Genomic DNA, 57,671 nt, shown 5'->3' with positions numbered 1-57,671 from the left:
TTCACTAACTTTGGTGTATTCGTAGAGTTAGAAGAAGGTATCGACGGTTTAATCTACATTTCTGATCTTTCTTGGACTAAGAAAATCAAGCACCCATCTGAATTCTGTGCAGTTGGTGATAAATTAGATGTTGTAGTTCTTGAACTAGACATTCAGGCTAGAAGATTATCTCTAGGTCACAAACAATTAACAGAAAACCCTTGGGATGCATTCGAAACTAAATATGCTGAAGGAACAATTCACGCTGGTAAAGCGGTAGAAGTACACGATAAAGGTGCTTCTGTACAGTTCGAAGATGCTGAAGTTGAAGCATTCTGCCCATCAAGATTATTAGAGAAGGAAGACGGATCTAAAATCAAGAAAGGTGAAGAGGCTGATTTCAAAGTAATTGAATTCAACAAAGAATTCAAGAGAGTAGTAGTTTCTCATACAGGGATCTTCAGAGACGAAGAGAAGAAAAACGTAAGAGAGAACTCTAACAACAGATCTAATAATGTTTCATCATCTTCAAACGAAGAGAGATCTACTCTTGGAGATATCGATGCATTAGCAGAATTAAAAAGAAAAATGGAAGAAGGTAAATAATACCTGATTCATTTTAAATATTAAGCCACTCATTTGAGTGGCTTTTTTGCTTTTGAATAATAGACGATAATACCTCTAATAATGCGAAAATTTAAATTTGATTTATTCACAAAATAATGAGAATTTATTTAATGTTATCAAACTACATATCTATTTAAATAATTTTAAATATAATATTGTTTTATTGTTAATTATATGTAAATTAGCGGCTTTATTAGTGTATATGAAAAAAGTAGCTTTACCCCTTTTATTTGTAGTTTCTGCAATGTTTCCTTCTGTTCTTTTCGGACAAGATAATGAGAAGTTAATTAAGGATTATATTTCTCAAAATAAGATCAGAGAATATAAAAAATCAGATCTTGCGAATTTTAAGATTGATAATGTAGATGAGTCAAAGTCATTGAATGGAAATGTAATTAAATTCCAACAGACTTATAACGGACTTCCTGTTTACAATGCGGAAGGTACTGTTTTGGTAAGAGATAGTAAGGTAATTTATTATACAGATACATTTCTAAAAGATTATACATCATCTGTATCAAATACTGCGTCCATCTCAAAAACAACCGCGCTTCAAAAAATATCTGAAAATTTACAGAAAGAAAAAATTCAGAATTATCCTATTTTAGGGTATAATGATGCAGATTTAAATAATACACCGGCTGCAAAACAGAGATTGGTATATACACAAGATAATGGAGCTTTAAAATTAGCATACCAGTTTTCTTTTCCGGAACCGAATTCTCCAAGCTATTGGGATATTTTAGTGGATGCAAACACAGGAAACATTATCAGCAAACTAGATTTAAATCTATCTTGTAATTTCCATAATGATGCCTATTCTCATGATTATAGTCATGTTCATAATGAAACTATTGCAGCAGAACCGATAAAGCAAGAAGAAAGTAAAAATAGTTTTTCACTTTTAGCACCTGATAACGCTTCTTATAATGTTTTTGCATTACCTATAGAGGCTCCTACATTTGGTTCAAGATCAATTGTAAGTAATCCATGGATCTTAACTGCTTCTCCGGAAGGATGGCATTATGATGGTACTACTCGTTATACAATTACCAGAGGTAACAATGTGCTTGCTTATGAGGATACAGCAGGAACTAATGCAGTCGGATATTCACCTGATGGAGGTACTTTAAGAAATTTCAATTATGCTTTTAATATTAATGATGATCCGTCTAACAATCAAAATGCAGCGATAACGAATTTATTTTATATTAATAATAAGATTCACGATATTTTCTATATGTTCGGTTTTACTCCTGCAGCAAGAAACTTTCAGAATACTAATTTTGGCTTAGGAGGTTCTGGTAACGATTATGTACTGGCCGAAGCACAAGATGGTGGGGGGATAAATAATGCCAACTTTGCAAGTCCTAGTGATGGAAATAAGCCAAGAATGCAAATGTATCTTTGGTCAACTGTGAACAGAATATTTTATTACAACGCTCCAACTTCAGCAGTACCTCGTCAACCAATTGCAGGCACAGCTTTATTTGGAAATGCTTTAGATGCTACCGGAGTTACAGGAAATGTTCAGTTATCCTCTGTTTTAGATGGCTGTACAGCAATTCCTGCAGGATCTTTAACAGGTAAGATTGGTTTAGTAGAAAGAGGAACTTGTAGTTTTACTGTTAAGGTTAAAAATGCGCAAGATGCAGGTGCGACAGCTGTGATTCTTTATAATAGCGTAGTAAATGGTGACACTGTTGGTAATATGTCTGGAACTGATGCAACGATTACTATCCCATCCGTTTTAATTTCAAACACAGAAGGTGAATATATTAAAAGCCAGCTTTCAGCTAATACAACTGTAAATGTAACTCTAAAAAATGATCCAGCCAGCAGTATTACGCCAGATGGAAGTTTTGATAATGGAATAGTTGTTCATGAATATGGTCACGGAATTTCTAATAGACTTACCGGAACTGGATCTGGATGTTTGAATTCTTCTTTAGATAAAGAACAGATGGGTGAAGGGTGGTCAGACTTCTTTGCTTTGATGTTAACAAATAAAGCTGGAGATAACGCTTCGGTACCGAGAGGTATCGGAACATATGCTGTAGGACAAGGAATTTCAGGAGGAGGTATTAGACCGGCAAGATATTCTCCAGACTTTACTATAAATGATTATACTTATGGTGATACGAATGGAATGGAGTATACCAATACAAGTGGACAAATAGTTCCTGATGTTCATTCCATCGGATTTGTTTGGGCTTCAATGCTTTGGGATCTTCATTGGCAGTATGTTGCTAAATATGGCTACGCTTCTGATGTAATGGCAAATACCACTAATGGTAGCTCAAGAGTTTTACAGTTAGTTACAGATGCTTTAAAACTCCAAATTTGTAATCCAACATTTATTGATGGAAGAAATGCTATAATAGCGGCAGATCAGGCTAAAGGAGGAGCAGACAGATGTATGATCTGGAGAACTTTTGCGAAAAGAGGCCTTGGAGTAAATGCTGCTGCTGGTTCGAAAACCAATATCAACGATCAGGTAGAAGATTTCACTGTCCCTGCAGACTGTGTGTTAGCTACAGACGAAGTAAAAGTTGTTAAAAATAACATTTCAATTTATCCGAATCCTGCGAAGAATGAGTTCTTCATTAATTTCCCAAGCAATACGTTAGGAAAAGTAAGTGTTGAAATCTATGATATGTCTGGAAAATTAGTTTCTTCAGAAGACAAAATTTCTCCGAATGCTAAGAAATCAATTTCGACAGACAAATTGATTAATGGAACGTATATGGTGAAAGTAAAAGGCATCGGTATTGATGCGGCATCAAAAGTTATTGTTAAAAAATAATCTGAACATTTATAAATTTTAGTTACGGCGCGAGCGAAGCTCGCGCCGTAACTTTTTTACATTAATCCCATCTCATTAATTTAATAATATATCCATATCTTTGCAGGCTGTAAAAAATGAATTATGCAGAAGAGAAATATATTAAAGGGAGTTTTATTTGTAGGGATTGGAGCCAGTATATACGGAATGTTGGCAACGTTTGTTAAACTCGCTTATCAGGATGGGTACACCACTTCAGAAGTTACAACATCACAGTTTTTATTGGGAATTGTTGGTCTTTTAGTCTTAAATTTTATTCAGACAATCACCTCTAAAAAAGCATTACCGTCGCCAACATCAAAAGAAGTAATAAACTTAATGTTGGCTGGAACTTCATTAGGTTGCACCAGTTTGTTTTATTACATTGCCGTACAATATATTAATGTTTCGATTGCGATTGTTTTGCTGATGCAGTCGGTCTGGTTCAGTGTAGTGGTGGAAAGTTTTCTGACAAAAAAAATACCCAATGCAAGAAAAATTGTTTCTGTAATTATTGTTTTGGCGGGAACTATTTTAGCAACCAATTTAATCAACGAAAGCTTGGATTTGGATTGGAAAGGCATTTTCTGGGGATTATTGGCAGCAGCTTCCTATACGCTTACTATGTTTACTTCCAATACATTAGCGACACATTTGCCTGTTTTCAGAAAAAGTATTATTATGCTTTTGGGTGGATCAGTTGTTGTTTTTGCATTCTTGTTTTTTGCACAGATCGGGCCGTTGCACTTCGAAGGATTAAAATCTTTTTACCTTACTTTTACAGACAATACAGAGCATATTCATTCCTTTAATTATTCAATTTTATGGAAATATGGTTTAATTTTATCACTTTTCGGAACCATAATTCCACCGATTTTATTTAATGTTGGATTTCCGAATGCTGGACTCGGATTGGGAAGTATCGTTTCCTCTTTAGAATTGCCGGTTTCCGTAACAATGGCATTTGTTTTATTGGGAGAAAAAGTTATTTTTATTCAGTGGGTGGGAATTATATTGATTCTTTTTGCAATTGTTTTAATGAATCTTCCCAAAAAAGACAAACAACTAGCCGAAATATCTTAAATAAATCATCATAAATACTTGAAAACCGTTTCTTTTGGAACGGTTTTTTAATTTCAGTAGATAAAATGGTTTATGAAATATTACAGAAATATATTTACCGCATTAATTTTTATTACAAGTACGAATCTTTTATTGTCACAGGTGAAACCACTGGATGCGGAATTAACGAACTATCAATATCCTTTTGAAGTTCAGTTTTTAAATTTCAAATCTCAGAAAAACGATTTGAGAATGGCCTATATGGATGTACAACCAACAAAGCCAAACGGTAAAACCATAATGCTTCTTCATGGTAAAAATTTTAACGGAGCTTATTGGGAAAAAACCGCCAAAGACCTTTCAGATAATGGTTTCAGAGTGATTATTCCGGATCAGATAGGATTTGGAAAATCTTCGAAGCCTCAAAGTTACCAGTTTTCATTTTCGCAGTTGGCAGAAAATACAAAAGCCATTTTGGATAAATTACAAATCGATAAAATTATTGTTTTAGGACATTCGATGGGAGGGATGGTTGCAACAAGGTTTACTTTACAATACCCCGAAAAAGTCGAAAAATTGATCTTGGAAAATCCAATCGGATTGGAAGATTATAAAACGTTTGCCACTTATCAAACCATTGATCAGGCATATCAGTCAGAATTAAAAAATACCGCAGAAACTTACAAAAATTATCAGCTTAAATTTTATTATGATAATAAATGGAAAGCAGAATATCAACCCTGGTTAGACTTAATTGCAGGATGGACGTTGCATCCTGATTACCCGAAAGTTGCATGGGATGCAGCCTTAACTTCAGATATGATTTACAATCAGCCGGTTTGCTATGAATTTAAAAACATAAAAGTTCCCACTTTGCTCATTATCGGAACAAGAGACAGAACAGCAATCGGGAAAGACCGCGCTCCAAAAGAACTGCAGCCCAAAATGGGGCAATATCAGGAATTAGGAAAGAAAACACAACAACAGATTGTTGGTTCCAAGCTAGTCGAAATTGAAAACGTAGGTCACCTTCCGCATATTGAGGTCTATGATAAATTCTGGAATGCGCTGTATGAATTTATTAAGTAAAGAAGCTTAAAGTTACATGATAGACGTTTATATAAAGGAATGGAAAATTATAAATGCGTTTTTTGTGCAAAATTCTCCTCTTCTGGAGGGGTGGCGAAAATTTCCTGAAATTTTTGAGGGGGTGGTTTTAAAATGCATCCTTTTTAGCCCCGATTGAAGTAAAAATCCCTTTTTTGAAAAAAAAAGATTGCAGCGGAAAGCGGGAAAAAGCTCCAAATAATAGTAATTCAAATAAAAAGAGACCGCTAAAAATTAGCAGTCTCTTTTCGTATGTATTGTTGTCTGAATTATTTCTTCTTGTAAGCAGCGTCTTTAATTCTCGCTTTTTTACCTCTAAGGTCTCTGAAGTAGTAGATTCTAGATCTTCTAACTCTACCTCTTCTGTCAACTTCGATTTTTTGAAGAGCCGGCATGTTGATTGGGAATACTCTTTCTACACCTACATCACCAGACATTTTTCTAATCGTGAAAGTTTTTGTAGAACCAGTACCTCTCAATTGGATAACTGTTCCTTTGAAGAACTGAGTTCTTGTTTTTTGTCCTTCTTTAATTTCGTAGTAAACAGTGATCGTATCACCCGCTTTGAATTCAGGAAATTCTTTTTTTGTAATGTACTTGTCTTGTACGTACTTTAATAAATCCATTATTAATAAATAAAATGTTAAAGCTAAGCAACTTACACGGACTTCGTCAGAGGTTGAATAACAGGTTGCAAATGTACAAAACATTTTTGAAATTTTCCAAACAATTTTATATTAAATATGATGAAATTTTCAATCCGTTTTTCGGTTCAGATTTAATATTTCCTTCAACTTCCCATCAGATACAGTTTACATGTGAATTCTACTTTTGCACGAATATAAAATCAGACAATAAAAATTTCGATAATTCATTGATATACAATTTTTAATCTCAATAAATCTAATAAAAAGTAAACTAAAAATGAAACATTATTTTTTCTTTTTCCTTTTCGTCGTCCAGATGGCTTTTGGGCAGGCTTTGTATCCTTACTTACAAAATCCTACACCAACTTCCATGATCATCAACTGGAAAACCTCTTCTAATAATGAAACCACCGTTTTTTACGGAACCAGCCCAACCAATCTGAATGTCACTTTTACAGGAACAACGAATATTTTTTCAGATACAGGGTATAACAACAATTATTTTTATCACACAGCAAAAATTGCCAATCTTCAGCCCAATACAAAATATTATTATAAAATTAAAACAGGAACCAGCGAATCTGCGGTGTATAATTTCCGAACACTTCCTTTACCGGGACAGGCGGCAACAGCCAACGGAAAAATTCGTTTTCTCATCATGGGAGACAACCAGATTAAAGCAGAACCGAGATACGATACCTTAACTTTAAATGCGTATAAAAAATTAAAGGAAAAATTCGGCGCAGCTTCTGATCCTTCAGATAATATTGCTTTGACCTTTATGGTTGGAGATCAGGTAGATGTGGGAACTTTGGATCATTACGAAAATGTTCATTTCAAAAAAAATATTAATTTATCGCCTTATCTTCCGATTCAGACTACAGTGGGAAATCACGAAACATACGGAAGTCTGGGAATGAATTCCTATTATGCACATTTTTACATCGATGAAATTCAGTATAAAAACATTAGCTCAGGAAACGAAAATTACTATGCGCAACAGGCTGGAAATGTTTTGTTTATAAGTTTAAGTTCCGAACATACCGGTTCTGCGCAAATGACTTGGCTGCAACAGGTATTAAATGCCGCAAACGGCGATTCTACGGTCGACTGGATCATTTCTCTTAGCCACAAACCGTATCAGGCGGAACAATATGTAGGAGACATTTCTACGTGGGTAAGAAACAGTGCCGTTCCGCTTTTAACCTCTTCTTCAAAGTATTTAATGCACGTCGGAGCGCATCACCATTTATACCACAGAGGTCAGTTGAAAAATACGCCCAATTACCAGATTATTTCCGGAGGAGTTGCATGGGATCAGTACTGGGGAATGTCGACGGAACAGGATTTTGATGATGTTCAGAAAACATTAACAGACTGGACGTACCAAATCGTGGAAGTAGATGTAAACACAGGAAAAGTAGATGTGGAATCTTATTCCATCGGAGGGGTTTATCATAAAAAATATAATGAGCTGATTGATACATTCCACCGCTATAAAAACCAGCCAAAACCTGCAAAACCTTCTATTTCCAATACATTTACGGCGCCGGTTACATTGCCGTTAACTTTAAACGGAAGTGCATTTTCAAGCTCAAACGGAGAATTGCTGAATACCACTCAGTTTTTAATTAGTAAAGCTGCCGATTTTTCTATTATTGAAAAAGAATTTTACAGAGATTACGAAAACTGGTTCGGAAAAGACGGAAATGGAACTCCCGATATCACGAAAAACCTGAATGCAGGAGTAGACATTACCAAAGCGACCATTGCCGCCAACTCAATAACCAACGGAAACTATTATGTAAAAGTGCGTTACAGAGACCGAAATATGGAATGGAGCGAATGGAGCGATGTAAAACAGTTTACAGTAACCGGAAGTGTGGTTTCCAACCCTACATTTACTTTGAACAAAACAGAATATCTTCAAAACGAGCCCATTATTGCCAATTTTACAGACGGTCCCGGAAATAATCAGGACTGGGTAGGAATTTATAAAAAAGGACAGAATCCTTCTGCCGTAACTTCTCAGGCTTTCATGTACACTAACGGACAAACCGCAGGAACAGCCACTTTCCCGAACGGAATTGCTGCCAAAGGTCAGTATTTTGCAGGTTTTTTTGCCAATAACGGATATACAGAAATTACACCGAGAAAAAATTTTTACGTAGGTCCGAAAGTTAATTTAAGCACAACTTCAGATGTTTATCCTGTAGGTGGAACTGTAACCGTAAATTTCTCCAACGGACCGAATTTAAACAAAGACTGGATCGGAATTTATAAAATGGGACACACGCCCGGAACCATAAATTCTACTCAGTGGAGTTACGTTACAACGGCTTCGGGAACGCTTAATTTTACAGGTCTTGCCAAAGGATATTATTATGCACAGTACTTCTTAGAAGACGGTTATACAACAGTTGGTGAGAAAGTTTTCTTTAAAGTAGGGGATGTGGTAACCGAACTTTGGATCAACAAGCCGGTTTACAGTTTAGGAGAAAATATCACCGCTTCATGGACGGATTCTCCGGGAATCATCAAAGACTGGCTCGGAATTTATCCTCAGAATATTTCGGTTCCGGATGATCAGTTTGTTTCGTATACTTATTTTAACGGAATTACACAGGGAACCAAAACAATCACCGGAACAGCAGTTCCTGCAACGCCGGGAAATTATTATATGGTGATGTTTACCAACGATTCTTACACGGAAGTTTCAAACAGAGTTCAGTTTCAGGTAACCGGAACATCTTTAGGAACAGAAGAAACAAAAAGTACAGAAAAAAATGTGGTGCTTTATCCGAATCCTACAAAACCGGGTGAACCAACTTTCATAAAAAGTGATTATCCGATCGAAAAAATAGAACTTCTTTCTGCCAACGGAGACCTTTTATATCAGTCGAAAAATGTTAATAACCAGCGTTTTTCTCTGGTCAACGAAAATCTTCCGAAAGGAGTATATTTTGTAAAAGTATACACAAGAAAATTATTTACCTTAAAATTAGTCATTCAGTAAGACACTTCATTTTTCATATAAAACAACAAAACGGGCTTAGAAAAGTCCGTTTTTGTTATTTTGGTAATATTCAGATCAATTATATATTCACCCATCGCTCATCAATCATCAATTATCGCTCATTCAAATTGGAGCTGTTTCCAGCTTTCGCTACTCGCTTTTTTTGTTTTCGGCGGCTGCGGAGCAGCCGCCGAAAACAAAAAAAGAGCTCAGACATGCCGCTCAATCTGGGCTAAAACATTCTCCGTAGCTAAATATTTGACGTTAAAATCAATCATCAGTAGATTTCAGTGCCCATGCAATCAGCGGAGCCTGCATAAAAAGTCTTCCCAATCTTTGATTGTCCGTGTTCAGTCCAAAAGAATCCCTTCTGTTTTTATACTGAGCAATATTTCCTGGGAAAACAGCTGCAAAAAATCCGGCTACAATTCTTCCCATATTTTTCCTGTATTTTTTAGGAGTCGCAATCATGGCTGTTCCTAAAGCGATTTCAGCAACTCCCGAATAAACAACAGTATCATCTTTATCCAGAGGAACCCATTCCGGAACCTGCGCCTGAAACTCTTTCCTTGCGAAAGTAAGATGTCCTATTCCTGCGGTAATTAAAAATGCGCCGAGTGCAATTCTTGAAATATTTTTTGCTTCCATAATATAAATATTTGTGGGGTGATGATGTAGACTATCCAAATTTCAGACCACGAAAAAAATCAAAAAATCCTGAACACCGGATATATGAGAAAAATTATTAAATTTAGCCAACAGAAAAATCTAATATTTCATGATAGATAAAAGAGTAAAAAATGCAAAGGAAGCCATCGAAGGCATTAAAGACGGAATGACATTAATGTTAGGCGGATTCGGACTTTGCGGAATTCCTGAAAACTCAATTAATGCTTTGGTAGAGAGTGATGTAAAAGACTTAACCTGTATTTCAAACAACGCCGGAGTAGACGATTTCGGTTTGGGATTACTGCTTCACAAAAGACAGATCAAAAAAATGATTTCGTCTTATGTGGGAGAAAATGCAGAATTCGAAAGACAGATGCTTTCAGGAGAACTGGAAGTGGAACTTACTCCACAGGGAACTTTGGCAGAAAAATGCAGAGCGGCACAGGCAGGAATTCCCGCTTTTTACACACCGGCAGGTTTCGGGACGGAAGTAGCGGAAGGAAAAGAAGTAAAAGATTTCAAAGGAAAACCCCACATTCTGGAATATGCTTATGAAGCGGACTTCTCAATTGTAAAAGCATGGAAAGGAGATCACGCCGGAAACCTTATCTTCAAAGGATCGGCAAGAAACTTCAATCATCCGATGGCGGGAGCAGGAAAAATTACTATTGCAGAAGTAGAGGAATTGGTAGAGCCGGGAGAATTGGATCCCAACCAGATTCATATTCCGGGAATCATGATTCAGAGAATTTTTCAGGGTGAGAAATTCGAAAAAAGAATCGAGCAGAGAACCGTTAGAAAAAGAGATTAATTTTAAATTTCTTCATAAAAATAATACCCCGAAATCAACATTCGGGGTAATTTATTTTAGTTATAAAGCCTAATTGTCATTTAGGAAATAATAATGAAAAGAGAGTAAAGAATAAGGTTATCAATTGTCATTAGCCATTATGAACAAAAGTGAAGAATCTCACAATCATATCAACATCCATCATCCCGCTTCCAACTTCCATCTCATCTACACCAAAGTTTTTCTCTCCCCAATTTGCTGTCTCCACATGGCATAATACAAACCTTTTTCTTCAATAAGATTAAGATGGGAGCCGGTTTCTACAATTTGTCCGCGTTCTAAAACGTAAATTCTGTCGGCGTGCATAATCGTGCTTAAACGGTGTGCAATAAGAACCGTAATCTGCTCTTTTTCCTTTGAAATTTCTTTAATGGTTGTGGTAATTTCCTCTTCGGTAATACTGTCCAGTGCAGAAGTAGCTTCATCAAAGATCAGTAAATGAGGTTTTCTCAGTAATGCTCTTGCAATCGCAATTCTCTGCTTTTCACCGCCGCTTAGTTTTAGTCCGCCTTCACCAATCACGGTATTAATTCCGTTTTCAGCACGTTCCAAAAGCGCGGTACAGCTTGACTTTTTTAAAGCCAATTGCAGATCTTCTTCCGTTGCAGAAGGGTTTACAAACAAAAGATTTTCTTTAATAGTTCCTGCAAAAAGCTGAGTGTCCTGCGTTACAAATCCGATCTGGTTTCTCAGCTCATCAAAATCAAATTCTTTTCCGTTGATATTGTTGTATAAAATAGAGCCTTCCTGCGGCCTGTATAATCCCACCAACAGTTTTACCAAAGTACTTTTTCCCGAACCGCTTGGTCCTACAAAAGCAATGGTTTCTCCGTTTTTTACATTAAAGGAAATAGAACTTAAAGCCTTATAATGCGCAGTCTGATGCTGAAAAGAAACTTTTTCAAACTCAAGCTCCTCAATAGCTCCGATTTTCTTTGGCGTTAAAGGTTTCGGTTCCACTTCTTTTTTCATCACCCGGTCGAAATTATTCAGCGAAGCCTGAGCTTCACGGTAAGAAATGATGATATTTCCAATTTCCTGCATCGGTCCGAAAATAAAGAATCCGTAAAACATTAACGATAAATACTGTCCCGGAGTTACAATATTTTTAAAAATCAATAATAATAAAGTGAAAGTAATGGTCTGCTGTAAAAAATTAACCAGAGTTCCCTGTACAAAACTCAGGGAACGGATACTTTTTACCTTTCTCAGTTCCAGATTCAGAATTTTATAGGTATTGTTGTTCAGACGTTCAACTTCCTGATTGGTCAGTCCTAAACTTTTTACGATCTCAATATTTCTGAGACTTTCCGTGGTACTTCCCGCAAGATTGGTTGTTTCGGTAACAATATTTTTCTGAATGGTTTTTATTCTTTTACTTAATAAATTCGTTACCACTGCAATAAAAATAATTCCCACTACATAAACCGGCATAATCGACCAGTGCAGACGAATTGCATACACAGAAACGAAAATGATACTCACTAAAATTCCAAAGAAGACATTAATGAAATTATTGATAAACTTTACAGAATCTTCACGTACTTTCGTTAAAATAGAAAGCGTTTCACCACTTCTCTGGTCTTCAAATTCCTGAAAAGGAAGCCTCATCGAATGCTTCAGACCGTCCGTAAAAATTTTAGCCCCGAATTTCTGAATAATCACATTCACCACATAATCCTGAAACGCTTTGGCGATACGGCTGATCATCGCAGTACCGATTAAAAGCCCTAAAAAGTAGAATACACCATGGTAAATATCTGTTCCGTAGAGATATTCTTCCATATTTCTCGGAAGGGTTTTCTCTTTATCGAAAAAATTGGGATGGGTAACAAGTTTGTCTAATATATTCCCTGTAATGGCAGGTGCAAATAAAGAAAATACCTGATTTACAGCAGCTAAAAACAGCGAAATAATAATCAGCCATTTGTAAGGCTTGAGGTAATGTAATAAAATTTTCATCGGTTAAATTAAGGCATACAAATTTACAACAATTTAAGAAGTAACATTTATCATAGGATAAGAAAGAAAATTATTTCGTAATTCTGAAAAAATGGCTAATTTGGCGGGATAAGATTAAGCTATGCTGACTAAAGAACAAATTGCACAAAGAATTTCAAGAGAAGTAAAAGACGGATATTATGTAAATTTAGGAATCGGAATTCCAACCTTGGTTGCCAACTACGTTCCGGATAATCTTTCGGTAGAGTTCCAGAGTGAGAACGGAGTTTTGGGAATGGGACCATTTCCTTTTGAGGGAGAAGAAGATGCAGATGTCATCAATGCCGGAAAACAGACGATCACGATTTTAGACGGAGGTTCCTTCTTCGATTCGGCGTTCAGTTTCGGAATGATCAGAGCACAGAAAGTGGATCTTACCATTTTGGGAGCCATGGAAGTTGCCGAAAACGGAGATATTGCCAACTGGAAAATTCCGGGGAAAATGGTGAAAGGAATGGGAGGTGCAATGGATCTTGTAGCTTCTGCGGAAAACATTATCGTAGCCATGATGCACGTGAATAAAGCAGGAGAAAGTAAAATTCTGAAAAAATGCTCACTTCCTTTAACCGGAGTAAACTGCGTGAAAAGAGTGGTCACTGAATTAGCCGTTCTAGATGTTACGCCTCAGGGTTTTAAGCTTATTGAAAGAGCTCCGGGAGTTTCTGTGGAGCACATCATACAATCTACAGAAGCCGATCTGATTATTGAAGGAGAAATTCCGGAAATGCAGTTTTAGCACAATAAAAAAATAATCCGTCTCATAAAGGCGGATTATTTTTTTGAATAGTATATTAATAAGCTGGGTTTTGCGGAAAATTTTTATTCTGATTAAGATCTAAAACCGTCTGCGGAATAGGTCTTAAAATTTTCTTGGCTCCGTTATTACCATTGAAGTTAGAAGCACTTGTAATTTTATAATTGTACTGTACAGTTCTTGTAATAAGAGTTCCTGTACGCTTAAGATCAAACCATCTGTTGTATTCTCCAAGCATTTCTCTGCCGCGTTCATCAAGAATATAATCGATGTTAAATTCTGCCGGTGTAGCATCCGGAACTCCCGCTCTTACTCTTACTGCATTCAGTCTTAAAAGTCCTAAAGCAGAATTTCCTGATTTCAAATAGGCTTCTGCTGCAATAAGATACGTATCTGCAAGTCTTGAAACAATAATATCTCTCGTACTTACGGCTCCCGTGCTGGATGGAGTTGAAGGGGAAGGATCATCAAACTTTTTCACAGGAATGGTCTGGTAATCCAGATTCTTCACCAAAGTATAAGCTGCATCAAAAGTTCCTTTGTCGTGGTAAACAAATCCCGGAGCGAGTTTTGAAGCATTGGCAGACAGCCACGCTGTTTTATCTGCTGCGGTATACCATAAAGGTTCATAAAAATGTTTAATTCTCAGCGTAGATTTATCTGCTACTCTGAAAAAGTCGTAATATCTTTCATACACAACGTTCATAAAGGTAGACTCCCATCTCAGATCTCCTTTTTTAAATAAATTCAATGCGTAAGATGTCGGGCAAAGATTATAACTTCTTAACGGAGCGTTACCATTGGTTTCTGCACCGCCAAGATATGAACTGAAATAGTAAAACTGCTTGTTTCCAAGGGTAGTAGGAGATGTACTGGTAGAAGCAAAATCATACTGTACAGAAAAAATAGTTTCAGCATTAAGATCTTTACCGGGATAAAATAAATCAGCAGGGGCAATTGTTAATCCCTGTCCTGCGATGGCTGCATCTGCATACGTTGCCGCAGTTGCAAAATCTGAAGCCGAACCGAAAGTCTCATAGCCTCGGGTAAGGTATACTTTTGCCAAAAGATCATTCACTGCTCTTTTATTAACTTTTCCGCTGGTAGAATAAGCTTGTGTTCCTACCGCTGCAAGTGAAGCTTTCAACTCATTGATGATGTACGTATATACTTGTTCTGCTGAATTTCTGTCAAACTGAAGAACTGGCAAAGTAAAGTTCTCTTCTACAATCGGTACTCCGCCATACGTCTGCACCAGCAGAAAATATGCATTGGCTCTTAAAAACCTTGCTTCTCCCACCAATACCGGAACATTGGCAGTCTGTTCTGTAATTTTAGAATAGTATACAGTCTTGTTTACCGCCTGAATAAGCTGATAACAGGATGTATATAACTGATCCACACCTTCTGAAGCGGGAATAAGTTGAGTATATTGGCTGAGACCTGCCGGTTCCGGCGTTCTTCCTTCCGCATACATATCTGTACCCGCTACAAAAAGCCACGGATCTCCACCATAGATACTTTTTAACCATGCATAATCGGTGTTCACAAGTAACTGAAACCCTACCGCAGTCTTATAGGCGTCGTCTGCAGGAGCATTAGACAAACTTTCTTCTTCGAGAAAATCGCTGCAGGAATTGAAAATCGAGGCGGCGAAAATTAATGTTAAGAATATCTTTTTCATGATTGTAGAATTAAAATTTAGCACTTAGTCCTAATTGTGTAGTAATTGAAGCCGGTCTGTTGATCCCGATATTTGCGGCTGCCCATTCAGGATCATATCCGTCGAATTTGGTAAATACAAAAGGATCGAGAACATTAATGTAAACTCTGAGATTGCTCATCTTTATTTTGCTGAGGAATTCCGAATCAAAAGTATATCCAAGCGAAATGTTTTTTACCTTCACAAAAGAAATATCTCTGTAATACCCGAATCCTGTAGACCAAAATGCTCCTGCTCCTGTTGCAACCGGACCCGGTCTTGGATTAGTTGTATTAGCATTAGCTGCAAGTCCTGCACTATTAGTTGGTACAAAATATTCCATCGCCATTTTCTGACGGCCTCTGTCTGAAACATCGGCAAAATTTTGATGAAAAGTACTGAGAACCGTTTGTCCCTGACTGGTAATAATAGAAAAATTGAAATCGAATTTCCCTACCGTAAGTCTGGAGTAAAAACTTCCCTGCCATTTCGGAACCGAACTGCCGATAACCGTTCTGTCATTTGCATCAAATTTTCCGTCGCCGTTAAGATCTTTCGGACGTGCCATTCCCGGAGCCTGCCCGTAAGCGGCTGCCTGCGCTGCCTCACTTTCCTGCCAAACTCCGTCGTACACATAATTGAAATTCGGGTTTAAGCTGGAACCTAAAATAAGAAGATTTCCCTTATCGCTTACCTGATCCTGATTGTAAATGGATTCGAGTTTATTTACGTTTTTCGTAAAGGTAAAAGTCGTCTCCCAGTTTATGAGTTTACTTTTAATATTTTTTGTGGTCAGTAATACTTCAACCCCTTTGTTGCTTACAGATCCTACATTCGAGTAGGTATATTTAATCCCCATTTCTGCGGGAAGCTGTTGTCTGTAGATCAGATTATCGGAAAGTCTGTCGTATACATCAACAGTACCGCTGATTCTGTTTTTTAAAAATCCGAAATCCAGCCCGAAATTAAGCTCCCTTGTTTTTTCCCATGTAAGGAGCGGATTCGCGAAAACGGAGGATTGTAATCCCGGAACGAGTGTACTTCCATTAGCATAAAAAGTCTGCTGATCCAGTAATGCAAGCGACTGATAAGGTGCAACATTGTCGTTTCCGGTATATCCGATACTTGCTCTTAGTTTTAATTCTGAAATAGAAGATACATTTTCAAGAAAAGATTCCTTACTTATTTTCCATCCCAATGCTAGAGAAGGAAAAGCAGTCCACTTATTGCCGGTGGATAATACCGAGGAACCATCCCATCGGGTAGATGTCGTCAATAAATATTTATCTTTAAACCCGTAATTCAGTCGTACAGCATAAGAATTAAGAGTTCTCTTCATGTAAGGAGCCGCCTGAAGCTGATAACTGCTCTGAAGTCCGAAGCCCAGATTATAAAATTCAGAATTAAAAGGCTGTCCGTTAGAATAGCCATAGGAAGATTCCTCTTCACTAGAGTAAATACTTTGCAGCAACAATAGACTTACATCATGAACATCTTTAAAAGTATGTTTTATATCAATCTGATTATCCCACGTATAATTGAAATTTTCAGTTTTGCCTACAGAAGCAGAGTTGAGTCTGTTAAGCGCAATACCTACATTTGTTTCCGCTGTGTTGGAGATTCCAAGTCTTGAGTTTGAAAATCCGGCAGAAAATGTAGTTTTTAAAGAAAGCCATTTTTTAGGCTGATATTGAAAAAATAAATTTCCCAAAGTCTGCCACACCCTTTCATTTTGTCTGGAGTTGGCAATTTCCAGAAGAGGGTTGATGGTACTTGTTTTATTAATTGCCCAGGATCCGTCCGGATATGTAAGTTTTCCGGGTAATAAAAACAGTTGTCCCGGAATATCGTTTCCATTTGCATCTACTGCGTAAGGCGAAATAAGCGGACTGAAACTGAATGCCGATCTCATGGCGAGATCACTTCCGTATTCTGTAACAGTTCTTGCAACCGTTATATTAGCACCAGTTGTAAATTTAGAATTGATCTTATGATTAATTCCCAGTTTAAAAGTATACTTGTCGTTAGAATCATTGGCAATAATCCCTTCATTTCCCTGAATACCGAAAGATAAATTATATCCCAGTCCTCCTTCAGACCTTCCCGAAACATTAATGTAATGATTTTGGGTAGAACCCGGCTGAAGTACCGCATCATACCAGTCGAAATTATAACCGTTATTGGCTCTCTGTACAAGAAGAGGACTCTGGTTTCCGGCAAGTGTTGCCAGTTGTGCAGGAGTCTGGGTCATAGGATTTGCGCTGAGATATGCTGCCTGATGAAAGCGCCACCATTCTTCTCCGGACATCATTTTCGGTAAACGGGCGGCAGTTCTTACACCATAAGAAGTTTCCAGAGAAACACTTACTCCGGATTTTACGGTAGCTCCGTTTTTAGTGGTTACCAAAACCACTCCGCTCGCTCCTCTGGAACCGTATATTGCAGCAGAAGAAGCATCCTTAAGAATATCCATTCGGGCAATATCCTGAGGATTCAGAAAATCGATATTATCCGTAGGAACTCCGTCTACAACATATAATGGATTTCCGGATGAGATGAGAGAATTATTTCCGCGGATCGTCATTTTAAAACCATCGCCCACTCTCCCAGAATTCGAAGTTATCTGTACTCCGGGCATACTTCCCTGAATACCTTCCAGTGCACTTGTAGTATTTCGTTCTATAATTTTGTCGGTACTTAAAGTATTTACAGATCCTGTAAGATCTGATTTTTTAACGCTGCCGTAACCTACCAGTACAATCTGCTCGATGCTTTTCGTTTTTTCTTCCTTTAGCGGAACCGCAATAAAAGAACGGTTGTTCACCGGGATAATCTGCGACTGAAATCCTTCATTTTCAATAGAAAGCGAAGACTGATCCTTAAGCAGTTTGATGATGAAATTTCCTTCAGCATCTGTAGTAACAGAATTTTCTGTACCTTCTTCCTTCACCGTTGCGTTAGGAACAGGAGCCTGCTTGTTGTTAGTAATCTTTCCGCTTACCTCTTTACCCTGCTGCGCAAAAACTGCTACAGAGGAAAACAGAAACAAAACAGCAAGCTTTTTTCGAATCAGAAAGCCGGATTTTGCTATTTTTTCAGATGACATAATTTTAGTTTTTTTTTGAATTAAATGTTTTTCTTTTCAATAAGAATCAGAGCTTAGCTACTTCCCGAAATTCTGTTGAAAAAACGAATTAAAAACTTTTGTGTAATCGATTGCGCAATTTGATTTTATTATCTGGCTTCTATATTAAACTTTTTTTAATAAAAATTTTATTTTTTTTAATATAATGTTAACTTTAAATTTTAAATAATTGATATTCAGTAATTTATTTTATTAATTGTGTATTTTAAAATGTGATTTTTGTCATGTTTTATAAAATATTCTTCTTTTTAAATCTCCCAAAATCAATAGCAAGAAGGATGTTTTTTCTTAATTCTGTGAAAAAAGAAACATTTGAAAAAGTAAAAATGATTAAAAAAAAAGATCTTGCAAAAATTAGAGTTATTTTTCAGTTTCATGTTAAAATTCGTCTAACATTTCCACAACATTTTTAATGTCCTAAAAGTTCAGAATAATAACGATACAAGAATCAATAGGAGAAGGCTTTATTTCATTTTAACAATTAGGAATCAATTGGCTTTAGTCTAAACTTATCAGCATTTAAATTAAAAACAATTTAGATCACAAATCTTTGTAATGAACTAAGTCTAATATAATTAATTAACGTGAGTTCGGGATAAGTCTTCTTAACCGCAATGGTTAAACAAATAGATTCAATTATCAGGAATTCAGCTTTTAAGATATACAAAGTCATAGAACTTATCAAAGTAATACCATTTTGTCTGAAGGTTAATTAATGAAATGCAATATTTTGATTATCAGTTAGTTTTTAAAAAAAAACCGTGTAAATCTTTATCAGACATAAAAAATCCATCCTGCAGTCTGCAAGATGGATGGTATTTTTGTATTAAAAGAGAATAAAGTCTCAGTTAGCGTATATTATTTACCGTCCTGAGCTCCGAAAACCTTCTGCAAAATACTTGTGGTTCTCATGGCAGGCGTATTTCGGATTCCGCTTTCTTTTTCTGCCACCATTTTGAAAACCCCGTTGATGGTTTCTGTGGTTACATATTCATTAAGATCTGTGGTTACAGCCTGTCCGGTAAAAGTATTGTATTTAGAAATAATATTGCTCCAGACTTTATCGGCTCCCACTTTTCCCAGTGAAGCTTTTACTTTTGGCTGAAACGCTGTAAATAATTGCGATTGAGTTTTAGTCTGTAAATAGTTTGTCGCTGCATTATTACTTCCCAGTAAAATATTTTTAGCATCGGTAATCGTCATTGAAGTAATCGCTTTCGTAAAGATCGGGGCGGCTTCCACTACGGCATCTTCTGCAGCTCTGTTGAGTAATTTCACTCCTTGGTCTGCAAGACTTCCCAACCCGATAGAGCGTAAAGTAGTGTCGATTTTTCTCAGTTTTTCGGGCATTAAAATTTTTACAGCTTCATTTTTCAGGAAACCGTCCGTTACGCCTAATTTTTTCACGCCTTCATTTACACCGAGACTCAGAGCTTCCTTTAGTCCAGAAGAAATTTGAGTTGATGTAAGACTTCCCAGATTAACGGATGATGCTGTTGTTGTCGTTTTTGGCGTGGTTGTGGTTCCGTTGGTTTGAGCCGGAACTTTAGGATTGTTAAGATCAATTCCTGTCTGATCTTTCACGGTAGATTTTATAACATCTAAAATTTGTGCCTGTGCGGAAACTGAAAATAAAAGTCCGCCTATCAAAAGAAATGTTTTTCTCATCGTTTATTTTTTGCAAAATTAGATGTTTTGTTTCTTAATAAGTTAAATCATCTTTAAAATTTTCAGAAAATAAGTATATTCGCTTAAATCTTAAATCCACAAAATGCAGCGTTTTTTACTGATTCTTTCTGTGCTTTTTTCAAGTCTCTTTTTTACTCAAACCAGATTAAATTTAATTCCCTATCCGCAAAAGGTTGAATTAAAAACAGGGAATTTCGAGGTAAGCGGGAATACACTTTTCGTGGGAGACAAAAAATCGAATGAATACAAATATTTTATGGATAATTTTAAAAAAATCTATCCAAAAAATTCATCTCAAAACATAAAAAAAACAAAGCCAAATTTTATTTCGCTACTGTTAAATAAAGATTTAAAAACTGATAATAAACGAGAGTTTAATTCAAATTACATTATAAATATCAGTAACGAAATGATTATGGTTATTGGAAAGAATCCTGAAGGTCTTTTTCAAGGCATTCAAACTCTTTTACAATTAATAAAAACTTCAGAAGACGGAAAAATTCCCGCTCTCGAAATCCAGGATTCCCCAAAATTTCAATGGAGAGGAATGCATTTGGACGTTTCCAGACATTTTTTCACCGTTGAAGAAGTGAAACAATACATCGATTATCTCGCCATGTATAAACTGAATACGTTTCACTGGCATTTAACGGACGATCAGGGTTGGAGAATTGAAATTAAAAAATATCCGAAATTAACGCAGATCGGTTCAAAACGTAAAGAATCGATGATCGGAGCGTATGTTGATAATACCTTCGACGGAAAACCTTACGGACCTTATTTTTATACGCAGGATCAGATTAAAGAAGTCGTAAAATACGCTCAGGAAAGACATATTACCATAGTTCCGGAAATAGAAATGCCGGGTCATGCTTTGGCGGCACTTTCTGCGTATCCTGATTTAGCCTGTACAAAAGGATCTTTCGAACCTGCCACAAAATGGGGCGTTTTTGATGATGTTTTCTGTCCGAAAGATGAAACTTTTACCTTTTTAGAAAATGTTTTAGATGAGGTAATCGGTCTTTTTCCTTCGCAATACATCCACATCGGAGGCGATGAATGCCCGAAAACAAGATGGAAAGAATGCGCACATTGTCAGGAATTAATCAAAAAAAATAACCTGAAAGATGAACATGGCCTGCAAAGCTATTTCATCCGAAGAATTGAAAAATACGTGAATTCAAAAGGCAGAAAAATTATCGGTTGGGACGAAATTCTGGAAGGCGGACTGGCTCCAAATGCGGCAGTAATGAGCTGGACAGGAATTAAAGGCGGGGTAGAAGCTGCCAAATCCGGTCATTTTGCCGTCATGACTCCCGGTTCTTACTGTTATTTCGATCATTATCAGGGAGATCCGGCGACAGAACCCAATGCTTTCGGAGGATTTACGCCTTTGGATAAAGTCTATTCTTACAATCCGATTCCTGAAGAACTGAATGCTGAACAGGCAAAATATATTTTAGGAGTTCAGGCAAATTTGTGGACCGAGTATATTCTTGATTTCAACCACGTTCAGTATATGATTTTTCCAAGATTATTAGCGCTTTCGGAAGTAGGTTGGGGAACTTCTGATCCTAAAAATTACAAAGAATTCGAAGGAAGAGTAATTAATGAATTCAAAAATCTGGATAAAATGGGAGTGAATTACGCCAAAAGCATTTACAATGTTTCAGGGAAAGTAATTCCTTCTGAAAATGGGGTAGCTTACGAACTTTCAACCTCTCAGAATCCTGATGGAATACGATATACAGTGGATGGAACAGATCCTTCTGCCAATTCTCAAAACTATAAAAATCCTGTTCAGATTTCAAAATCAATGACGGTTAAATCTGCCTATTTCGAAAATGGACAGCTTAAAAGCGCTGTATCTTCCCAAATTTTCACGATATCCAAAACAACCGGAAAAAAAATTACATTAGAAGAACAGCCAAGTGAAAATTATTCTTTCGGCGGAGCTTTTACTTTAATCGACGGAATTACTGGAAACCAAAAACAATTGGGAAAAACATGGCTCGGTTTTAATGGAAAAGATGTGGTGGCAACCATTGATTTCGGACAGAAAACGCAGTTTTCGGAAGTCTATTTCAATACTTTAGACAACAAAGGAAGCTGGATTCATTTCTCTAAATCGGCTCAGATTTTTGTGTCAGACAATGGAACAGATTTTAAGTTAATCAAAGAAGTCGGAAAAGAGGAAATCCTTTCTGCAAATGGAAAAATTAAAGTTAACGTAGGAAGCCAGAATTCAAAATATATTAAGGTGAGAATAGAAAATGCAGGCATTATTCCTGCGGGAAATCCGGGCGCGGATTCTAAAGCTTGGCTTTTTGTTGACGAAATTGGCGTAAATTAGCCTTAGAAATTTAATTATGCAGGATTCAGTGCTTTCTTCAGAATTTACTTCCTCTCCGGAACTCGTGGAAAAGCTTTACCAATACGGAGTAACGAAAACTTATCAGGAAGGTGATATTATTCTCGATGAAAATTCGTCCATCCGTTCTATTCCGATTGTAATGAAAGGGATGATGAAAGTGATCCGTACCGAAGAAGACGGGAGGGAAATTCTTCTGTACTACATCAAAGCCGGAGAAAGCTGCATTATGTCTTTTCTGGGCGGAATGCACAACGAAAAAAGCATCGTAAAAGCGGAAGTAGAAGAAGATACCGAAATCCTGTTTCTGCCTGTTGACAAGGTTTCATTGTTTATTAAAGAATATCCCGAATGGCTCGATTATATTTTCAGGCTGTACCATAAACGTTTTGAAGAACTCTTGGATATCATCAATGCGATCGCTTTCAAAAAAGTAGATGAAAGACTTCTGAATCTTCTTAACAAAAAATCTGAAATTCTGAATTCCAAAACCATCGTCATCACCCACGAACAGCTTGCCAATGAACTCGGAACAGCCAGAGTCGTTGTTTCCCGACTCCTGAAACAGCTTGAAGATTCCGGAAAACTCCAGCTCGGACGAAATAAAATTGTGATTTTAGAAGATTAGACAAAACTCTTCGCAATCTTATCTAAATGAATAGTTTATACTTAGCTTGTCGAAGTAGCTTCGTGAATTTAAAAACATTGAGTAGTCAAGAAAATCTTAGCGAATTTCGCGATCAAAAAAATCTTAAGATTCTTTCAACATAACAACTAAAGTAAAAATTTTCGCAAACTTAGCATTAAAAAGCCGTTCTGTAACAAAAGTAGCGGTACACCTTTCCCGATATCTTCAATTTTGCAACATAAAGTTGAAAACATGGAAATTTTTGGATATCTCGCTTCTGTTTTAATAGGAATTTCGTTAGGTTTAATCGGTGGTGGCGGAAGCATTCTTACCGTTCCCGTTTTGGTTTACCTTTTCGGATTAGACGCTTTTCTGGCAACAGAATATTCCCTTTTTATTGTCGGAATCAGCAGTGTGGTAGGTTCAGTTTCCTATTTTAAAAAAGGTCTGGTAAATTTAAAAACCGCCCTTGTTTTCGGCATTCCGTCCATTATTTCCATTTTCCTGACGCGAAATTATATTGTACCCTTAATTCCCGATGAAGTTGTTACGGTCAGCAATTTTGTGGTAACCAAAGATATTCTATTACTTTTAATTTTTGCAGGATTAATGATTTTAGCTTCCTACAAAATGATTCAGAAAACTACAGATTGTGTTACTGAAACATCAGATTTACAGAAAAACAGTACCCTTTTGGCAGCAGGAGAAGGATCTGTTGTCGGAATTTTAACAGGTTTAGTCGGAGCAGGAGGCGGATTTATGATCATTCCCGCTCTTGTTAATCTCCTCAAAACCCCAATGAAAGCAGCCATCGGAACTTCGTTGGTTATCATTTCGCTCAATTCCCTCATCGGATTTTTCTCATCAATGAATACTGTGAAAATCGATTGGAAATTATTAACCACCATTTCATCAATTGCCATTGTAGGCATCATCATCGGTTCGCAGTTATCCAAAAAAATCGACGGAAAAAAACTCAAACCTGCTTTCGGATGGTTCATTCTCGTGATGGGAATGTACATCATCATTAAAGAACTTTTTTTGTAGTTTTTTCTTTATTAGGGCAACTGTTTGCGCCTGTAGTTTATCCTGAGTTTATCGAGAAGGGCTCCCAATCTTTTTGTTTTGTAAAAAACAAAAAGAGCTCCACTCAGGTCGGGCTGCGAAAGATTCGGGAGAAAAAAACATCAAAGTTTAAATTTCTGAATGTAGAAAATAAAATATCATAAAGTCCAATCATTTAAAAGTGTTAGCATCATTGTGATATTCAAAAAAGCGTAGTAGTTAAAAAATCTTTGGATACATAGTGTTTTAATGTGAGTTTGATGTAAAAACAGGACAAAAGTATCAATAGGAATGGGCTTCAGCTCATTTTAATAATCAAGAAAACAGTGGGGGCTTTAGCCAGAACTTGTACTAAATTTCGATTAAAGTTAATTTTAATTAAAATACATGAAATTCAATCTCTTATAAGCGTTAGCGGCTTCGTGAACCCCAAAAAATTACAATATTTAAAAAAATCTTCGTGGTCTTTGCGTTAAAAAAAATAAAAACCCTTCTGTAACAAAAGTAGCGGTACAGAAAATCCCAAACCCTGAAATTTGTATCAGAAAAAATAATTAAAATTTAAAATCATAAAAAATGAAAATAGAACAGATTTATACAGGATGTTTAGCGCAGGGCGCTTATTACATTGTTTCTAACGGTGAAGCGGCAATCATAGATCCATTAAGAGAAACGCAGCCTTATATTGAGCGTCTTATAAAAGATAACGTTACCCTTAAATACATTTTTGAAACCCATTTTCATGCAGATTTTGTCAGCGGACATCTCGATTTAAGCAGAAAAACAAGCGCACCCATCGTTTACGGTCCCACTGCAAAACCGGAATTTGAAGCCATCATTGCAGAAGACAATCAGGTTTTTGAGGTAGGAAATATAACCATAAAAGTTCTTCACACACCCGGTCATACCATGGAAAGCTCATCTTTTCTTCTGATGGACGAAAACGGCAAAGAAACAGCCCTTTTTAGCGGAGATACTTTGTTTTTAGGTGATGTAGGCCGTCCCGATCTGGCACAGAAAGCAGCAAACATGACGCAGGAAGAATTGGCAGGCTTACTTTATGAAAGTCTTTACAGCAAAATTTTACCTTTGAATGATGATATCACTGTTTATCCTGCACACGGAGCAGGTTCTGCATGCGGAAAAAATATGCAGAAAGAAACGGTAGACTCACTTGGAAATCAGAAGAAAACCAATTACGCCTTGAATCAGAAAGATAAGGAAAGTTTCATCAAATCGGTTACAGACGGACTTCTTCCGCCTCCTGCGTATTTTGGAATGAACGTGGCAATGAACAAAAAAGGCTACGACAGTTTCGATGAGGTCTTGTCAAAAGGTTTACAGGCATTTTCTCCTGACGAATTTGAAGAAATGGCAGAACATTCTGGTGCTTTGATTTTGGATGTACGAAATAACGAAGACTTCGCAAAAGGATTTGTTCCACAATCCATCAATATTGGACTGAATGGCGATTTTGCACCTTGGGTCGGATCTTTGGTAGTGGATGTAAAACAGCCAATTCTGCTCATTACCAATGAAAATGAAGAGGAAGAAACCGTGACCCGATTAAGCCGTGTAGGATTTGACAATGTTCTCGGATTTTTAAAAGGTAGCTTCAACGCATGGAAAGACAGCGGAAAAGAAATAGATTCCATTAACAGAATTTCCGCACAGCAATTTGAACAGGAAATTAAAGAAAAAGAAGCGAAAATTATTGATGTCCGAAAAGAAAGTGAATACAATGCAGAACATATAGATGAAGCATTTAACAAACCTTTGGCATACATCAACGATTGGATAAGCTTAATCGATCCTACGGAACATTTCTATTTACATTGTGCAGGAGGTTACAGAAGTATGATGGCTGCAAGTATTCTTCAGGCAAGAGGCTACCGTAATTTTAGTGAAATTGAAGGCGGTTTCAGCGCCATTTCCCAAACAGGGATTCCTGTAAGTGATTTTGTATGTCAGACTAAAGTTTTAAAATAGATTTAACAACAAAGGAGACGAAAGATCTTTGAAGATCCAAAATCAGGCAGAATAAAAATCAACAGAGTTATTTTAAAAAGAAAACTTAGCGTTCTTGGCGTTTAAATCCAAAAATAGGTCAATTTCTGCTGAAGTCGATTTTATTTGCAATCTTTACATCAAACTCACGTTAAAATCATTAATCAGAATATAAAACAGTTTTAATACAAATACTTAATGTTAGAAATCATAAAAGAACCTTGGCCGTGGTACGTTGCAGGGCCATTAATCGGGCTTACTGTTCCTGCTTTGCTGATTTTGGGAAATAAATCTTTCGGGATCAGCTCATCACTCAGACATATCTGTGCAGCCTGTATTCCTGCGAATATCGGCTTCTTTAAATACGACTGGAAAAAAGAACTCTGGAATTTATTCTTCGTTTTCGGAATTTTTTTAGGCGGAATGATTGCCGCCCAATTTTTAATGAACCCAGAAGAAATTACCGTTAACCATAATCTCAAAACAGAATTAGCAACCTACGGAATTACGGATTACAGCAATCTCGTTCCTACACAACTCATGAATTTTACCAGTCTTTTTACAGTAAGAGGATTTATTATGATGGTGGTCGGTGGCTTTTTGGTAGGTTTCGGGACGCGTTACGCGGGAGGATGTACAAGCGGACACGCCATCATGGGACTTTCCAACCTTCAGGGCGCTTCCTTGATTGCAACAATCTGCTTTATGGCAGGAGGTTTTCTAATGGCAAATGTTATTCTGCCAATAATTCTTTCACTTTAAAATTTAAAAATGAAACAGGAAAAAGATAGAAGACATCAGGACAGTATTTGTACCAACGAAAGTCAGCTTCATCACAAATGGTACCACAATTTAAAATATATGATGGTAGGAATATTGTTCGGGATCATCTTTGTAAAGGCAGAAATTATCAGCTGGTTCAGGATTCAGGAAATGTTCCGGTTGCAGTCTTTCCATATGTACGGCGTTATCGGAAGCGCTATTTTAACAGGAATGATTTCCGTATTGATCATTAAAAAATTTAATATCAAAACCATTTATGGCGAAAAAATTTCTATTGCTCCGAAGAAATTTAATAAAGGTCAAATTTACGGCGGACTGATCTTTGGATTTGGCTGGGCGATTACAGGAGCCTGTCCCGGACCGCTTTTCGCACAGATCGGAACCGGAGCTTTTGCCGTAATCATTACTTTGCTGAGTGCCATTTTCGGAACTTGGGTGTATGGATATTTCAGGGAAAAATTACCTCATTAATTTTCAGTAAAATCATTTGAGCGGTAGAAAATCTACCGCTTTTTTTATTTCATCTTCATGCGAAAAATCCTTAATTTGGAGCCAAATAAATCTGAGTATGCAAAGTAGAAGAAAGTTTCTGAAAAAATCTGCCGTCGCTTCACTGGCTTTAGCGGTAAATCCATTAGACTTATTAGCTAAAAATCAACCTGAAAACAACAATACAGTCATTAATAAACCGATCGTTCTTTCCACATGGAATTTCGGTTTAAAAGCCAATGAAGAAGCCTGGAAGATTCTCGGAAAAGGAGGAAGAGCTTTGGATGCGGTGGAAAAAGGAGTACGCCTCGTGGAAAATGATCCGGAAGAGAGAAGTGTTGGTTATGGCGGTCGTCCCGACAGAGACGGAAGAGTGACTTTGGATGCCTGTATTATGGACGAAAATTACAATATCGGTTCTGTTGCCTGTCTTGAGAATATTAAAAATCCGATTTCTGTAGCGAGGGCGGTAATGGAAAAAACGCCTCACGTGATGCTGGTTGGAGACGGAGCCTTGCAGTTTGCCGTTTCGCAGGGATTCAAAAAAGAAAATATTCTCACTCCCGAATCCGAAAAAGAGTGGAAAGAATGGCTGAAAGACAGTAAATATCAACCGATCGTCAATATTGAAAATCACGATACAATCGGAATGATCGCTCTGGATGCGAACGGAAATCTTTCCGGAGCCTGTACAACAAGCGGAATGGCTTTCAAAATGCACGGAAGAGTGGGAGATTCACCGATTATCGGAGCGGGTTTGTTTGTTGATAACGAGGTGGGTGCAGCAACGGCAACCGGTCATGGTGAAGAAGTAATCCGAACCGTAGGAACGCATTTGGTGGTAGAATTAATGAGACATGGAAGAACGCCGCAACAAGCTTGTAAAGAAGCGGTTGAAAGAATAGTAAAAATTACACAGCGTAGAAATAAAAATCTGAAGGATATTCAGGTGGGTTTTATTGCCCTTAATAAAAAAGGAGAATACGGCTCCTATTGTATTCAGGATGGATTTAGTTTTGCGGTGTACGACCAGAAAGGAAACCGTCTGGAAACCCCCGGTTTTGCATTAAAATAAAATTTCAGATGATAAAAAATATAATTATAGTCTCTTTGTTTTTAACTGTTGCCTGTAAAGATGTTAAAAAAACAAATGATCTTAATTTTGTAAAAGAAAACCCAGAAGTCAGCAATAACTCTGAAGCAGAAGCTGCAAAAGAGTGGCTAAAGAAAAATATTATTGCTTATTTCAAAGCGGATATTTCAGATCAGCAAAAAATTATGCAGGATATTACCACAAAGGATTACTATCAATATAAAACCGATGCAACCAATGTTGATCTGGATGTGGATGGAAGCCTTACTCTAAAACAATTTCAACAGAAATGGGGAAGGAAGTACAATACAAAATATGCCGGAATAAATACTGGATTTCTTATTTCTGCTCAGGACTGGATTAATATTGAAGTGAGAAAGTGCGAATTAGACGCAATTGCAGGAAATGATGCATTTGTTTTTGATGTCGAATTAACGGATGAAGGAGCAAAGTCTATTTTTAGCCGTAAAATAGGAGTTGTGAAGAAGGATAACAAATTTATGATTGCAGATGTTCTTGAAAAAGAATAAATTAAAACATAAGAAAAATGTCAAAAATAGAAATAGCGTGCTTCAATCCGGAATCTGCATTAATCGCTTTTGAAAACGGTGCAGACCGAATAGAATTGTGTGACGGATTAAGCGAAGGCGGAACCACGCCGGATTTTGAAACCGTACAAGAGCTTAGAGAAAAAATCAATATTTCAATCTTTGTGATGGTTCGTCCGCGTGGCGGAGATTTCACCTACACCGATGTAGAATTTGAGCAGATGAAATCAGATCTGATTCAGTTAAAATCTTTAAACGTAGACGGTTTCGTATTCGGAATTCTGGATGAAAATGATGAGGTGAATAGTGAACAGAATAAAATTTTGGTCGAACTGGCAAAACCTTATCCATGTACTTTTCATCGTGCTTTCGACCGTGCAAAAGATTTGGAAAACTCTTTGGAAAAAGTTATTGAATGCGGCTTTACAACCATTCTTACTTCCGGACAGAAACCCAATGTTTCGGAAGGAAAGGAAAATCTTAAAAAATTAGTAGCGTTATCCAATGGCAGAATAGAAATTCTTGTCGGTGGCGGACTTCGCTCGTCCAATATTCAGGAAATACGGGAGTTTACAAAAGCAGGATATTTTCATTCTTCAGCAATTACGGACGGTGGAGCTTTTGCGAATGCTGAAGAGATTATTGCTTTGAAGAATAAATAATAAAATGAATTTTAACGCAAAGATTTATTTAACTGTATATTTACTTAAGGGAGCAAAGTATTGCGACAAAGTCGCTGATTAAGCTGAATGGCTAGAACCTTAGCTTCATAAAATCAATTTTTAATTGATTCTTCTTTGCCCACTTAAAATTTAATAATTACTAAAATTAAATCTTTGCGTAAAAAACAAAAACACAATAATAAATGGTAGAAAATGAATTATCCTATAAAATAATAGGATCAGCAATCGAAGTACACAAAAATCTTGGAGTGGGTTTATTAGAGAGTACCTACGAATTAGCTTTAGCATATGAATTGAAAAAATCAGGATTCAATGTAAAACGGCAAATTTATCTGCCCTTACAAGATAAAGAAATGAATATTGAAAATGCTTACAAAATTGATTTGCTTATCGAAGACAAAGTAATCGTTGAAGTAAAATCTGTACTGGAAATGCATCCTGTTTTTAATGCCCAGTTATTAACTTATTTAAAATTAGCAAACATAAAACTTGGGCTTCTTATTAACTTCAATACACCACTTATTAAAGATGGAATTCATAGAATTGTAAATAAATTATAATGAACAAAATTTTACTTTTTACTTTCCTTTTCATACAAATCTTCACCAATGCACAAACTTCAGAGCGTAATTTATCCTCTGAAAAATGGAAATTCAAAAATTCCAGAGAGAATAATTGGTTGGCTGCTTCTGTTCCGGGAACTGTTCATTTGGATTTGATCAATAACAAGATCATTCCCGATCCGTATAAAGATGAAAACGAAAAAAAAGTACAATGGATAGAAAATGAAAACTGGGATTATCAGACTTCATTTAACATTTCTTCAAAGGATTTAGAAAATCAAAATATTGAATTGATTTTTAATGGGTTGGACACGTTTTCTGAAATTTATTTAAATGGGAAATTGATTCAATCGACAGATAATATGTTCAGAAAATGGACAATTCCGGTTAGACAAAGTTTAAAGAACGGCAAAAATATTTTACAGGTAAAATTCAGATCTGCGGTAAATTTCGGAAGAGAATTAGCCCAAAAAGTTCCTTTCACCATGCCGGAATCTCCGAGAAGTTTTGTGAGAAAAGCGCAATATCAGTTCGGTTGGGATTGGGGACCAAGATTAGTGACGGCAGGAATCTGGAAAGACGTTAAATTGAATTTTTGGAACATTGCTAGGTTTGATCATATAAAAATCGAACAAAAAATTTTAACAAAGCAAAAAGCAGATTTAAATATTCATGCTGAAATTTTCGCTACAGAAGAAGGGAAATACAGTTTTTCAATTAACGGAAAATCTCAAAATATTTCTTTAAAATCCGGATTGAATTTAATTTCAATTCCTTATCAGATTCAAAATCCGAAATTATGGCAACCTAACGGTTGGGGGAATCCGAACTTATACGATATTAAAGTTTCTTTGCAAAAAGATTCAAAAATGATTGCTGAAAAATCTGAAAAAATCGGACTGAGAACAGTTGAATTAATTCAGGAAAAAGATGCAAAAGGAAAATCGTTTTATTTCAAGGTGAACGGAAAACCAATGTATGCGAAAGGAACCAACTGGATTCCGGGCGACAGTTTTTCTACGAGAATGACCAAAGAAAAATATCAGCACTTGATTAAAGATTGCAAGGATGCAAATATGAATATGATCCGCGTTTGGGGAGGCGGAATTTACGAAGATGATGAATTCTACAAAGTCTGCGACGAAAACGGAATTTTGGTTTGGCAGGATTTTATGTTTGCAGGAAGTTTTTATCCGGCTGATGAAAACTTTCAGAAAAATGTAGAATTGGAAGTAAAAGATCAGATTGAAAGGCTTCAAAATCATCCGTCATTGGCTTTGTGGTGCGGAAATAACGAAATCGATGAAGCGATCGTCAATTGGGGGTATCAGAAACAATTCAAATATTCAAAAGAAGATTCTTTACAGGTTTGGAAGGATTACAAGAAAATTTTTCATGAAGTAATTCCGAACGCTGTTAAAAAATATGCAACAAGTGATAAGCAAATCTATTGGGAAAGCTCACCGTCCATCGGATGGGGACATAAAGAAAGCCTTACGGAAGGCGATTCTCATTATTGGGGCGTTTGGTGGGGAGAACAGCCGTTTGAAATTTACAATGAAAAAGTTCCGCGTTTTGCTTCGGAATATGGTTTTCAGGGAATGCCGACGTTGGAAACCACAAAATCCATGTTTTCAGGAAATCCTGATTTAAGCTTACAAAATGGAACCATAAAAGCTCATGAAAAGCATTCCAGAGGCTGGGAAATTATTGAAAATTACATGAAGCGGGACTATATCGTTCCGACAGATTTTGTGAAATACAATTATGTTTCGCAGTTACTTCAGGCTCGCGGAATGCAGATTGCCATTGAAGCGCACCGCAGAGCTAAACCTTACAATATGGGAACTTTATACTGGCAACTCAACGATTGTTGGCCTGTCGTTTCATGGTCTTCCATAGATTATTTAGGAAACTGGAAAGTGCTGCATTATCAGGTGAAAAGGAGCTTTGAAAATCAGGTGATTTTAGTAGAAGAAAAGGAGGGAATACTTACTTTTTATGCCATTAATGATCAGACACGAAAATTTGATGATGTTTTTGTGGAAATAGAGGTCATTAATTTTCAAGGGAAAGTTTTAGATGAAATAACAACAGCTCCCAATAGAAAAACACTCGAAGAAATAGTACAATTCGATCCGATCGAAATTCAAAATCTGATTCCTGATTCCTATAAAAATGAAGTGTTTTTAAAATTGACTTTAAAAGATACCAACGGAAAGGTAATTGCCGAAAGTAACTATTTCTTCGCAAAGCCAAAAGATTTAAAATTAACAAAACCTGCCCTTAAAATCAGGAAAATATCTGCCACTGAAATTGAAATTTCAACAGATGTTTTGGCAAAAGACGTTTATCTGATGGGAGATACCCATTTCAGCGATAATTTTTTCGATTTGCTTCCAAAAACATCCAAAAGAATTACCCTTTCAAAACCATTGGAGAAAATAGAGGTAATGAGCTTATTTGATACGATGAATTGATTTTTATGAAATTGATAAAAAAGTTTTCTGATTTGTTGTTTTTAGTATTCTGTACTGTTTTACTTTCCAGAATATGTGTCACACAGACAAACTTTAAGATTAATACAGAATTGCCATTAAGTGATTTTAACGGTTTTGTGGTGGATAGTCATGAAAACGTATACATTGGAGATAGTTTTTATTCTGTAATTCAAAAGTTTGATCGCGAAGGCAAATTTATACAATCTATAAAAGTCAATAATTATGGAAAATCTTTCAGGATAGGCATTGATAAAATGGACAAAATTATTGTGAAATCTAATATTACCAGAAGTTTTACTATTTATTCTCATGATAATTACAATAAGAAATTTGTGGTATATGACAGGAAATATGACGAAACAAAAAATCCAAATAAATTTTTCTTCACCCAAAAAGCTAAATTTGAAAATTTAGGCACTTTTTATCCATCAATCTGGAAACTGTCGGGTAAAAAACAAAAAATAATAGAACAAAATTTCATTTTAAAACTTCTGAGTTTGCCTACAATGGTTATTATTATACCCTTCTTTTTATTTTTGAAATTTTTACCTTTTATTTCAAAAAAAATTATGATTGTCCGTAATTTGTCATCATTGAAAAACCTTTGAGTTCTTTGCTGAGTGAAACGCCTTTGCGAACTTAAAAACAGTTGGTATATAAAAGAATCTTAGCGATCTTTGCGTGAAAATTAAGCATTATGATCAATAACGGATAATAAAAAATTATTTCGAAACGATTATTAATCATTATCAACCGTAAATTTGCACAATAATTCAAAACTATGGTAAATTTTGTTCTGATTGCAGTGTGCATTATCGCGGGAATGGTTTTCAAGGCAACAAAATCCATCCATCCCGACGCGCATAAAGGAATCAACACATGGATTCTTTATCTTGCACTTCCGGCTGTTTCATTCAAATATTTACCGAAAGTTCACTGGTCGGCAGAAATGCTGTTTCCGGTGTTGGCGACTTTTCTTACGGCAGTTTTCTGCTTTTTCTTTATGATGTTTTACAGCAGAAGCAAAGGCTATTCACGGCGTTCCCGAAGTACTCTGGAACTCGTAAGCGGCTACAGCAATACTTCGTTTATCGGTTTTCCGCTCATTTCGGCTTTTTACGGAGAAAGTTTATTGAGTATTGCCATTATTTGCGATCAGACCATGTTTTTTGCACTTTCAACATTAGGAATTATTGCGGCTTTAAAAGGCGGAAGCAAATCCGGAAAGATCAGCGCAGCATTTATTCTGAAACGTCTCGTTACATTTCCGCCATTGATTGGTTGTATTGCTGCATTAGCTTTGTCTCAGTTCGTAGATTTCACTTCCGCAGAACCTTTTTTCGATAAATTAGCAGCTACAGTTAGTCCTTTAGCTTTATTTTCAGTCGGATTACAACTGAAATTCAATGGCTGGAAAAAACTGATTCCCCAAATGTCAGTTTCCATGTTTTACAAACTTATTCTGGCTCCGGCAATAACGCTCGGATTAGCACTTTTACTCGGAATAAAAGGAAATATTGCCAGAATTACCATCTTCGAATCGGCAATGCCTACAGTCGTTACCTCAAGCATTATTGCGGAGCAGTATCGATTAAATACAAAACTTACCAATTTAACGATCGGCTTCAGTATTATTGCGGCTTTTTTTACTTCCGCAGTCTGGTTTTACATTATCGATTACTTCTTTGGTGGATAATGGCAACTATTGTTTTTAATGTAAAAACTGTACAAAAAAATAAGTAGCAATTTAGCCAAAACATATGCTGAATTTCGGTTAAAATCAATTTTGATTAGAAATCTTTACATTGAACTAAAGCTTAACTTTCTTAAACTCTTAAACGCTCAAACCCTCAACATTTTTTTGGAGCTTTTTCCGGCTTTCCACTGTATCTTTTAGTTTACGGGCTCCTGAACTACGTTCGTAAACCTCCGGTTATGCTTCGCCCGCAACCCAAAAGGATGTCGTTGCAATCCGGGCTAAATAAAACTCATATCAACGAACAACACGACGAAAATAATCTCCAATTGAACAGATAAATTTTAAAAAATTTGTATGGTTTAGAGTCTTTCAAAACGAAAAAAATGATGTTTATTTGACCTGATCGGGATAAGTCTTCTTAAACGCAAGGAGTTTTCTATGTAGAAGTATATAGAAAAAGTTAAAATTTAAGTTGGCAAAAACTGAAATTTGTTTTTGCCAACTGTATTTTTCAGTATTATGCCTACTTTTAAGAAATTACGCCTAATTCTTTTCCAACTTTTTCAAACGCAGCAATCGCTTTATCAAGATGTTCTTTTGTATGTGCTGCTGAAAGCTGAACTCTGATTCTCGCTTTTCCTTTCGGAACCACAGGATAGAAAAATCCGATGACATAAATTCCTTCGTCCATTAACTTTTCAGCCATTTTCTGAGCCAAAGGCGCATCATAAAGCATTACAGGAACAATCGCAGCATCACCATCCGGAATATCGAAACCTTTAGATTTCATTTCCGCTCTGAAATATTCTGCATTTTCCATTACTTTATCGCGAAGAGAAGTATCCTCAGAAATCATGTCCAAAACCTTCAAAGCTGCTCCCACGATTCCCGGAGCCAATGAATTTGAAAACAAATACGGTCTTGAACGCTGTCTCAGCATATCAATGATTTCTTTTTTACCGGAAGTAAATCCGCCTAAAGCACCGCCTAAAGCTTTTCCAAGCGTGGAAGTAATGATGTCTACTCTACCCATCACTTCGTTGGCTTCGTGCGTTCCGCGACCTGTTTTCCCAATGAAACCTGTTGCATGAGAATCATCTACCATTACCAAAGCATCGTATTTATCGGCAAGATCACAAACTCCTTTCAGATCTGCAACAATTCCGTCCATTGAGAAAACGCCGTCTGTAACAATGATTTTAAAACGGTGATTTTTTTCGGAAGCTGCAATTAACTGAGCTTCCAGATCTTCCATATTGTTGTTTTTGTAACGGTATCTCGCTGCTTTACACAGACGAACACCATCGATAATGGAAGCGTGGTTCAGTTCATCTGAAATAATCGCGTCCTCTTCTGTAAATAAAGGTTCAAAAACTCCACCGTTCGCATCAAAACAGGCAGCATACAAAATGGTATCTTCAAGACCTAAAAAGTCTGCAATTTTCTGCTCCAGTTGTTTATGGATATCCTGAGTTCCGCAGATAAAACGAACCGAAGACATTCCGTAACCGTGAGATTCTATCATTTCCTGTGAAGCTTTCATCACTTCCGGATGGTTGGATAATCCCAGATAATTGTTCGCACAGAAGTTCAGCAGCTTTTTTCCGTTGGCTTCTATTTCCGCACTTTGCTGAGAAGTGATGATTCTTTCTCTTTTGTAAAGTCCGTCATTTTCAATATTCTGAAGTTCGTTCTGTAAATTTTCAAGATACTTTTTAGAGATCATTTCTAATAATTTTTAGGATGCGCTAATTTAATAAAAAAAGCTGTTTCATCATGATGAAACAGCTTTGTTATTTATTGCCTTATATTTTTACTTCTTTAAAAACTTCACGTTCTTATCGTTAATTTTAAAAATATACATTCCCGGAACCAGTTCTGAAATATTGATTGATTTCTCAGGCTGATACGTTCCCTGTCTTACCAATTTACCGTCTGTGAAGTAAATAGTGAAATCTGTAGGTTTTGTAATGCCTTTTAAGTTCAGTTCATTTTTAGCCGGATTCGGATATAAAGCAAATTCTTCTTTAACTAAATCTGCAGTTCCCAATGTGTTATCCTGAGTTACCGTAGAATTTCTGTCCAGAATCTGATATTCATAATTAAATTCTACACTTGCCACCGGAAATGTTACCGACTGCGTAAAATATTGGTTGTTGGACGTATTATTCAACGCAAAATAAGCAACCTGTCCTCCTGTTCCGTTTACTTTGATCGGTAAAGGCATTTCGAAGAAACTTACCGTTGAACTGCTTTGGGTTTGAGATGCTCTGAAAGTAACGGTATTTCCTACCTGCTTCCAACGGATGTCATACGTAGGATACCCCTGTCCGTAAATCCAGTCGTTGAAGAATTCTGTAAAATCCTTTCCGGTAGACGTTAATAAAGACGCATTCAGATCCTGAGTTCTTACATAGTTATAAGCCAAATTAGGTCTGGAATGGTATTCCTGAATTGCCTGATAAAATACAGCATCTCCCAAAATCCATTTCAGCATTCTCAGTACATAAGCTCCTTTTGAATAAGACAGTCTGCTGCTGAAAATAGTTCCTACACTGGTAAGATTGGCATCAGCAACATATACACTTCCTGTTGGCGAACCTGTAACAAAGTTTTTCTGAGTCAGCAGATAATTTAAAAAGTCTGTGCTCGTCATCAGCAATTTTTCATTCGCCACATGTTCTCCAAACGTGGCAAAACCTTCATTAAGCCAGATGTCGTTCCACGCACCGCAGGTTACTTTGTCGCCAAACCACTGGTGAGCTAACTCATGGGCAATGAGACTTCTGCTCCATCCCGCCATGGAAGACATGGTTTGATGTTCCATTCCGCCACCCGCCTGAAATTCCATGTGTCCGTATTTTTCATTTCTGAAAGGATAAGGTCCGAAGTAGGTTTCAAAAGTATTCATCACCGTTTTTGTCCAGTTGATGTTATTCATACTTGTTGTATTCGTGGAAGTTGCCGGAAAAATATAATTAATGAACGGAAAAGGAGGATTTCCCATTGTATCCGTTAATTTTACGAAGTTGGTGATGGAAAGAGCGATCAGATAAGCTGCAGTCGGATACTGCGTTCTCCAGAACGTCAATTTCTGACCATTTCCTAAAATGGTTTCAGACATGGGCTTTCCGTTGGAAGCGACACTGTATTGTGAAGGAGTCGTCACTTTTATATCTACTCTTTCAATTTTATCATTCAGACTCTGTTTTGTAGGAAACCAGTCCTGTGCTCCGTAAGGTTCATTTAAAGTAGATAAAACCGCAGTTCCGCCTTGTGTTCCGTTAAAAAAAGCGTTGTTGGTTGTTGAAGGCGCTCCTGAATACGTAACTGTTAAAGAATCCAGCACATTTGCTGCAAGAGCAGACTGGAAATTGATTTTCAGTTCTTTGGTAGACAACTGCTGAAAAGTAAGCGGCGTTCCGTGATACTGTACTCCCGAAACCGTCATCTGATTATCCAGATCAAAATAAATAGAGCTTACACTCTGATTCGGTTTAAAATGAGAAGTGACGGAACCCGAAACATTATACACCGCCGGATTAATGGTAAGATCCAGCCTCTGATACTGGAGATCGTAATTCAGGGTATTCGGGTTGACGTTTCCGACTGCCATTTTGTGAGCGAAAGATTTCATTTCTTTCGCCATCATCGCTTTTCTTTCGACATTATCGTTTTGAGCACTTATTTGCTGAAAAGTAAGCATACCCAAAACTAAAAAGTAAAACTTTTTCATATTCAATTTAAAAAATATATCAAAGATATAAAAAAACCTTTCAATCAGTGATTAAAAGGTTTTAATATCCGTTAAATTTTAATAATTCTACAAATCTAAAGCAGGTTCAAGAATTTTTTCCATTCTTTTCTTTACCATGTCTACAGATCCTGCGTAGTTGTTCACCATTAAAGAGAAAACCAGCGTTTTTCCTGTATTCGTTTTCATGTATCCTGCTAATGTTTTTACTTTATTCAGCGTTCCTGTTTTTGCAAAAACCTGTCCGTTTCCAAGACCGTTGAACATTCTTTTCAACGTTCCGGACTGTCCTCCAATCGGCAATGAATTTAAATATGTTTTGTAATATTTTTCGTCCATTAAAGAGGTTAAGAATTTTGCCTGAGCAATCGGCGTTACGTTATTGCTTCTCGAAAGTCCGCTTCCGTCGATATAATTTAAACCTAGCATATCGAAACCTTCATTTTTAAGATGTTCCGTTACTACTTTTCTTCCGGATTCTGTTGTCTGGTCTCCAAGACTCTGAAAACCAACCGTTTTTAACAATGCTTCAGCAAGACCATTATCGCTGTGCTGATTGGTATAATAAATAATGTCCGCTAAAGTAGGAGATTTGTAAACGGAAATTAATTTTCTGGCTTCAGGATTCGCATCCGTCATTTTCGGAGTCACTTTCCCTGTTACCGGAATTCCGCTTTTTACCAGAGTAGTTCTGAAAGAATTGGCAAGATAAGCCGGAGCATCGGGTAATTTTGTCGTTAAAATTCCGTCACCTTCATATTTATCTGCGTAAACCATCTGATTGTTATAAGGAGAAACGTAGAAAAACTTCTTATCGGTTGAAAAGTTGTTTCCTTTCTTTACGATCAGTTTTTCATTGGCAGGATTGATCTCTTTGGTTGTACCAACCGGCAAATAGTAATTATTGTTTTCCAACCACACAACATTTTCCGGAAGCTTCGAAATATTGCCTTTGAAAAGCGCTGTCTGGATAATAATATCCCCATTTACCTTTTTGATTCCCTCACGAGAAAGTCCTTCTTTGAAATCTGTAATAATGTCTCTGTAAGCCCAAGCTCCGCCTTTATTGGTTCCTAAAGAAGGATCTCCGCTTCCGACGATGTAAAGATTTCCGTTTAACACTCCGTTTTCGTCCACTGTTCCTGAATATTCGAGCTGAGTATTCCAACGATAACTTTCGCCCAGCATATTCATTGCTGTTTCGGTAGTTAATAATTTCGTTGTGGAAGCTGGAACCAAAGGAGTATTTTCGTTATACGAAGAAATTACTTTCTTCGTTTTCGGGTCGTACACTACGAATCCCCAAGTTGCATTTTTCAGCACAGGATCGGTCATCATAGTGTTTACATTAATGTCTACAAGTTCTTTCGGCGACAAAATAGTTTTTTCCACTATGGAAGTGATGGGAGAAGGTAAGTTTAAACTGCTCTTCTGATTGTCGTAAGCCGGAGAATACAGAACTGTAGAAACGGTAGACTGTGCAAGAAAAAATCCTGAAGCCAGCACCGCAACACCTGAAATATACTTTCTGAAATTTACCATCTATTTTTCTTTTGCTATAGTTTGGATGGTTTAAAAATCAACGGGTTAAATTGAAAAGTAAAACACCAAACATATAATCAACGATCAAATGTAGAAAATATTGTTGTATGGCAGTTCAGTAGACTATTATAAAAAGAGTATAAAGTTTGTTAAAAATTGTTAAAAATCTACAAAAACGTCTTTTCTGATGCTATGGTACGCTGTAATTTCATCAAATTCTTTCAGACTTGCTAAAACCCTTTTTTTATACTCTTCATACTTTTTCCCTTTAGGAAGTTTCAGCATGATCTGGAACTGATAGAGATTGTTAAGTCGCGCAATCTGAGCTTTTTCCGGACCCAAAACACAATCTTCGGGAAGATATTTTCTAAGGATGGATCCTAAAAACTGAGAAGCGCGGTTGGCTTTATCCTCTCTCCTGTGCTTCAGTTCTATCATAATAAGCTTTGTAAAAGGCGGATAATGAAATTTCTGGCGTTCCGTTAAAATATACTTGTAGATTTTCGCCGGGCTATTCATTTTAATTAACTGAAAAACAGAATGATCTGGATTAAAAGTCTGTATTAAAACTTTTCCTTTTCCGGAAACTCTTCCCGCTCTTCCGGAAACCTGAGTAATGAGTTGATAAGCTCTTTCTTCTGCTCTGAAATCCTGAACATATAGCAAGGAATCGGCTTTCGGAATGGCAACCAGCTCGATGTGATCAAAATCCAGACCTTTTGAGATCATCTGTGTCCCGACAACGATATCGGTCTCCCGATCTTCAATTTTTTCGTATAATTTTTCGTAGGCAAATTTCTTTCTCATGGAATCCACATCCATTCTGTCTACTTCCTGATCGGGAAATAATTTGGAAACTTCTTCATGGATCTGCTCTACTCCTACTCCTCTTTCGTTCAGGTTTTCGGAATGACATTTTGGGCAAACTTTGGGTTTTGAGGCTCTCTGTCCGCAGTAATGGCATTTCATTTCGTTGGCAGCTTTATGATACGTCATCACCACATCGCAGTTGGAACAGTAATTTACGTAACCGCAGGTTTCGCATTCCACAACATTAGCATAACCACGACGGTTGTGAAGAACGATCGTCTGATTTTTTTCTTCGACAACTTTTTTAATCTCGTCAATCAACTGCAAAGAAAAATTTCCGGATACTTTTTTGGACTCCTGAGCTTCTTTGAAATTAATGAGTTCATACTCAGGAAGATTGACATTCCCAAAGCGTTCTTCCAGAAAAACATATTTCATTTTATCTTTTCTGGCGTTGTAATAGCTTTCCACAGAAGGTGTCGCAGAACCTAAAATGACTTTTGCTCCATAAAAATTTCCAAAAACCAACGCCGCATCTTTTGCATTGAAATAAGGAGAAACTTCTCTCGGACGGTACGCAGAATCGTGTTCTTCATCCACAATAACCAATCCCACATTCTGAAAAGGTAAAAACAGAGAATTACGTGTTCCGATTAAAACTTTAATATCATTCTGCCTGATTCTTCTCCAGACTTCCACCCGTTCAAAATCTGTAAGTTTCTGATGGTAAAACCCAAGTTGTCTTCCGTATTTTTTTTCTAATCGTTGAGTGATCTGTTTGGTTAAAGAAATTTCGGGAAGTAAAAACAGTACATTTTTTCCTTCGCTGATGCATTCTTCGATCTTCTCTAAATAAATATGTGTTTTTCCTGAAGAAGTTACCCCGTGAAGCAGAACATTTTTCCCTTCTTCAAAGGCTTCATCCACTTCATTTTTCGCTTCTTTCTGGGCTTCTGAAAGTTCTTCGATCTCTTCTATTTCACCTTCATAACTTTCGATACGGTCTTTCTGCATATAATATTCTTCGACCAGATTTTTATCTGCCAAAGCCTTAAAATACGAACTTCCGAAATATCCGTCTTCAAAAAGCTCTGATTTTTTGATGGGCAAATCAGGATTTTCGGTCTGCTTTTCTAAAATATGAAGGAAAAGGTCTTTCTGCTTTTGCGCTCTTTTTAAGGATAAAAGTATTTCCGTAAGGTTTTGACGCTGTAAAACCTCATCATTGATTTTTACGTACGCAATTTCTTTAGCTCTGTATTTTTCAGCAATTTTTTCGTCGATTTCAATATACTGCAAATCGATTAAAGAATTGACGGTTTTAATGATATCTTTTTTAGGAATAAATGCTTCAATATCAGTCAAATTAATCAACTGCCGTACTTCCAAAGCCTGAATGAGATACATTTCGTTGACATCGAGGTTTTCAAAGTCAACTTTTACATTCGGCTTCAGTTTAAGGTATGTTTCACTTTCGAGTTTCAGGGACGAAGGAAATGCAAAACGGTAAATTTCTCCCAAACCGCACAAGTAATAGTCGGAAAGCCAGTTCCAGAAGTTAATCTGCTCCTGCGGAACAATCGACTGATCGTCGAGAAGACTGATAACTTCTTTTGCTACAAATGTTTCCGGCGCATTGTTGTGAAGTTCAAAAACGATTCCCGTATAGATTTTTTTGCCGCCAAAAGGAACCAAAACCCTCATTCCTGTCTGAATTCCTGTTTGCAGTTCTTCGGGAACTTTATAGGTGAAAGATCCTTTTAGGTTTAACGGTAAAACAATCTGGGCGTAATTCAAGGGAAAAATTTAAAGTGTAAAATTAATTTTTTCTTTTGTGAACTGCAATTTTTTTGATGGTGTGTTTTTTATGGGATCCTTTTAAACGCTATGACCGCTAAGATTTTCTTTAAATGATTATGTATATTTTTTCGTTCGCTAAGGCGTTTCACTCAGCAAATGATATGATGCTTTTTAAGTGGATCATTCAGGAAAAATCTTTTAGTGATATGCTTTTTTAAACACAATGATGGAGGAGTCTACACCGTTAGAAGATATTAGAACAGGAAAAACGGAAAAGCAAGTCCGCTTCTTTAAAGCGAAAGTTTTAGATGGTCACAGCGGCGAAGAAATCAATGAGGCTATTCAAGAATCCATTGATAATCAAAGTATTATTTTTACTGATAAAAGTACCTCTTATGTGGACATTGCAGATTTTGTAGAACTTCATATTATGGAAAAAAGTTCAAAAGAAACCACAGAAGAAACCTTAAAATGGGTTCATATTGCTATCAGTAATACTAAAAGAAATCTTCTTGGTAATTACCATAAAATAAAGAGAAAATACCTCCAACTCTATCTCAATGAGTTTATTTACAAGTTAAATCGAAGATATTTTGGAGAAAAGTTATTTGAAAGACTGATTATTGCTAATATCACAGCTTTAGGTTAGAAAACGGATATTCAATAAAATAATGAACATAACAGAATAAAGGCAAGATTTATTCTGTTTTCTAGTAAATATTTTTGTCATTAACATTATATTTGCCATTAATTTTTCAGAATGCTTTACACCATAATAAAAGCGCTTCATATTATCTTCATGGTAAGCTATTTTGCGGGAATTTTTTATCTCGTAAGAATTTTTGTGTACTATAAAGATACCGATGAATTTGCGGAAGAAAAGAAGAAAATCCTCAGAGAACAATATACGTTTATGGCCCGAAGGCTCTGGAATATCATCACCGTTCCTGCCGGAGTAATCATGACGGTTTGCGGACTGATGATGATTTTCCTGAATTCAGGATTGATGAAAATGCCATGGTTTCATTTAAAACTAACCTTCCTGATCGGTTTGGCGGTCTATCATTACTGGTGCTGGAAAAAAGTTTTAAAACTGAAAGAACTCAACGGAAGTACACTGGAAACCGCCAATATAAAACTGAGACAGGCAAATGAAATCGCTACTTTCATTTTGTTCCTTGTCGTTTTCACCGTGATTTTAAAAGCTCAGGTTATTGAATACTGGTGGCAATTAATCGCCGGATTTTTCGTTCTGGTATTTTTAATCATGATGACGGTGAAGCTGGTAAATAAGAATAAGAAAAAATAATGATTCGGTTGATGGTTGTGTGTTTATAGTTGCTGAATAGATTTTTACATCAAAAAAAGTCAGCTAAAAACAATCAACAATCAACTAAAAACAATCAACATTTGACAATAAAACTATGATTGCAATTTTAAAAAAAGAACTTTGGAGCTACTTCGGAAACTGGAGCGCGTGGATAATCATCGCGGCTTTCAGTCTGATCGCGACGCTGTTTCTGTTTTTTTTCGACAACGACTCCAACATTTTTGAGATCGGAATGGCTTCACTGCAAAGTTATTTCGTTCTGGTTCCTTGGTTACTGATGTTTATTATTCCCGCACTTTCCATGAAAACTTTTGCGGAAGAGCAGCAGACCGGAACCTTAAACTGGCTGTTTTCCCAACCGCTGAAAGTTTCAGATCTGGTTTTCGGAAAATTTCTTTCAGTTTGGATCGTTGGAATTTTATGCCTGATTCCATCGTTAATTTACCTTTACACAGTGTATGTTTTGGGCGTTCCTGCCGGAAATGTAGATTTGGGAATGACGTTCGGAAGTTACATCGGGTTAATTATTTTAATTGCAGCATTTTCCGGAGTGGGAATTTTGGCGTCTTCGCTTTCCCAAAACCAGATTATGGCTTATCTGTTGGGCGTTTTCATGTGTTTCATCATGTATTTCGGGATCGAGCAACTGGCAAGTTACAAATTGTTGGGAGGCGCAGATTTTATTTTGCAGAATGTCGGTTTTTACCAGCATTTCTTAGGCTTTACAAGAGGGCTTATCGATTTTAAGGATGTAGCTTATTTTGCTTTAATCATCGGTGTTACATTAGTTTTGTCCAATCATTTCATTAATAAAAAGAAGTAGAATGATGAAGAAGATACAGTTCAAATCTCCGCTAGGAATTTTACTTTTCGTGGTGTTGCCATTGGTGGTTATTCTTGCCATTTCAGGAATAAGATTGGATTTAACCAAAGAAAAAAGATATACGCTTTCCGATAATACCGTTAAGGTTCTGGAATCGGTAAATAAACCTTTGGTCGTTGATGTTTACCTGGAAGGAGACTTTCCGGCAAGTTTCAAGCAGCTTCAGAGCGAAACGAAATTTATGCTGGAAGAGTTCAGAAAAATTAATCCGAAGATCGATTTTAAATTCATTGATCCTATCAAAACCAAAATGTCTAAAGATACTCTGATGGCGATGGGAATGCAGCCTTCCATGCTTCCGGACATCAAAGACGGCAAAGTTTCTCAGATCATGCTGTTTCCTTATGCAGTCGTTAAATACGACAAAAGGGGAGTTTCCATTCCTTTGGTGGTTCAGCAGACAGGAATCGATGCTGATCAGCAGCTTACGAAATCCATTGAAAATTTAGAATACAATCTGGTTTCAAACATTAAAAATATTGCGGCGCATAAAAGAAAGAAAATCGGGATTCTGGTGAATCAGGATGAGCTGAATCCAAGAGAATTTCAGGGGTTCATGCAACTGGCAACGGAAAGTTATGATGCAGGTCCTATTATTCCTAAAAATCAGACCGAACTTACCATCGCAGATATTCCGACCTTAAAGCAAATGAACGCTTTGGTGATCGCAAAACCGAGAAAAGCTTTCACGGACGGTGAAAAAGTAATTCTTGACCAATACATCATGAACGGCGGAAAAACATTGTGGATGATTGATGCCGTAAATGCGGAAATGGATACACTGATGAGGTCTCAAAAAGTGATGCCTTTTCCTGTAGACATCAATATGACCGACTTTTTCTTCAATTATGGAATCAGGATCAATCCGGCTTTGGTAAAAGATGTGAAGAAGTTTGCGCTGTTGAGATTGGTAACAGGGGAAGTGAGTGGAAATCCGCAGTACACCAGTCTTCCGTGGCCATATTTTCCTTTGGGAATCGCAGAAAGCAACAATCCGATTACGAAAAATATCAATCCTGTAAAGTTTGAATTCCCGACTTCCATCGATACATTGGGCGGAAGAAAAAATATCAAAACGAACGTTCTTTTTGAATCGAGTGAAAGAACTTTATTAAAGCAGGTTCCGAATTATGTGGATCTGAAAGAAATTTCCAGTGTCGACAGTCTCGGACAAATGGAAAAACCTAGCACACCGAAGATTTATGCAGTGTCTCTGGAAGGGAAATTCAATTCTGCGTATGCTTCCAGAATCGAAAGAAAATCCTACCCGAATTTCAAAAGTTCGAGCCCTGAAAATAAAATGATTGTGATCGCCGACGGAGACGTAGGACGAAACAAAGTTCTGAAAGGAGAACCGCTTCCTTTAGGCGTAGATCTGCTTACCAACGAACAGTTTGGAAACGAACAGTTCCTGAGAAATGCATTAGACTATCTTCTGGACGACAGCAACCTCATGGATCTCAGAAACCGAAACATCGAAGAAAGGCTTCTTGACCGACAGAGAATTACGGAAGACAAAAATAACTGGCAATGGTTTAATTTGCTGCTTCCTTTAGTCATTATCGGTATTTTGGGAGGTTTGTTCTTCTGGCTGAGAAAGAAGAAATTTGGATAAATGATATAGAAAAAGAGAAGTTTTTGGCTTCTCTTTTTATAGTTTTTTTTACTACTAATAATTCGTTTGTTAATTTAGAGACGATTTTACATATTTTTTCAATTTCATCATTAATCAAGATATTTTAAAGAAGAACAATTTATTCCTCGTTTTAAATTATTATAAATTCCAGATAAGATTTATTTTTGAGTTTGAATGTAAATGTTATTTTTACAAAAATGAATTATTATAAATCTATGATTGTTTTCTTCTTACATGCATCCATAAATAAATCACCTAACTCGGTGATAAAATAAAATTCGCCATCATTTTCAATATTAATTTCTAAATTATCAAGGGTTAAATAATCACTATTGGGGTCATTTCTAATTTCAGCGCCATTTGTATAAACATAATGCTGGGGAAGATTTTTTACAAGTCCTAATCTAATTAAATTTGCCATCTCAAACTCTTCTAAATCATTTTCATTTATATATTCAGGTTTAAATAATTCTATTTGGATATTTGTTTCTCTCTCATCCAAGTCTTTGAGTTCCTTTTGTAATTTCCAGAATTTTCTCAATTCCTTATAATCATCAGTTTTATTAGCCAGATTTTTAATTTCTAATTCTAGATTTTTCTTTTTTTCATCTTTTGTTTCTAAAAAAAGATTTAATTCTTGTTCCAATCTCAACCTTCTTTCACTTCTAAGAAATACAGTTTTTTCTAATATTAAAAATTCAGGTTTTGAAATTTGACTAAGTAAGAAAGGGAAAACATGATTTTCTATATTCTGTTCTGAATCTACCATATTAGTTAATAAAATAGCCCATTTGTTTTGTAGAAATTCATCATCTTCTAAGGAAGCATTTTCCAATAGGGGACAAAGTAATTTAAGCGAGATAGCTTTGGGATGAATATTATTTTCAATGCAAATATTTCGGGCTTTGTTAAGTATTTTTATTTGATTCTTAAATCTCCAACTTGTTATTTGTTCTTTAAAAAATAATCCTGTTTCTTCAACAGTTGGTGTTATTAGCTTTTCAAGAAAATTTTTTGCTAAATCAATACCTTTTTCTAAAGCAGTAGATGATATGTCTACTTTGAAATTATTTTCACTCATATTCGTTTTTAAGTATATGTATTTAACTCAAATTTACAATATTTAAACTACAGAAGATAATAATTCGTACTCAATTAAACAACCTCCTAAACTCCCCCGGAGACTGATTCGTCTTCTGCTTAAATAACTTACTAAACGACTGCGGATGCTCAAAACCCAGTTCATACGCAATTTCACTTACCGATAAATTTGTTGTGCTCAAACGTTCTTTGGCTAGAGCAATCAGCTTATTCTGGATGTGTTGCTGCGTGTTCTGCTGCGTATGGATGCGTAATAAACTTCCCAGATAATTGGGTGAAATATTCAGTTGTTCGGCGATGGTTTTCACAGAAGGAATACCGTGTTCGAGAAGATTTCCGCTGTTGAAATACTGCGAAAGAACTTCCTCAAATTTATCCAGCAATTCGTGACTCGATTTTTTTCTGGTCAAAAACTGTCTTTCGTAAAAACGTTCAGAATAGATTAAAAATAATTCCAGTTGCGCAACAATAAGCTCCTGCGTGAATTTATCAATATTTGTCTGATACTCCTTTTCAATATTTTTAAACAGATCCACAATAATTTTTTCTTCCTTATCCGACAGAAAAAGCGCTTCATTGATCTGATAACTGAAAAATTCGTAGGATTTCATTTTTTTGATAAGCGAAGTTCCCCAAAGAAAATCAGGATGGATCAGCAAAAGATATCCGGTCGGTTCAAACTCAACATCTGGCTTCATCTCAATTCTTAGAAACTGCATCGGCGAAACAAAACACAACACGCCCGAATCAAAATCATATTCCTGCTGACCGTAATTAAACTTCGCGTTTACATTCCTTTTCAGCCCCACCGAATAAAAATTCTGGGTCCATTTCAGTTCTGTATCATTTACGGGATAGCGGACTTTGCTGTAATCAATCAAGCTGATCAGCGGATGATCCGGACTCGGCAGATTACAGAAAGCATGAAAATCGGAGATCGAATGAAAACGGAAGGTCTCTTTCATAATAACGAAGTTAATTGTTTTTAATGATTTTTTATGAAATACATGTTCTTTTATTGCGACATAAGAGCCTGAAGCGTTAAGAAAATTAAAACGTAATCCGTTAAAAAATTTCCACTGTCTGAGCGCGGGTATAATCCATAACCGAAGAACAAATTTTGATTCGCGCGAGTTTTGGGAATTTTAGGATTACGTTTTAATTTTTAGCATTCAGGATCTAAGTCTTGAATTTTTGGTTCTTTTGTTTCAAGACAAAAGAAGTAAATCAATTCTAAATTGCAGTAGAATTTGATAAACGTTCATACTTTTACATTACCTGAGATACAAATCAAAAATGTCTATATCAGATGGCTTTTCCGACATAAGAGCCTGAAGCGTTAAGAAAATTAAAACGTAATCCGTTAAAAAATTTCCACTGTCTGAGCGCGGGTATAATCCATAACCGAAGAACAAATTTTGATTCGCGCGAGTTTTGGGAATTTTAGGATTACGTTTTAATTTTTAGCATTCAGGATCTAAGTCTTGAATTTTTGGTTCTTTTGTTTCAAGACAAAAGAAGTAAATCAATTCTAAATTGCTGTAGAGTTTGCTAAAACCTCCCATTTCCTTGCATCCTCGGTAATCGCATCTACTTTATTGTTAAGAAACTCCATGGTTCCTACGCCTAAAAGGAAATGAACCGGCGGATTTTCCTCTTTGCTCAACTGAATCAGAACATCTGCTGCTTTTACAGGATCATTCGGCTGATTTCCGTTGATTTCGTCAAGATGTGCCTGTTCCGAACTTCTTGCCGCTTCATAAGCCTGAATGGGATTTGCCGGAGTTTTCACCGAATCTTTAGCCAAAAAATCTGTACGGAAATATCCAGGATAAACTACTGTTGCATGAATTCCGAAATCTTTTGCTTCTTCAGCCAAAGCTTCTGTAAATCCTGCTACTGCAAATTTAGTAGAGCAATAAATTCCCCAACCCGGAAAATTTCCCGAAAAACCTCCGATGGACGAAATATTGAAAATATTTCCCGATTTCTGCTCACGAAGATAAGGCATTGCATTTCTGATGACGTTTAAAGTTCCGAAAACATTCACCGCATAATTTTCCCTTGCTTCCTCATCCGTAAGCTCTTCCAGCGTTCCGATCTGTCCGTATCCTGCATTATTAACCACAACGTTAATCTGTCCGAAATGCTCTGTGGTTTTTGCAATGGCAGATTTTACATCATTATTGTCCGTAATATTTACACTTAAGGGCAGAAAGTTTTCCGAAGCCTCTCCGAAAGCAGAAATTAAAGAATTTACAGTGCGGCTTGTTGCAGCCACCTGAAATCCTTCGGATAATAATTTTTTAACCAGTTCAAATCCTAAACCTTTTGAAGCTCCCGTTACGAACCATACTTTTTTTGTTTCCATTTTTAAATGTTTTATTGTTTTTAATTGATGGTACAAAGATGGAAAGTTGTGCAGTGGGAAATGTAGCCGAATCGGGAAAGAATGTATTCAGATCGTGAATGATATAAAAACAAAAAAGAGAAACTTTTCAGTCTCTCTTTCCGTATAATAATTAAGATAAAATCAATCTTCCAAAACAGGAATAATATGTTCCCAATTCAGTTGTCGGGCAAAGTCCAAAGCTGTTTTTCCTGATTTTGTCTTTAAATTTTTATCACCTCCTGCTGCAAGAATCACTTCCACAGAACTTAGATTTCCGGCAATCGTTTCCGCGTGAAGCATAGAATAGCCGTTACTATCCTGACCTGTAATCTCATCCGGATTTTCGCTGACGAATTTTACCAGCTCTTCCTTCATATTTCTGCTCATCGGATGCTCTACAAGATTTTCAGGATGCTCTTTCTGTTCATAAACGATTTCAATATCATTAAAATCTCCGAAATCCATTTGCCATGCATTGTCGTGTGCTTTTCTTTCCGCCGGAGACATATCCGAACGCATTTTCTGGATCGTAAATCCGCCATAAGCTTTCGGAGGAAGAGACTCTGAAGAAGATGAAAACAGTTTTGAAAGTCCTTTCGTTTTTTTTGCGCGTTGCGGCATGGCAAAAAGCCAGTCGCTGATTTCGTTTACAGGAATTTCCACATAATCTCCGACTTCAACATTGGTGAGTTTATTCGGTTTGTTGATGAGGTATCCTTTGATAAGATCGCCATCGAAATTGATATCATTGATCCACATATGTTCTACAATAGGTGAGTCTGAAGAAGGATCTTCCTGAGAAAAAGCCACTTTCACGCATGAAACACTCAGTGCCGGAATAATTCTTCTGTATTCCCAAGATTGCTCTCTCCAGAAATATTTAAAAGTTTCCTGCGCTTTCTTATAAGCTTTAGACATTTCAGGATCTGCTGCGTCTGCGAAAAATATTTTATTTTCTGACATTTTGTTTTAATTATTAGTTTTTATTTTTTCAGTTTATATTTTGCTGAAAATTTATTCTGTTATTTTTATTTTGACCAAAATACAGAAAAATATAAGAACAGAACGTTGAATTTTATACAAAAATCTGTTTAAACTTTTTATTTAACCGCAAAAGCCGCAAAAGATGAACTAAACGTTTATTGAAAGTTGGTCATTATAAATAAGAAGATCACAACAGTTTTTAAAAAATCTTTGATTTTTATTCTTTTGAGCGCTTTAATTATTCTGGAAATTTACTTTAACATTATCTTTTACATCTTTTGCGGTTAACTATGAATTAGTTTAAATCACAAGTTTAAAAATATTTAAGCGGCTTCCGATCATGATTTGAATTAAAAATTCACGATTCACCTTCTTGACACAAAACTAAACTAGAAATCTGTTTTCAAGCTTCGCGAAGCAAATTTCATTTGCCTTTGCCTTCTCAAAATTATACTGATAAAAATAATCTTTGCGTTGAAAAAATTAAATTAAGAAAAGTCTTTAAATTTTTCTTTTGTTACGGCATTTCAGAATCTAAATTGCTAATTTTAAATTAATGAGATCTGTTTTCAAGCTTCGCGAAGCAAATTTCATTTGCCTTTGCCTTCTCAAAATTGTATTGATAAAAATAAATCTTTGCGTTAAAAAAATCAAATTGAAAAAAGTCCTTAAATTTTTCTTTTGTTACCACATTTAGGACAGAATATAGCTATTCTCTTTCTATAATGTTTTCGCATTTCAGAATCTAAATAGCTAATTTTAAATTAAATAAGATCTGTTTTCAAGCTTCGAACAGCAAATTTCATTTGCCTTTGCCTTCTCAAAATTATACTGATAAAAATAATCTTTGCGTTGAAAAAATCAAATTGATAAAAGCCCTTAAATTTTTCTTTCGTTACCGCATTTCAGAATCAAAATAAGCTAATCTTAAATTAATAAGATCTGTTTTCAAGCTTCGCGAGTCAAATTTCATTTGCCTTTGCCTTCTCAAAATTATACTGATAAAAATAATCTTTGCGTTTAAAAAAAAATCCAAACTGAGAAAAGTCTTTAAGTTTTTCTTTTGTTACCGCATTTCGGGCAGAATGTTGCGGTTTCCGTCCGGTAAGGTTTTCCGCAGTTTTCACAGTCAGGACCATACATATCGCTGAAATGATGCATGATGGCATTAGGATTTGTTTCTTCAAAACCGGTTAAATTATTGTAATAATCCAGCAGTTTTTTGAAATTTTCGTTTAAAGGTGTTTTTCTGGCTGTTTTAACTTCCTGAAATCCTTCAGCTAATAATTTTGAAGCGATTTTTCCCTCTTCCTCATCAAGCATGGGAACATCCATTCTGCACCTCCAGCAATATCTTATTTTCATGATATGTTTTTTGTATCTTTTAGGAACTATTCACTAAACATCCTTTATAAAATCCTCATATTCATAATAAAACCGTTCAAAGCCATCCATTTTTTCAACAAAAAATTCAAAGGCTTCCCGCCATGTATTTTTATTGAAAACAGAAATACCGTGCTTTTCAACCCAGATTCGGCTGATAACCTTTCCGTTTTCCAGCGTATAAAATTCTTCCTTGTGAAAATCGCCGATAAAATCATTCAGAATATCTTCCAGTGACCATATTTTATTGTAGTACGCATCTCTGAAAACTTCATCCTTCATTTCGATATCCAGAGAAACTTCCGCTTTTTTCTTATCCGCATAAAATTTAAACGACATATCCTTGATTTTGGTATCGTACAAAATCCATTTTCTTGGAAAAGACTTTCCGAAAGCCGTCCAAAACTCTTTCTTTAACTGCTGTGCTTCCTGTTTACTGAACATGTGGCAAATTTAGGGATTTTGGACGGAAGAAGGAAGTACGAAGAAGGAAGTAATACGGTCTCTTAAAACTCCCGGCCTCCATCTTCTAACTTCCGATCTCCTTATTATACATATCAAACAATTTTCTTATTTTTGTAGTAATGCTGTCTAAAAAATCTCAATACGCTTTCAAGGCACTGTCATATCTTGTAGAAAAGAGAAATGACGGACCGATTCTTATTTCCGAAATTGCCGAACACAAGAAAATTCCTTTAAAGTTTTTGGAAAATATTCTGCTTGAGCTTAAAAAAGCGGACATTCTCGATAGCAAAAAAGGAAAAGGAGGAGGCTATTTTTTCAAAGAAAAGCCGGAAAATGTAAAGCTGGCGAAAATTATTCGTCTTGTGAACGGACCCATCGCACTGCTTCCTTGTGTAAGTTTAAATTTTTACGAAAAATGCGACGACTGCAGTGAAGATCATTGCGGTCTGCACGACGTTCTGATTGAAGTTCGTGATGCTTCGCTGAATATCCTGGAGAAAAGAACGTTAATGGATTTGGTAGATTAATCAGATCCTTTTTTTTAAAATAATTAGTCTACTTTTTTGGTAGGATAATTATTTTATCTGATATTTGCATTACTTCAAATGAACAAAATATGATTTCAAAAGAAGAAGCAGAGTTACTGAAACAGCTTTCCGCAGAAGAGGGACTGAAATTTATTTCTTCAAAAATTTCTGAAGGGGTTGTTTTTTCCACCTCACTCGGTCAGGAAGATCAGGTAATTACGGATATGATTTTCAAAAATCATTTGCCGGTAAAAGTGTTCACGCTTGATACAGGAAGACTTTTTTACGAGCACTACGAGTTGCTTTCCCAGAACAATTCCCGATACAAAACAAAAACCGAAGTCTATTTTCCGGAAAGTTCAGACGTGGAAAAATATGTGAATGAAAAAGGAATCAACGCGTTTTATCATTCTATAGAAAACAGAAAAGAATGCTGTTTTATCCGTAAGGTTAAACCTTTAAACCGTGCGTTGGAAAATGCAAAAGTCTGGATTACAGGATTGCGTTCCGAACAATCTGAAAACAGAGAAAATATGCCGGTTCTCGAATGGGACGAAGATCGTAAACTATACAAATATAATCCCTTAATTCACTGGAATTACCAGAATGTTTTAGATTATCTGAAAGAAAATAAAGTTCAGGAATTGTCTTTACACAAAAAAGGATTCATTAGTGTCGGTTGTCAACCCTGTACAAGAGCAATCGAAGAAGGAGAAAATCCGCGCGCCGGACGATGGTGGTGGGAAAGTTCACAGAAAGAGTGCGGTCTGCATTCTCATTAATTCAAAAAAATTAAAAATGACGACACATACGTTAGATTATCTGGAGCAGTTGGAAGCAGAAAGTATCTACATTATGAGGGAAATTGCCGCTCAGTTTGAAAAACCTGCGCTGCTTTTCAGTGGCGGAAAAGATTCTATCACTTTGGTTCATCTGGCAAAAAAAGCTTTTGCTCCGATGAAAATACCTTTTCCGTTGGTTCATATCGATACAGGGCATAATTTCCCTGAAGCATTGCAGTTCAGAGATTATTTAGCAGAAAATATCGGCGCGGAACTGATTGTAAGAAAAGTGGAAGATACCATTAAAGCTAAAAATTTAACCGAACCGAAAGGAAAATTTGCTTCCAGAAACTGGCTGCAAACCCACACTTTATTAGATACAATTGAAGAATTCGGATTCGATGCATGCATTGGCGGAGCGAGAAGAGATGAGGAAAAAGCCAGAGCTAAAGAACGTTTTTTTTCTGTGCGTGATGAATTCGGACAATGGGATCCGAAGCTGCAGCGTCCCGAATTGTGGAACATCTACAACGGAAGAATCAACAAAGGTGAAAATGTAAGAGTTTTCCCGATTTCGAACTGGACGGAGCTTGATGTCTGGAATTATATTAAAAAAGAAAATATCCAGTTGCCATCCATTTACTTCGCACATGAACGAGAGGTGATTGAATATGACGGACAGTTAATTGCCGTATCAGATTTTATTCAGATTGATGAAAATGATACGATTGTCAGTAAAAAAGTACGTTACAGAACCGTCGGAGACATGACCTGTACCGCCGCAGTAGAAAGCACTGCCGAAACTTTGGATGAGGTTGTGAATGAAATCACGGCATCCAGAATTTCCGAGCGTGGCGAAACCCGAATCGACGATAAAGTGACGGAAGCCGCGATGGAAGACCGGAAGAAAGGAGGTTATTTTTAGGATGGAAGATGGAAGATGGAGGCTGGAAGTTGGAGGTTGGAAGATGGGAGCTAGAAGCTAGAAGATGGAAGCTAGAAGTTGGAGGCTGGATGTTGGAAGATGGAAGTTTTGGAGTAAGTTTTCAGTCTCAGCCTTAATCCCAACCTTTATATTTAGGCAGGAAGTTGGAAGATGGAAGACAGAAGTTGGAGGCTGGATGTTGGAAGATGGAAGTTTTTGTAGTAAGCCTTTAATCTTAATCTTAATCTTAATCTTAATCTTAGTCTTAGCCTAAACCTTAACCTCACTCTCAGCCTCACTCAATTACTCATTATTAATAAAACAAACGTGGACATATTAAGATTTATCACTGCAGGAAGCGTAGACGACGGGAAAAGTACCCTGATCGGAAGACTTCTGTACGACAGTAAAAATATATTGATCGATCAGCTTGAAGCACTCGAAAAACAGTCAAAAAATAAAAACGAAAACGGAGTAGACCTTGCTATTTTAACCGATGGCTTAAGAGCGGAAAGAGAGCAGGGAATTACCATCGATGTTGCGTACCGCTATTTTTCGACGCCGAAAAGAAAATTTATTATTGCGGATGCACCGGGACATATTCAGTATACAAGAAATATGATTACGGGAGCGTCTAATTCGCAACTGATTGTTATTCTGATTGATGCAAGACAAGGCGTGATTGAACAGACAAGAAGACACTCCATTATTGCGTCTTTATTGAAGATGAAAAATGTGGTGGTCGCCATCAATAAAATGGATCTCGTTGAGTATTCTGAAGAAGTTTTTAAAGATATAAAAGCTCAGTATGAATTGGTTGCAGAAAAACTAGGGTTAAAAAATGTAAATTATTTCCCGATTTCGGCATTTCATGGCGACAATATTGTTGAAAGATCAGAAAATATGGCTTGGTATGAAGGTTCTACGCTGTTAGATTTCCTCGAAACGGTTAAAATCAATTCAGATCAAAACTTTCAGAGTCCGAGATTTCAGGTTCAGTATGTCATTCGTCCGCAAACGGAGGATCTGCACGATTACAGAGGATACGCAGGAGAAGTTCTTTCTGGAATTTACAAAAAAGGTGACGAAATTACGGTGCTTCCTCAGAATATTCAGACTAAAATTTCAAAAATAGAAACAGGGGGCAAAGAAGTGGAATTCGTTTTTGCCAATCAGCCCGCAGTTCTGCATGTTGAAGATGATATTGATATCAGCAGAGGCGATTTTTTAGTAAAGACTGAAAGCCTTCCGAAAGTTGAAAATGAAATTGAAGCCGTTGTCTGCTGGCTGGATAAAAAGGAATTAAACGAAGGAAACAAATATTTCATTCAGCACAAAAGCAAACTTTTAAAAGCGATTATCAAAGAAATTGAATATAAAATAGACGTTAATACTTTAGAAAAAACGCCGGTTTCTGAAAGCATAAAATTAAACGAAGTCGTAAAAGTCCGTTTAAAAACAGCTTCACCCCTGGTTTTCGACAGCTTTGAAGAAAGCAATGCAACAGGCAACGCTATATTGATCGACGAGACAGGCAATTCAACGGTGGGAGCCGTAATGATTTTGTAAATTAAACAAACATAATCTGAGTCATTTAGGAAAGTTTTAAAAAGGTAAGCTGATTTAAAGTGAATTTTCTTAGCTGTATAATATTTCAGTAATGGTTTAAAACGATAGAAAAACAGAAAGAATGGTTATTTCAAGAAAAGTTCAGTTCAGGTTAAATGTATTTTTTGTGACGATCGCACTTCTGTCGGTTGTTGCCTTTACCATGTATGAACTGGGCTATTTGGATGAACTGTTCACTGTTTTAGCCAAAGACAATTACATTTTCTACTGGATGATGTTGGTGGGAGTTTTGGCAGAAATCGTTGCGGGATCGATGGGAATGGGATACGGCGTAATTTGTACGACCACTCTTTTGTTCCTCGGAATTCCGCCTCATGCGGTGAGTGCGAGTATTCATTCTGCGGAAAGCTTTACAACGGCAGCCGGAAGCATCAGTCATATCAGACTGAAAAACGTAAGCAAAAGTCTGGTGAAAAGACTCGCCATTCCTGCGGTTTTCGGAGCAGTGATCGGGGCGGTTTCACTCACATATCTCGGAGAATATTATTCAAAAATTACCAAAACAATTATTTCCTTCTACACATTATATCTGGGAATTCAGATTTTATCCAATGCTTTTAAAAATAAGCAGGACAAAAAATTGAAACGGAAAACAAATTTAACGCGTTTGGGAGTGATCGGAGGTTTTATCGATTCCTTTGCCGGAGGAGGATGGGGACCGTTGGTAACAGGAACTTTAATTAAAAATTCCTTTACGCCGAGATTTGCGGTGGGAAGTTCTACGGTGGCAAAATTTATTTTAACCTTAACGGCAGCCATTACTTTTATTTTCACATTGGGAATTCAGCACTGGAATATCATTCTCGGTCTTCTGATCGGAGGAATTTTTACTGCTCCTTTTTCTGCGATGTTAACGGCAAAACTTCCCGTGAAAAGTATGTTTGTCATCATCGGAACTCTGGTCATCGTGATGAGCTCAATTACCATTTACAAATCTGTTTTTTAGTGATAAAATCTGTTAAATGTGGAAAAATAAAAGCATGAAATATCTTTTCGGTTTTGAAAATATTCTACATTTACACCACTAAAAAAAATAACAATGAACATAAACGTAGTTGCGCTTTTCAGATTTAATGAGAATTATCTGATGGAAGCAGTTGAACTTTTCCAGATTCTGGTAAGAGAAACCAGAAAAGAAGAGGGATGTCTGCAGTATGACCTTATTGAAGACAAAGATAACAAAGGAACTTTTTTCATGGTGGAATTGTGGGAAAGTGAAGAACACC

The 57,671-nt window shown here is 36.5% G+C and carries 45 protein-coding genes and 1 pseudogene (2 of these 46 only partly in view); 30 read left to right on the top strand and 16 right to left on the bottom strand.

Going from position 1 to position 57,671, the window contains the following annotated elements; all coding sequences use genetic code 11:
- The 4 genes from rpsA to H6W53_RS08740 form a co-directional block, all read left to right on the top strand.
- Window positions 1–585 carry the final stretch of a 30S ribosomal protein S1 gene (gene rpsA / locus H6W53_RS08755; protein ID WP_087711103.1) on the top strand. The gene continues 1,212 nt to the left of window position 1, outside the view, so 585 of the gene's 1,797 nt are visible here — the last part of the coding sequence; its start codon lies beyond the left edge, outside the window; the stop codon is at window positions 583–585.
- A 97-nt stretch (window positions 586–682) separates the two neighbouring features.
- Window positions 683–3,412, top strand: coding sequence for a T9SS-dependent M36 family metallopeptidase (locus H6W53_RS08750; protein WP_228457776.1), 2,730 nt, complete (start codon window positions 683–685; stop codon window positions 3,410–3,412).
- Between the two features lie 123 nt (window positions 3,413–3,535).
- Window positions 3,536–4,513 carry an EamA family transporter gene (locus tag H6W53_RS08745; protein WP_185206151.1) on the top strand — a complete coding sequence of 326 codons (978 nt, stop codon included), beginning with the start codon at window positions 3,536–3,538 and terminating at the stop codon, window positions 4,511–4,513.
- 72 nt (window positions 4,514–4,585) lie between these two features.
- A complete protein-coding gene (locus H6W53_RS08740) occupies window positions 4,586–5,581 on the top strand; it encodes an alpha/beta fold hydrolase (protein ID WP_185206148.1) in 996 nt (331 codons plus the stop codon).
- Between the two features lie 287 nt (window positions 5,582–5,868).
- Here H6W53_RS08740 and rplS read toward each other — a convergent pair whose 3' ends face one another.
- Window positions 5,869–6,225 (bottom strand): 50S ribosomal protein L19, encoded by a 357-nt coding sequence (gene rplS / locus H6W53_RS08735; protein WP_034709455.1) that lies wholly within the window; start codon window positions 6,223–6,225, stop codon window positions 5,869–5,871.
- 298 nt (window positions 6,226–6,523) lie between these two features.
- Between rplS and H6W53_RS08730 the strand changes: the two genes are divergently transcribed.
- Window positions 6,524–9,262 carry a fibronectin type III domain-containing protein gene (locus tag H6W53_RS08730; RefSeq protein WP_185206146.1) on the top strand — a complete coding sequence of 913 codons (2,739 nt, stop codon included), beginning with the start codon at window positions 6,524–6,526 and terminating at the stop codon, window positions 9,260–9,262.
- Between the two features lie 270 nt (window positions 9,263–9,532).
- Here the strand turns inward: H6W53_RS08730 and H6W53_RS08725 are convergent, their stop codons facing one another.
- Window positions 9,533–9,910: a hypothetical protein gene (locus H6W53_RS08725; RefSeq protein WP_076393154.1), complete on the bottom strand. Its 378-nt coding sequence runs from the start codon at window positions 9,908–9,910 to the stop codon at window positions 9,533–9,535.
- 130 nt (window positions 9,911–10,040) lie between these two features.
- On the opposite strand from H6W53_RS08725, the gene H6W53_RS08720 reads away from it, so the two are divergent.
- The gene (locus tag H6W53_RS08720) at window positions 10,041–10,742 is read left to right on the top strand and encodes a CoA transferase subunit A (protein ID WP_029297233.1); all 702 of its coding nucleotides are present in this window, start codon (window positions 10,041–10,043) and stop codon (window positions 10,740–10,742) included.
- Between the two features lie 207 nt (window positions 10,743–10,949).
- Here H6W53_RS08720 and H6W53_RS08715 read toward each other — a convergent pair whose 3' ends face one another.
- Complete coding sequence (locus H6W53_RS08715) at window positions 10,950–12,743, bottom strand: ABC transporter ATP-binding protein (protein WP_185206144.1); 1,794 nt, start codon at window positions 12,741–12,743, stop codon at window positions 10,950–10,952.
- 121 nt (window positions 12,744–12,864) lie between these two features.
- Here H6W53_RS08715 and H6W53_RS08710 point away from each other — a divergent pair, with 121 nt between their 5' ends.
- Window positions 12,865–13,518, top strand: coding sequence for a CoA transferase subunit B (locus H6W53_RS08710; protein ID WP_185206142.1), 654 nt, complete (start codon window positions 12,865–12,867; stop codon window positions 13,516–13,518).
- A 55-nt stretch (window positions 13,519–13,573) separates the two neighbouring features.
- On the opposite strand, the gene H6W53_RS08705 is transcribed toward H6W53_RS08710, so the two are convergent.
- The 3 genes from H6W53_RS08705 to H6W53_RS08695 all read right to left on the bottom strand — a co-directional run bounded on the left by H6W53_RS08705 (window position 13,574) and on the right by H6W53_RS08695 (window position 20,051).
- Entirely contained in the window at window positions 13,574–15,220 is a 1,647-nt protein-coding gene (locus H6W53_RS08705; protein WP_185206140.1) for a RagB/SusD family nutrient uptake outer membrane protein, read from the bottom strand.
- A gap of 10 nt (window positions 15,221–15,230) precedes the next feature.
- Window positions 15,231–18,344: a SusC/RagA family TonB-linked outer membrane protein gene (locus tag H6W53_RS08700; RefSeq protein WP_185206137.1), complete on the bottom strand. Its 3,114-nt coding sequence runs from the start codon at window positions 18,342–18,344 to the stop codon at window positions 15,231–15,233.
- An 897-nt stretch (window positions 18,345–19,241) separates the two neighbouring features.
- Entirely contained in the window at window positions 19,242–20,051 is an 810-nt protein-coding gene (locus H6W53_RS08695) for a DUF4197 domain-containing protein (protein ID WP_185206135.1), read from the bottom strand.
- A gap of 103 nt (window positions 20,052–20,154) precedes the next feature.
- On the opposite strand from H6W53_RS08695, the gene H6W53_RS08690 reads away from it, so the two are divergent.
- The 13 genes from H6W53_RS08690 to H6W53_RS08630 all read left to right on the top strand — a co-directional run bounded on the left by H6W53_RS08690 (window position 20,155) and on the right by H6W53_RS08630 (window position 34,499).
- Entirely contained in the window at window positions 20,155–22,425 is a 2,271-nt protein-coding gene (locus H6W53_RS08690; RefSeq protein WP_185206132.1) for a family 20 glycosylhydrolase, read from the top strand.
- Between the two features lie 16 nt (window positions 22,426–22,441).
- Window positions 22,442–23,071, top strand: coding sequence for a Crp/Fnr family transcriptional regulator (locus H6W53_RS08685; RefSeq protein ID WP_185206130.1), 630 nt, complete (start codon window positions 22,442–22,444; stop codon window positions 23,069–23,071).
- Between the two features lie 252 nt (window positions 23,072–23,323).
- Window positions 23,324–24,118: a sulfite exporter TauE/SafE family protein gene (locus H6W53_RS08680; RefSeq protein WP_185206127.1), complete on the top strand. Its 795-nt coding sequence runs from the start codon at window positions 23,324–23,326 to the stop codon at window positions 24,116–24,118.
- 594 nt (window positions 24,119–24,712) lie between these two features.
- Entirely contained in the window at window positions 24,713–26,125 is a 1,413-nt protein-coding gene (locus H6W53_RS08675) for an MBL fold metallo-hydrolase (protein WP_185206125.1), read from the top strand.
- 216 nt (window positions 26,126–26,341) lie between these two features.
- A complete protein-coding gene (locus H6W53_RS08670; protein WP_185206123.1) occupies window positions 26,342–26,905 on the top strand; it encodes a YeeE/YedE family protein in 564 nt (187 codons plus the stop codon).
- A gap of 9 nt (window positions 26,906–26,914) precedes the next feature.
- On the top strand, window positions 26,915–27,397 hold the full coding sequence (locus H6W53_RS08665) for a DUF6691 family protein (protein WP_185206121.1): 483 nt from the start codon (window positions 26,915–26,917) through the stop codon (window positions 27,395–27,397).
- A 97-nt stretch (window positions 27,398–27,494) separates the two neighbouring features.
- Window positions 27,495–28,490, top strand: a complete 996-nt coding sequence (locus H6W53_RS08660) for an isoaspartyl peptidase/L-asparaginase family protein (RefSeq protein ID WP_185206118.1) — start codon at window positions 27,495–27,497, stop codon at window positions 28,488–28,490.
- An 8-nt stretch (window positions 28,491–28,498) separates the two neighbouring features.
- On the top strand, window positions 28,499–29,038 hold the full coding sequence (locus H6W53_RS08655; protein ID WP_185206116.1) for a hypothetical protein: 540 nt from the start codon (window positions 28,499–28,501) through the stop codon (window positions 29,036–29,038).
- Window positions 29,039–29,055: 17 nt separating this feature from the next.
- Window positions 29,056–29,718: a copper homeostasis protein CutC gene (locus tag H6W53_RS08650; protein WP_185206113.1), complete on the top strand. Its 663-nt coding sequence runs from the start codon at window positions 29,056–29,058 to the stop codon at window positions 29,716–29,718.
- Between the two features lie 203 nt (window positions 29,719–29,921).
- Window positions 29,922–30,299, top strand: a complete 378-nt coding sequence (locus tag H6W53_RS08645; RefSeq protein ID WP_185206104.1) for a GxxExxY protein — start codon at window positions 29,922–29,924, stop codon at window positions 30,297–30,299.
- Window positions 30,299–32,782, top strand: coding sequence for a beta-mannosidase (locus H6W53_RS08640; protein ID WP_185206102.1), 2,484 nt, complete (start codon window positions 30,299–30,301; stop codon window positions 32,780–32,782). Before H6W53_RS08645 ends, H6W53_RS08640 begins: the two co-directional genes overlap by 1 nt.
- A gap of 5 nt (window positions 32,783–32,787) precedes the next feature.
- Window positions 32,788–33,411: a hypothetical protein gene (locus H6W53_RS08635; RefSeq protein ID WP_185206100.1), complete on the top strand. Its 624-nt coding sequence runs from the start codon at window positions 32,788–32,790 to the stop codon at window positions 33,409–33,411.
- A gap of 173 nt (window positions 33,412–33,584) precedes the next feature.
- Window positions 33,585–34,499: an AEC family transporter gene (locus H6W53_RS08630; protein WP_185206098.1), complete on the top strand. Its 915-nt coding sequence runs from the start codon at window positions 33,585–33,587 to the stop codon at window positions 34,497–34,499.
- A 532-nt stretch (window positions 34,500–35,031) separates the two neighbouring features.
- On the opposite strand, the gene kbl is transcribed toward H6W53_RS08630, so the two are convergent.
- The 4 genes from kbl to priA all read right to left on the bottom strand — a co-directional run bounded on the left by kbl (window position 35,032) and on the right by priA (window position 42,405).
- On the bottom strand, window positions 35,032–36,228 hold the full coding sequence (gene kbl, locus H6W53_RS08625; protein ID WP_185206096.1) for a glycine C-acetyltransferase: 1,197 nt from the start codon (window positions 36,226–36,228) through the stop codon (window positions 35,032–35,034).
- Window positions 36,229–36,315: 87 nt separating this feature from the next.
- Window positions 36,316–38,238: a M1 family aminopeptidase gene (locus H6W53_RS08620; RefSeq protein ID WP_185206093.1), complete on the bottom strand. Its 1,923-nt coding sequence runs from the start codon at window positions 38,236–38,238 to the stop codon at window positions 36,316–36,318.
- Between the two features lie 87 nt (window positions 38,239–38,325).
- Window positions 38,326–39,798 (bottom strand): D-alanyl-D-alanine carboxypeptidase/D-alanyl-D-alanine-endopeptidase, encoded by a 1,473-nt coding sequence (gene dacB, locus H6W53_RS08615; RefSeq protein WP_185206091.1) that lies wholly within the window; start codon window positions 39,796–39,798, stop codon window positions 38,326–38,328.
- Between the two features lie 159 nt (window positions 39,799–39,957).
- Window positions 39,958–42,405 (bottom strand): primosomal protein N', encoded by a 2,448-nt coding sequence (priA, locus tag H6W53_RS08610; protein ID WP_185206089.1) that lies wholly within the window; start codon window positions 42,403–42,405, stop codon window positions 39,958–39,960.
- 226 nt (window positions 42,406–42,631) lie between these two features.
- Here priA and H6W53_RS08605 point away from each other — a divergent pair.
- From H6W53_RS08605 to gldG, 4 genes and pseudogenes are all read left to right on the top strand, one after another.
- Window positions 42,632–43,057, top strand: a pseudogene (locus tag H6W53_RS08605) (IS1595 family transposase); the annotation flags it as partial.
- A 111-nt stretch (window positions 43,058–43,168) separates the two neighbouring features.
- Complete coding sequence (locus H6W53_RS08600) at window positions 43,169–43,717, top strand: CopD family protein (RefSeq protein ID WP_185206086.1); 549 nt, start codon at window positions 43,169–43,171, stop codon at window positions 43,715–43,717.
- A 115-nt stretch (window positions 43,718–43,832) separates the two neighbouring features.
- Window positions 43,833–44,561, top strand: coding sequence for an ABC transporter permease (locus H6W53_RS08595; protein ID WP_185206084.1), 729 nt, complete (start codon window positions 43,833–43,835; stop codon window positions 44,559–44,561).
- 4 nt (window positions 44,562–44,565) lie between these two features.
- Window positions 44,566–46,236 carry a gliding motility-associated ABC transporter substrate-binding protein GldG gene (gene gldG / locus H6W53_RS08590; RefSeq protein WP_185206469.1) on the top strand — a complete coding sequence of 557 codons (1,671 nt, stop codon included), beginning with the start codon at window positions 44,566–44,568 and terminating at the stop codon, window positions 46,234–46,236.
- A 226-nt stretch (window positions 46,237–46,462) separates the two neighbouring features.
- On the opposite strand, the gene H6W53_RS08585 is transcribed toward gldG, so the two are convergent.
- The 6 genes from H6W53_RS08585 to H6W53_RS08560 all read right to left on the bottom strand — a co-directional run bounded on the left by H6W53_RS08585 (window position 46,463) and on the right by H6W53_RS08560 (window position 52,561).
- Window positions 46,463–47,338, bottom strand: coding sequence for an Abi-alpha family protein (locus H6W53_RS08585; RefSeq protein ID WP_185206081.1), 876 nt, complete (start codon window positions 47,336–47,338; stop codon window positions 46,463–46,465).
- 70 nt (window positions 47,339–47,408) lie between these two features.
- A complete protein-coding gene (locus H6W53_RS08580; RefSeq protein ID WP_108410198.1) occupies window positions 47,409–48,323 on the bottom strand; it encodes a helix-turn-helix domain-containing protein in 915 nt (304 codons plus the stop codon).
- A 566-nt stretch (window positions 48,324–48,889) separates the two neighbouring features.
- Window positions 48,890–49,729 (bottom strand): SDR family oxidoreductase, encoded by an 840-nt coding sequence (locus H6W53_RS08575; protein WP_185206079.1) that lies wholly within the window; start codon window positions 49,727–49,729, stop codon window positions 48,890–48,892.
- 162 nt (window positions 49,730–49,891) lie between these two features.
- The gene (locus H6W53_RS08570; protein WP_185206077.1) at window positions 49,892–50,713 is read right to left on the bottom strand and encodes a DUF2314 domain-containing protein; all 822 of its coding nucleotides are present in this window, start codon (window positions 50,711–50,713) and stop codon (window positions 49,892–49,894) included.
- Window positions 50,714–51,784: 1,071 nt separating this feature from the next.
- Entirely contained in the window at window positions 51,785–52,099 is a 315-nt protein-coding gene (locus tag H6W53_RS08565) for a hypothetical protein (RefSeq protein ID WP_185206075.1), read from the bottom strand.
- Window positions 52,100–52,132: 33 nt separating this feature from the next.
- Window positions 52,133–52,561: a DUF4268 domain-containing protein gene (locus tag H6W53_RS08560; protein WP_185206073.1), complete on the bottom strand. Its 429-nt coding sequence runs from the start codon at window positions 52,559–52,561 to the stop codon at window positions 52,133–52,135.
- A 140-nt stretch (window positions 52,562–52,701) separates the two neighbouring features.
- Here H6W53_RS08560 and H6W53_RS08555 point away from each other — a divergent pair, with 140 nt between their 5' ends.
- The 6 genes from H6W53_RS08555 to H6W53_RS08530 all read left to right on the top strand — a co-directional run.
- Window positions 52,702–53,109, top strand: coding sequence for an RrF2 family transcriptional regulator (locus H6W53_RS08555; protein WP_087711044.1), 408 nt, complete (start codon window positions 52,702–52,704; stop codon window positions 53,107–53,109).
- A gap of 89 nt (window positions 53,110–53,198) precedes the next feature.
- A complete protein-coding gene (locus H6W53_RS08550) occupies window positions 53,199–53,891 on the top strand; it encodes a phosphoadenylyl-sulfate reductase (protein ID WP_185206071.1) in 693 nt (230 codons plus the stop codon).
- 16 nt (window positions 53,892–53,907) lie between these two features.
- Entirely contained in the window at window positions 53,908–54,816 is a 909-nt protein-coding gene (gene cysD / locus H6W53_RS08545) for a sulfate adenylyltransferase subunit CysD (protein ID WP_185206069.1), read from the top strand.
- Window positions 54,817–55,143: 327 nt separating this feature from the next.
- Entirely contained in the window at window positions 55,144–56,385 is a 1,242-nt protein-coding gene (locus tag H6W53_RS08540; protein WP_185206067.1) for a sulfate adenylyltransferase subunit 1, read from the top strand.
- Between the two features lie 121 nt (window positions 56,386–56,506).
- Entirely contained in the window at window positions 56,507–57,391 is an 885-nt protein-coding gene (locus tag H6W53_RS08535) for a sulfite exporter TauE/SafE family protein (protein WP_185206065.1), read from the top strand.
- A 93-nt stretch (window positions 57,392–57,484) separates the two neighbouring features.
- A protein-coding gene (locus H6W53_RS08530; RefSeq protein WP_087711034.1) for a putative quinol monooxygenase crosses the window boundary here: on the top strand, window positions 57,485–57,671 show its 5' portion. Its footprint extends 104 nt past the window's final position; only the first 187 of its 291 coding nucleotides appear in the window; its start codon is at window positions 57,485–57,487; its stop codon lies off the right edge, out of view.

Source organism: Chryseobacterium sp. C3, from assembly GCF_014218905.1.
Taxonomy (GTDB): Bacteria; Bacteroidota; Bacteroidia; order Flavobacteriales; family Weeksellaceae; genus Chryseobacterium; species Chryseobacterium mucoviscidosis.
The sequence above is the reverse complement of the archived record's forward strand: the minus strand, read 5'-3'. Positions and strand labels throughout refer to the sequence as shown.

Bases quoted from the DNA above. Each gene is read 5' to 3' on its own strand.
- H6W53_RS08565 (WP_185206075.1), bottom strand. From the start codon at position 52,099: ATGAAAATAAGATATTGCTGGAGGTGCAGAATGGATGTTCCCATGCTT.
- H6W53_RS08600 (WP_185206086.1), top strand. From the start codon at position 43,169: ATGCTTTACACCATAATAAAAGCGCTTCATATTATCTTCATGGTAAGC.
- H6W53_RS08675 (WP_185206125.1), top strand. From the start codon at position 24,713: ATGAAAATAGAACAGATTTATACAGGATGTTTAGCGCAGGGCGCTTAT.
- H6W53_RS08645 (WP_185206104.1), top strand. From the start codon at position 29,922: ATGGTAGAAAATGAATTATCCTATAAAATAATAGGATCAGCAATCGAA.
- H6W53_RS08655 (WP_185206116.1), top strand. From the start codon at position 28,499: ATGATAAAAAATATAATTATAGTCTCTTTGTTTTTAACTGTTGCCTGT.
- H6W53_RS08535 (WP_185206065.1), top strand. From the start codon at position 56,507: ATGGTTATTTCAAGAAAAGTTCAGTTCAGGTTAAATGTATTTTTTGTG.
- H6W53_RS08665 (WP_185206121.1), top strand. From the start codon at position 26,915: ATGAAACAGGAAAAAGATAGAAGACATCAGGACAGTATTTGTACCAAC.
- kbl (WP_185206096.1), bottom strand. From the start codon at position 36,228: ATGATCTCTAAAAAGTATCTTGAAAATTTACAGAACGAACTTCAGAAT.
- H6W53_RS08710 (WP_185206142.1), top strand. From the start codon at position 12,865: ATGCTGACTAAAGAACAAATTGCACAAAGAATTTCAAGAGAAGTAAAA.
- dacB (WP_185206091.1), bottom strand. From the start codon at position 39,798: ATGGTAAATTTCAGAAAGTATATTTCAGGTGTTGCGGTGCTGGCTTCA.
- H6W53_RS08695 (WP_185206135.1), bottom strand. From the start codon at position 20,051: ATGAGAAAAACATTTCTTTTGATAGGCGGACTTTTATTTTCAGTTTCC.
- H6W53_RS08680 (WP_185206127.1), top strand. From the start codon at position 23,324: ATGGAAATTTTTGGATATCTCGCTTCTGTTTTAATAGGAATTTCGTTA.
- H6W53_RS08670 (WP_185206123.1), top strand. From the start codon at position 26,342: ATGTTAGAAATCATAAAAGAACCTTGGCCGTGGTACGTTGCAGGGCCA.
- H6W53_RS08740 (WP_185206148.1), top strand. From the start codon at position 4,586: ATGAAATATTACAGAAATATATTTACCGCATTAATTTTTATTACAAGT.
- H6W53_RS08585 (WP_185206081.1), bottom strand. From the start codon at position 47,338: ATGAGTGAAAATAATTTCAAAGTAGACATATCATCTACTGCTTTAGAA.
- H6W53_RS08685 (WP_185206130.1), top strand. From the start codon at position 22,442: ATGCAGGATTCAGTGCTTTCTTCAGAATTTACTTCCTCTCCGGAACTC.
- H6W53_RS08705 (WP_185206140.1), bottom strand. From the start codon at position 15,220: ATGAAAAAGATATTCTTAACATTAATTTTCGCCGCCTCGATTTTCAAT.
- H6W53_RS08720 (WP_029297233.1), top strand. From the start codon at position 10,041: ATGATAGATAAAAGAGTAAAAAATGCAAAGGAAGCCATCGAAGGCATT.
- H6W53_RS08635 (WP_185206100.1), top strand. From the start codon at position 32,788: ATGAAATTGATAAAAAAGTTTTCTGATTTGTTGTTTTTAGTATTCTGT.
- H6W53_RS08580 (WP_108410198.1), bottom strand. From the start codon at position 48,323: ATGAAAGAGACCTTCCGTTTTCATTCGATCTCCGATTTTCATGCTTTC.
- H6W53_RS08725 (WP_076393154.1), bottom strand. From the start codon at position 9,910: ATGGAAGCAAAAAATATTTCAAGAATTGCACTCGGCGCATTTTTAATT.
- H6W53_RS08595 (WP_185206084.1), top strand. From the start codon at position 43,833: ATGATTGCAATTTTAAAAAAAGAACTTTGGAGCTACTTCGGAAACTGG.
- rplS (WP_034709455.1), bottom strand. From the start codon at position 6,225: ATGGATTTATTAAAGTACGTACAAGACAAGTACATTACAAAAAAAGAA.
- H6W53_RS08650 (WP_185206113.1), top strand. From the start codon at position 29,056: ATGTCAAAAATAGAAATAGCGTGCTTCAATCCGGAATCTGCATTAATC.
- H6W53_RS08630 (WP_185206098.1), top strand. From the start codon at position 33,585: ATGGTAAATTTTGTTCTGATTGCAGTGTGCATTATCGCGGGAATGGTT.
- H6W53_RS08555 (WP_087711044.1), top strand. From the start codon at position 52,702: ATGCTGTCTAAAAAATCTCAATACGCTTTCAAGGCACTGTCATATCTT.
- H6W53_RS08715 (WP_185206144.1), bottom strand. From the start codon at position 12,743: ATGAAAATTTTATTACATTACCTCAAGCCTTACAAATGGCTGATTATT.
- H6W53_RS08640 (WP_185206102.1), top strand. From the start codon at position 30,299: ATGAACAAAATTTTACTTTTTACTTTCCTTTTCATACAAATCTTCACC.
- H6W53_RS08690 (WP_185206132.1), top strand. From the start codon at position 20,155: ATGCAGCGTTTTTTACTGATTCTTTCTGTGCTTTTTTCAAGTCTCTTT.
- H6W53_RS08550 (WP_185206071.1), top strand. From the start codon at position 53,199: ATGATTTCAAAAGAAGAAGCAGAGTTACTGAAACAGCTTTCCGCAGAA.
- cysD (WP_185206069.1), top strand. From the start codon at position 53,908: ATGACGACACATACGTTAGATTATCTGGAGCAGTTGGAAGCAGAAAGT.
- H6W53_RS08660 (WP_185206118.1), top strand. From the start codon at position 27,495: ATGCAAAGTAGAAGAAAGTTTCTGAAAAAATCTGCCGTCGCTTCACTG.
- gldG (WP_185206469.1), top strand. From the start codon at position 44,566: ATGAAGAAGATACAGTTCAAATCTCCGCTAGGAATTTTACTTTTCGTG.
- H6W53_RS08570 (WP_185206077.1), bottom strand. From the start codon at position 50,713: ATGTCAGAAAATAAAATATTTTTCGCAGACGCAGCAGATCCTGAAATG.
- H6W53_RS08745 (WP_185206151.1), top strand. From the start codon at position 3,536: ATGCAGAAGAGAAATATATTAAAGGGAGTTTTATTTGTAGGGATTGGA.
- H6W53_RS08730 (WP_185206146.1), top strand. From the start codon at position 6,524: ATGAAACATTATTTTTTCTTTTTCCTTTTCGTCGTCCAGATGGCTTTT.
- H6W53_RS08700 (WP_185206137.1), bottom strand. From the start codon at position 18,344: ATGTCATCTGAAAAAATAGCAAAATCCGGCTTTCTGATTCGAAAAAAG.
- H6W53_RS08575 (WP_185206079.1), bottom strand. From the start codon at position 49,729: ATGGAAACAAAAAAAGTATGGTTCGTAACGGGAGCTTCAAAAGGTTTA.
- H6W53_RS08560 (WP_185206073.1), bottom strand. From the start codon at position 52,561: ATGTTCAGTAAACAGGAAGCACAGCAGTTAAAGAAAGAGTTTTGGACG.
- H6W53_RS08620 (WP_185206093.1), bottom strand. From the start codon at position 38,238: ATGAAAAAGTTTTACTTTTTAGTTTTGGGTATGCTTACTTTTCAGCAA.